44 protein-coding genes (2 of these 44 only partly in view) are annotated in these 57,671 nt (G+C 59.8%); 26 read left to right on the top strand and 18 right to left on the bottom strand.

What is annotated here, in order from left to right:
* The 4 genes from IB238_RS13975 to IB238_RS13960 all read right to left on the bottom strand — a co-directional run.
* Positions 1-86, bottom strand: the 5' end (the start) of a protein-coding gene (locus IB238_RS13975; protein ID WP_192247161.1) for a glycosyltransferase family 2 protein. The gene continues 2,170 nt to the left of window position 1, outside the view; 86 of the gene's 2,256 nt are visible here — the first part of the coding sequence; it begins with the start codon at positions 84-86; its stop codon lies beyond the left edge, outside the window.
* Between the two features lie 63 nt (positions 87-149).
* On the bottom strand, positions 150-809 hold the full coding sequence (locus IB238_RS13970; protein WP_192247159.1) for a calcium-binding protein: 660 nt from the start codon (positions 807-809) through the stop codon (positions 150-152).
* Between the two features lie 276 nt (positions 810-1,085).
* Positions 1,086-2,486 (bottom strand): HlyD family type I secretion periplasmic adaptor subunit, encoded by a 1,401-nt coding sequence (locus IB238_RS13965; RefSeq protein WP_192247157.1) that lies wholly within the window; start codon positions 2,484-2,486, stop codon positions 1,086-1,088.
* A complete protein-coding gene (locus IB238_RS13960; protein WP_192247824.1) occupies positions 2,483-4,243 on the bottom strand; it encodes a type I secretion system permease/ATPase in 1,761 nt (586 codons plus the stop codon). Before IB238_RS13960 ends, IB238_RS13965 begins: the two co-directional genes overlap by 4 nt.
* A 195-nt stretch (positions 4,244-4,438) precedes the next feature.
* Here IB238_RS13960 and IB238_RS13955 point away from each other — a divergent pair, with 195 nt between their 5' ends.
* The 11 genes from IB238_RS13955 to rfbD all read left to right on the top strand — a co-directional run bounded on the left by IB238_RS13955 (position 4,439) and on the right by rfbD (position 17,658).
* On the top strand, positions 4,439-5,014 hold the full coding sequence (locus IB238_RS13955; RefSeq protein WP_192247155.1) for a MarR family transcriptional regulator: 576 nt from the start codon (positions 4,439-4,441) through the stop codon (positions 5,012-5,014).
* 44 nt (positions 5,015-5,058) lie between these two features.
* Complete coding sequence (locus IB238_RS13950; protein ID WP_192247153.1) at positions 5,059-6,300, top strand: glycosyltransferase family 4 protein; 1,242 nt, start codon at positions 5,059-5,061, stop codon at positions 6,298-6,300.
* Positions 6,301-6,489: 189 nt separating this feature from the next.
* On the top strand, positions 6,490-7,971 hold the full coding sequence (locus IB238_RS13945) for a DUF6212 domain-containing protein (protein ID WP_192247151.1): 1,482 nt from the start codon (positions 6,490-6,492) through the stop codon (positions 7,969-7,971).
* Complete coding sequence (locus tag IB238_RS13940; protein ID WP_192247149.1) at positions 7,961-10,639, top strand: glycosyltransferase; 2,679 nt, start codon at positions 7,961-7,963, stop codon at positions 10,637-10,639. Before IB238_RS13945 ends, IB238_RS13940 begins: the two co-directional genes overlap by 11 nt.
* Positions 10,640-10,675: 36 nt before the next feature.
* Positions 10,676-11,854, top strand: a complete 1,179-nt coding sequence (locus IB238_RS13935) for a polysaccharide pyruvyl transferase family protein (protein WP_192247147.1) — start codon at positions 10,676-10,678, stop codon at positions 11,852-11,854.
* A 39-nt stretch (positions 11,855-11,893) separates the two neighbouring features.
* Complete coding sequence (locus tag IB238_RS13930) at positions 11,894-13,066, top strand: polysaccharide pyruvyl transferase family protein (RefSeq protein ID WP_192247145.1); 1,173 nt, start codon at positions 11,894-11,896, stop codon at positions 13,064-13,066.
* Positions 13,041-14,192, top strand: a complete 1,152-nt coding sequence (locus IB238_RS13925) for a glycoside hydrolase (protein ID WP_210333490.1) — start codon at positions 13,041-13,043, stop codon at positions 14,190-14,192. The genes IB238_RS13930 and IB238_RS13925 overlap by 26 nt, the downstream gene beginning before the upstream one ends.
* A 41-nt stretch (positions 14,193-14,233) precedes the next feature.
* Positions 14,234-15,115 carry a glucose-1-phosphate thymidylyltransferase RfbA gene (rfbA, locus tag IB238_RS13920; protein WP_192247142.1) on the top strand — a complete coding sequence of 294 codons (882 nt, stop codon included), beginning with the start codon at positions 14,234-14,236 and terminating at the stop codon, positions 15,113-15,115.
* Positions 15,108-15,671: a dTDP-4-dehydrorhamnose 3,5-epimerase gene (gene rfbC / locus IB238_RS13915; protein ID WP_192247140.1), complete on the top strand. Its 564-nt coding sequence runs from the start codon at positions 15,108-15,110 to the stop codon at positions 15,669-15,671. Before rfbA ends, rfbC begins: the two co-directional genes overlap by 8 nt.
* A complete protein-coding gene (rfbB, locus tag IB238_RS13910; RefSeq protein ID WP_192247138.1) occupies positions 15,671-16,756 on the top strand; it encodes a dTDP-glucose 4,6-dehydratase in 1,086 nt (361 codons plus the stop codon). Before rfbC ends, rfbB begins: the two co-directional genes overlap by 1 nt.
* Positions 16,753-17,658: a dTDP-4-dehydrorhamnose reductase gene (gene rfbD, locus IB238_RS13905; RefSeq protein ID WP_192247137.1), complete on the top strand. Its 906-nt coding sequence runs from the start codon at positions 16,753-16,755 to the stop codon at positions 17,656-17,658. Before rfbB ends, rfbD begins: the two co-directional genes overlap by 4 nt.
* On the opposite strand, the gene IB238_RS13900 is transcribed toward rfbD, so the two are convergent.
* A complete protein-coding gene (locus tag IB238_RS13900; RefSeq protein ID WP_348648237.1) occupies positions 17,653-18,261 on the bottom strand; it encodes a GGDEF domain-containing protein in 609 nt (202 codons plus the stop codon). The genes rfbD and IB238_RS13900 overlap by 6 nt on opposite strands.
* A gap of 565 nt (positions 18,262-18,826) precedes the next feature.
* Positions 18,827-18,976, bottom strand: coding sequence for a hypothetical protein (locus tag IB238_RS13895; RefSeq protein ID WP_192247135.1), 150 nt, complete (start codon positions 18,974-18,976; stop codon positions 18,827-18,829).
* A gap of 445 nt (positions 18,977-19,421) precedes the next feature.
* Between IB238_RS13895 and IB238_RS13890 the strand changes: the two genes are divergently transcribed.
* On the top strand, positions 19,422-20,432 hold the full coding sequence (locus IB238_RS13890; protein ID WP_281414444.1) for a radical SAM protein: 1,011 nt from the start codon (positions 19,422-19,424) through the stop codon (positions 20,430-20,432).
* 260 nt (positions 20,433-20,692) lie between these two features.
* On the opposite strand, the gene IB238_RS13885 is transcribed toward IB238_RS13890, so the two are convergent.
* The gene (locus tag IB238_RS13885) at positions 20,693-21,127 is read right to left on the bottom strand and encodes a hypothetical protein (protein ID WP_192247133.1); all 435 of its coding nucleotides are present in this window, start codon (positions 21,125-21,127) and stop codon (positions 20,693-20,695) included.
* Positions 21,128-21,697: 570 nt separating this feature from the next.
* On the opposite strand from IB238_RS13885, the gene IB238_RS13880 reads away from it, so the two are divergent.
* The 6 genes from IB238_RS13880 to IB238_RS13855 all read left to right on the top strand — a co-directional run bounded on the left by IB238_RS13880 (position 21,698) and on the right by IB238_RS13855 (position 30,607).
* Positions 21,698-23,770 carry a polysaccharide biosynthesis tyrosine autokinase gene (locus IB238_RS13880; RefSeq protein WP_192247131.1) on the top strand — a complete coding sequence of 691 codons (2,073 nt, stop codon included), beginning with the start codon at positions 21,698-21,700 and terminating at the stop codon, positions 23,768-23,770.
* 12 nt (positions 23,771-23,782) lie between these two features.
* Positions 23,783-24,346, top strand: a complete 564-nt coding sequence (locus tag IB238_RS24975; RefSeq protein ID WP_192247129.1) for a transcription termination/antitermination NusG family protein — start codon at positions 23,783-23,785, stop codon at positions 24,344-24,346.
* Positions 24,347-24,613: 267 nt separating this feature from the next.
* Entirely contained in the window at positions 24,614-26,233 is a 1,620-nt protein-coding gene (locus tag IB238_RS13870) for a hypothetical protein (RefSeq protein WP_192247127.1), read from the top strand.
* A gap of 176 nt (positions 26,234-26,409) precedes the next feature.
* Positions 26,410-27,609, top strand: coding sequence for a glycosyltransferase (locus IB238_RS13865; RefSeq protein ID WP_192247125.1), 1,200 nt, complete (start codon positions 26,410-26,412; stop codon positions 27,607-27,609).
* A 120-nt stretch (positions 27,610-27,729) separates the two neighbouring features.
* Positions 27,730-29,139 carry an exopolysaccharide biosynthesis polyprenyl glycosylphosphotransferase gene (locus IB238_RS13860; protein WP_192247122.1) on the top strand — a complete coding sequence of 470 codons (1,410 nt, stop codon included), beginning with the start codon at positions 27,730-27,732 and terminating at the stop codon, positions 29,137-29,139.
* Between the two features lie 223 nt (positions 29,140-29,362).
* Positions 29,363-30,607: a polysaccharide biosynthesis/export family protein gene (locus IB238_RS13855; protein WP_348648236.1), complete on the top strand. Its 1,245-nt coding sequence runs from the start codon at positions 29,363-29,365 to the stop codon at positions 30,605-30,607.
* Between the two features lie 38 nt (positions 30,608-30,645).
* On the opposite strand, the gene IB238_RS13850 is transcribed toward IB238_RS13855, so the two are convergent.
* Positions 30,646-30,936: a hypothetical protein gene (locus tag IB238_RS13850; protein ID WP_192247119.1), complete on the bottom strand. Its 291-nt coding sequence runs from the start codon at positions 30,934-30,936 to the stop codon at positions 30,646-30,648.
* A 285-nt stretch (positions 30,937-31,221) separates the two neighbouring features.
* Here IB238_RS13850 and IB238_RS13845 point away from each other — a divergent pair, with 285 nt between their 5' ends.
* The 6 genes from IB238_RS13845 (at position 31,222) to IB238_RS13820 (ending at position 43,344) form a co-directional block, all read left to right on the top strand.
* Entirely contained in the window at positions 31,222-33,516 is a 2,295-nt protein-coding gene (locus IB238_RS13845) for a type I secretion system permease/ATPase (protein WP_246723551.1), read from the top strand.
* Between the two features lie 3 nt (positions 33,517-33,519).
* Positions 33,520-34,839 (top strand): HlyD family type I secretion periplasmic adaptor subunit, encoded by a 1,320-nt coding sequence (locus IB238_RS13840; protein ID WP_192247117.1) that lies wholly within the window; start codon positions 33,520-33,522, stop codon positions 34,837-34,839.
* 56 nt (positions 34,840-34,895) lie between these two features.
* Positions 34,896-35,774: a sulfotransferase gene (locus IB238_RS13835; protein WP_192247115.1), complete on the top strand. Its 879-nt coding sequence runs from the start codon at positions 34,896-34,898 to the stop codon at positions 35,772-35,774.
* Between the two features lie 108 nt (positions 35,775-35,882).
* On the top strand, positions 35,883-37,376 hold the full coding sequence (locus IB238_RS13830; RefSeq protein WP_348648235.1) for a lipopolysaccharide biosynthesis protein: 1,494 nt from the start codon (positions 35,883-35,885) through the stop codon (positions 37,374-37,376).
* A 280-nt stretch (positions 37,377-37,656) separates the two neighbouring features.
* Positions 37,657-40,275: an RTX toxin gene (locus IB238_RS13825; RefSeq protein WP_192247113.1), complete on the top strand. Its 2,619-nt coding sequence runs from the start codon at positions 37,657-37,659 to the stop codon at positions 40,273-40,275.
* 282 nt (positions 40,276-40,557) lie between these two features.
* Entirely contained in the window at positions 40,558-43,344 is a 2,787-nt protein-coding gene (locus IB238_RS13820) for a metallophosphoesterase (protein WP_246723550.1), read from the top strand.
* Between the two features lie 189 nt (positions 43,345-43,533).
* Here IB238_RS13820 and IB238_RS13815 read toward each other — a convergent pair whose 3' ends face one another.
* The 9 genes from IB238_RS13815 to IB238_RS13775 form a co-directional block, all read right to left on the bottom strand.
* On the bottom strand, positions 43,534-43,800 hold the full coding sequence (locus IB238_RS13815) for a hypothetical protein (protein WP_192247111.1): 267 nt from the start codon (positions 43,798-43,800) through the stop codon (positions 43,534-43,536).
* A gap of 92 nt (positions 43,801-43,892) precedes the next feature.
* The gene (locus IB238_RS13810; protein WP_192247109.1) at positions 43,893-44,894 is read right to left on the bottom strand and encodes a nucleotidyltransferase family protein; all 1,002 of its coding nucleotides are present in this window, start codon (positions 44,892-44,894) and stop codon (positions 43,893-43,895) included.
* Positions 44,891-46,015 carry an aldolase gene (locus IB238_RS13805; protein WP_192247107.1) on the bottom strand — a complete coding sequence of 375 codons (1,125 nt, stop codon included), beginning with the start codon at positions 46,013-46,015 and terminating at the stop codon, positions 44,891-44,893. Before IB238_RS13805 ends, IB238_RS13810 begins: the two co-directional genes overlap by 4 nt.
* Positions 46,016-46,065: 50 nt before the next feature.
* Positions 46,066-47,322: a cation:proton antiporter gene (locus tag IB238_RS13800; protein ID WP_192247105.1), complete on the bottom strand. Its 1,257-nt coding sequence runs from the start codon at positions 47,320-47,322 to the stop codon at positions 46,066-46,068.
* 58 nt (positions 47,323-47,380) lie between these two features.
* Positions 47,381-47,965 carry an adenylyl-sulfate kinase gene (locus tag IB238_RS13795; protein ID WP_246723549.1) on the bottom strand — a complete coding sequence of 195 codons (585 nt, stop codon included), beginning with the start codon at positions 47,963-47,965 and terminating at the stop codon, positions 47,381-47,383.
* 20 nt (positions 47,966-47,985) lie between these two features.
* Entirely contained in the window at positions 47,986-50,160 is a 2,175-nt protein-coding gene (locus IB238_RS13790; protein WP_192247103.1) for a pyruvate kinase, read from the bottom strand.
* A 123-nt stretch (positions 50,161-50,283) separates the two neighbouring features.
* Entirely contained in the window at positions 50,284-51,315 is a 1,032-nt protein-coding gene (locus tag IB238_RS13785) for a hypothetical protein (RefSeq protein WP_246723548.1), read from the bottom strand.
* Positions 51,312-52,157: an AAA family ATPase gene (locus IB238_RS13780; RefSeq protein WP_192247102.1), complete on the bottom strand. Its 846-nt coding sequence runs from the start codon at positions 52,155-52,157 to the stop codon at positions 51,312-51,314. The genes IB238_RS13785 and IB238_RS13780 overlap by 4 nt, the downstream gene beginning before the upstream one ends.
* Positions 52,148-53,488, bottom strand: a complete 1,341-nt coding sequence (locus IB238_RS13775) for an O-antigen ligase family protein (RefSeq protein ID WP_192247100.1) — start codon at positions 53,486-53,488, stop codon at positions 52,148-52,150. Before IB238_RS13775 ends, IB238_RS13780 begins: the two co-directional genes overlap by 10 nt.
* An 831-nt stretch (positions 53,489-54,319) precedes the next feature.
* On the opposite strand from IB238_RS13775, the gene IB238_RS13770 reads away from it, so the two are divergent.
* Positions 54,320-55,753: a M20 family metallopeptidase gene (locus IB238_RS13770; RefSeq protein ID WP_192247098.1), complete on the top strand. Its 1,434-nt coding sequence runs from the start codon at positions 54,320-54,322 to the stop codon at positions 55,751-55,753.
* A 30-nt stretch (positions 55,754-55,783) separates the two neighbouring features.
* Here IB238_RS13770 and IB238_RS13765 read toward each other — a convergent pair whose 3' ends face one another.
* Positions 55,784-56,302, bottom strand: a complete 519-nt coding sequence (locus IB238_RS13765; RefSeq protein ID WP_192247811.1) for an Lrp/AsnC family transcriptional regulator — start codon at positions 56,300-56,302, stop codon at positions 55,784-55,786.
* Between the two features lie 43 nt (positions 56,303-56,345).
* On the opposite strand from IB238_RS13765, the gene IB238_RS13760 reads away from it, so the two are divergent.
* A protein-coding gene (locus IB238_RS13760) for an aminotransferase class III-fold pyridoxal phosphate-dependent enzyme (RefSeq protein ID WP_192247096.1) crosses the window boundary here: on the top strand, positions 56,346-57,671 show its 5' end (the start). Its footprint extends 1,731 nt past the window's final position; the window shows 1,326 of its 3,057 coding nt (coding positions 1-1,326); it begins with the start codon at positions 56,346-56,348; its stop codon lies beyond the right edge, outside the window.

The raw sequence follows: 57,671 nt of genomic DNA, 5'->3' as shown, positions 1-57,671 counted from the left end.
ATCAGGACGGCCAGCTCCGAGCCAAGCCGAAAGATCTTTGCATTCCTGAACTCGCCAGTGGCGTCTCTCGATTCGTCGAACGTCACGCGCTACCCCTCTGGATCGGATAGCGCGCCCCACGGGAGGAGGCAGGGCGCGCCGGGTTCACCTCAGTGAACCGTGAAGTAGTTCTCGGGATTGGCCTGGATGTCGTCGGCATCGACATTGACCAATGTGAGCGTGTCGCCATGACCGAGGTCCACGACGACATTGCCGCCGACCTGCGTGACACGCGAGGCCAGGTCTTCGGGCGAAGACACGTCGAGGCCATTGATGCCCTTCGAGATTTGCAGCAGGTCCTCGCCGGCGGTGAAATCGAGAATGACGTCGTTGCCACCACCGCCGTCGAAAACGAAGATGTCGTTTCCGGCTCCGCCTGCCATGACATCGTTGCCGGCTCCGCCGTCGAGGATGTCGGCTCCATCGCCGCCATAGAGCAGGTCGTTGCCCTTGCCGCCGGACATAAGATCGCTCCCATGTCCGCCAAACAAGATGTCGTTCCCCTTGTCGCCGTACAAGAGGTCGTCACCCCAACCGCCGACCAGGATATCATCGCCCTTGTCGCCGTTCAGCAAGTCGTCGCCTTCGCCGCCGAACAAGGTGTCATTGCCCTTGTCGCCGAACAGCAGGTCGTCGCCCTCTTCACCGAACACGAGGTCGTCCCCTTTGCCTCCGCTCACGAAATCATCGCCCCCATGGGCGCGGATGAAGTCGTTGAAGCGTGAGCCAAACAGGGCGTCGTCATATGCGCCGCCTTCCAATGTGGCCATCTGCCTCTCCTCTACAGGTTACATGCGCGCGCGATCGGCGCGGGATTGCAACGATTGCGCGCGGGGAATGTGCACTGCAAAAAAAGACAAGGCAAGTATGTAGTGGAGCATAAATGTTCAATTTTGGAAAAAATATTCCCGTTGGCGCGCTGTTTGTATGTGTCATTTTTGTATTACGTAGTCAGATCAAGTAAAATATACTTATCTTCCAAAGAAATAACTTCAAAAATCGTATTATCTTGCACTGATATTGTGTTTAGCTCGCGCTCGATAATATTAATCTTCTCTGAAGGCGCGGTTGAAGCTCTCGACAACCGGAGAGGTGAGGTAGTCGATTGCAAGGCGTGACTTGTGAATGATCAGCACCTCCGCGGGCATGCCGGGATAGAGGCGCACGTCGGCGTTTGCCGCGAGCGATTTCGCGTCGATCTTGGCGCGTGCGATGAAGAAGGCAGCGTTCGACTTTTCATCAACCGACTGGTCCGCGGCGACATAGGTGATAGCGCCTTCGAGCGGCAGTCGGGAGCGCTGATTGTATGCGGTCAGCCTAATTTGTGTCTCTGAGCCGACGGCGATGCTGTCGATATCGCGAGGATTGACGCGCATCTCGATCAGGAGCGGCTCGTTTTCCGGAACGATTTCGAGCAATGGCTGGCCGGGCGTGACCGCGCTGCCAGGGGTGCGCAACCAGATGTCGCTGATGATGCCAGCCTGCGGGGAGCGGATTTCGAGGCGCCGCAGCACGTCCTTTGAGGCGGTGATCTGCTCTTCGACATCCGCGAGTTCGACGCGCGCCGTTGTTATTTCACCGGCGATTGTCGATTGAAATTCGCTTTCGATGCCGGTCAGGGCAAGCTGGGCGCCTGCCTCTGCTTTTTCCGCCCGGGCCTTGTCGCCGGCAAGCTCGCCCCGCGTCCTGGCAAGCTCGCTCAGCTTGGCGTCGATATCGATGAGCTGCGTGCGCGGTGCGACGCCTTTCTTGACCAGCGTTGCGATTGCCGTCCGCTGCTCGTTGACGAGATCGATTTGCTGGTCGGTCGCCTGAATTTGGATGTGGAGCGACTTCGCCTGTTCGAAATACTCCTCGATGGTCTTTTTCTGGACCTCTATCCGCCCGTCCTTCGCCTCTCGCCGCTTCTCAAAAAACATTGTCTCAGCCTTGACGGCGTCGTCCATCGTGACGTCCCGAGCCTCGGCGAATTCGTGCGGAAAACTGATCTGCGGCGTGTCTGCCTGCTCGGCCTTCAGTCGGGCGAGTTTTGCGATCAAGCCTGTGCGTCGGCTTTGGAGCGACTGCAGATTGGACCGGGCTCGTGTGTCCTCCAACTCGATCAGGGGCTGTCCCGCGGAAACCTTGTCGCCCTCCTGAACGAGCAGGCGACTCATCACGCCGCCTTCGAAGTGGCTTACGGTCTTGCGTTTTGAATCGACGATGACGGTGCCGTTGGCGACCGTCGCACTGCTGAGCTCGGTCGAAAACGCCCAGGCAAAAAATCCGCCGAAGGACACCAGGATCGTTGCAAGCCCCGCAATGACAAGGCGGCGGAGCGGTGAGCGGAGTTCGCTTTCCCCGCGCTGAAAATGTGAGGGGGCGACGTCCCGCGACACAGATTGATGTTGCAGCGAGCGGTGCTCAGAAAGGTCGGTGCGGACTGCGAGGTGCTTCATCTCTGTCATATTGCGGTCACCTCGCGGCGCGGTTCGCCCGGAATTGTGGCCGTAACGACGTCCGTGCGCGGTCCGAATTGCGTGATGCGGCCGTTTTCCAGCACGAGCAGCTTGTCGGCGACCTGCATGATCGCGGGCCGATGCGCGATTATGATGACCATGGCACCATCATCGCGCGCATGCTGGATCGCGCGGATGAGAGCCCGTTCGCCAAGCGAATCGAGGTTTGCATTCGGTTCGTCGAGCACGATGAGGCGTGGACGGTCGTAGAGGCAGCGCGCCAGTGCAATGCGCTGCCGCTGCCCCCCGGAAAGGGTGAGATGCCCATCGCCGACCGGTGTGTCATAGCCGAGCGGCAGGCGTCCGATCATGTCATGGACGTCGGCCAGGCGCGCCGCCTCCAGCACCTTGTAAGGGTCGCTGTCTGCCATCCTAGCAATGTTTTCACGGATCGTTCCTTCCAGAAGTGAGACTGATTGCGGGAGGTATCCGACCACCTGGCCGAACGAACTGCGCTCCCAGAGATAGGTGTTGTTGCCGTCCAGGAAGACGCCACCGGATGTGGGTCGCAAGATCCCGACCAGCAGGCGCGCGAGTGTCGACTTGCCGGCTGCGGAAGGGCCGATCACGCCGAGCACCTCGCCGGGGGAGAGCGCGAAGGAGATGCCCTTGATGATCGGCACATCCAGCCCCGGTGCCGCGTAGACCAGCTTGTCCACTACCATGTCGCCCGACGAATGCGGCGTGGGCATCGTCTGGCGGATCGCGAGATTCGCCTTGAGGGTGGCCTCCAGCCGGCGCCAGCCGGCGATCGCCAGCACCCACTGCCGCCAATTGTCGATGATCGAATCGAAGGGTATCAGGAGCCGTCCGACGAGAATACTCGAAGCCATCATCGCGCCGGGGGTGATTTCCTGCTCCAGCACCAGAAACGCTCCGACCGCCAGGGTGACGATCTGGATGGAATAGCGCAGGCTGCGGGTGATGGACGTCATCGCTTTGCTCCTACTCCCGCTCGTTTCAAAGGCGCCAAGGGCTTGCAGTTGCAAGGCGCGCCAACGATTCGCCAGGGCGGGCAGCATGCCCATGGCCTCGATGGCCTCGGCATGACGCAGCGAGGCGCCAATCTTGGACACGGCCTCGATATTGGTCTGGTTCGCTTCCTTGGTAAGTTGACGTGTCAGCATGTCGGTAACCAGGCCGCCGCAAAGAAGCAGTGCCACGGAGACAGCGCCGACGAGGCCGAAAAGCGGGTGCAGTAGGAAAAGTGCGCCCAGGAAGATCGGTGACCAGGCGGCATCGAGCGGTGCGCTCACCGCAGGCGAGGTCAGAAAGCTTCGCAATTCTGCCACATCTCGAAGCGACTGCGTCGCGCGCGACAGGCCCTGGTCGACCGAGGCCTGAACGGCGGCGGCCAGGACCGGCATGTTCAACTGGCGTACGACCGCGCCACCCATGGCTTGGAAGGAGAGGGCGCGGATGAACTCCAGGACGCCGAACACGACAAGGGCGCCAATCGCCAGGATGGTCAGCATAACAAGCGTGTCCATGCTCTGACTGTTAAGCACCCTGTCGTGAACTTGCAGCATGAACAGCGGCATCGTGAGTTGTAGTGAATTCAAGCACACGCTCAGCGCTGCCGCATATAGCAGGCCGAACAAGAATACACGCTTGGCTTGCAGAATTAGCAATCCAGAGTTGCTTTCCTTTGCTCCTCCCCAAATTTGACGCTTGCTTCTTGTCTCATTTTGAACAGTATCACGCATGGCGATTTGCCTGGAGTTAACTCTATATCCATCTGTCGGAGGACAGGATGGCTTATAATTGGACGGGTACATAGTATTGCCCTTCCAATCTGGCACAGAATGGATGAGTTGTGCAAGCTCGGGTTCATTGGGGGGAATGGGCATGTTTGAAAATTACTTCAATTTTTGAAGTAGTTTTCCGAATTGGAGAATGGGATGAAAGAAGAAATTGTGCTCAAACTGTCCGGAGAACTTAAAGACGTTCCGAATATACAGGGTAATGGCCAGGTCGCTCAAATCGCCCCCGAGCATCCTCAGAATGCCGAGTTTGGCGACCATCGGCAGATTACGTATTTCGAGCTCGCTCGCCTCATGGAGCGGGCAAGCCGGCGGTTTTCCGGTCTGGTTCGAGCCGAGCTGACCAAGCTTCGCGTTGATGATATCGGGCCGGCGCAAGCGATGGTCCTGCTGGCAATCGGCGATTCGGAACTCTCGGTCGCCGAGCTTCTGGATCGTGGGCACTACGTTGGCTCCAACGTTTCCTACTATCTGAAGCAGCTTGCCGACGGCGACTACATTGATCGTGTAGCCTCCCAGCGCGACAAGCGATCCGCACGCATCAAGTTGACGGAGAAGGGCCGGCAACTGAGGGCAAATCTCCGCGACGCAGCGATGATCTATGAGCGCGCGGTCAATCGTGGCGACCAGGAGCAGCGCATGCTTGAGACAGCCTTCCAGACGCTGCACCAACTGGAACTGGCCTGGGGCAGCGCTTCACGGTACGGCGTCTGAGTGGTGAGCGATGCCGTGGGTGTGGCAGTAGCGGGCTAGACGCGATGCACGTGGCGTTTGTTCACCGACGGGGCTTCGGCCAGTTCGCTGCCTTGGCGGCCCGGCTTGCGCAGGCGGGCAATGAGGTCAGCCTCATCACCGAAACAATCGACCAGAAAATTCCCTCCGTTCGGGTCGTTCGACATCGAGCGGAAGCGGACCCGCGCACAACTCCGCACATGGCCCGCTACATGGGTATTCCCGATCACCACGCGCGAATTGGCCATCGCGTCGCCGAGACGTTCGACGTCATGGCACGCCAGGGGCTGGTACCTGACATTGTCGTCGGCCATATCGGCTGGGGCAGCATGATGTTCATAAAGGACGTGCTGCCGCAGGTGCCCGCACTAGGATATTGCGAGTTCTTCTACCGATCGGAAGGGGCGGACATTGGGTTCTGCCCCGACGATCAGCCTGGTCTGGAGACGCGCAAGAGGCTGCGGCTGCGCAACATCGCTCAACTTCTGTCCCTCGAGGCCATTGAGGGCGGCATCAGCCCCACCCATTGGCAGAGAAGTCTCTACCCGGTTGACGCCCGAGGGCGCATTTCGGTGTGTCACGAGGGCATCGACACGCTGCGGTTTCGGCCGGACCCGACCGCTTCGGTCAGGCTTCCGGACGGGCGGGTGCTCACGGCTGGTGGCCCGCCGGTTGTGACGTTCGTCGCGCGCGACCTGGAGCCGTATCGCGGATTTCCACAGGTTTTGGAGGCTGCCGCCAAGGTTGTGCGACAGCGTCCCGATGCGCTGTTCATCTTTGTCGGCGGCGATGGCACAAGCTATGGCGTGCCACCGCCCGGCGGAGGGGCGTGGAAGGACCACCTTCTTGCGTCGCTGGATACACCGCAGGAGAATATCGTCTTTCCCGGCGTGGTGCCGCATTCGGTCTTGCGGCAGCTTTTCCAGATCTCGGCGGCGCACCTTTACCTTACCTATCCGTTCGTTTTGTCCTGGTCGGTGTTGGAGGCCATGGCATGCGGAGCGCTGGTCATCGGATCAGACACCGCGCCGGTTCAAGAAGTCATCCGCACAGGGCGGAATGGTTTGCTGGTGCCATTTTTCGACACTGACGCGCTCGCTGAGGCAATCATCGGCGCCCTAACGTACCCGGAACGCTACCTCGGGCTGCGTGCTGCGGCGCGCCGGACAGTCCAGCGACGTTTCCGATTGGCGGAATGCATCGATCGACAGCAGGGCATTCTTGAAAAACTGACGGAAAAGAAGCTCCTTCGTCGCGTTCCGAAGTGAATTCAGTAATAATACTTTGATTTTGTAAGTATTTATGAAGATTTTTGCTTGATCTGAATTGATTTTTATTATTGTGCGCCGCGAGATTCGTTGCTACGGTCTTGCTGATGACGCCTGATGAATTGAGTAAACTACTGATTATCCAGCGTCTTTGAGTGTGATTATGGAATATTTCTTCAGAGGCGATGCGTGCAAGAGTTGACGTCTACCAGCATTGGGCAGCGACTGGCGACGAGGAGGCTGATCGCGGCATCGGACCGGGATCGGTCATGCTTCGAGGGAAGCGATATCGAGCATCTGATCGTCTATCACGAGACGAATGGCCGTCTTCCGGCTACGTTGCAGAATGCCTTTCCATTGATCGCTGTGGCCTTTTCCGATGAGGGGGAGGCGGATCTGCGGGAGCGCTCGGCGCTGCTTGGGGCACTGGGAACGGTGCCCGCGGTTCCCGTCCAGCGACTCGATGCCGCCGCCAAGTCGGACAGTTTTGCGCTTCTGCGGGCGCTGACGGAGGGTGGCGTTGGCCGGCTCGCTCGATACACGGCCTCGATCACCTCGGAGCTTGCGATTTTGCGCCGCGAACGCGAAACGCTGTTGGAAAACTACCGAGCTCTCGAAGATGCGTTCCAGGCGCGAAACTGGGAACCTGTTTCCGAGGTATTCTCGCACGATCCCTATGCCGATCCGAAGGACGAGGGGATAGGGCAACTGCTTGCCAACGCCTTCGTCGAGCAACTGCTGCCGGTATCGAGCCTGGGTGTGGCAGGACTGGCGCTGCACCTGCATTCGGTGCCGAAGGCGACTGGGGAGCTCGTCGTTGCATTGAGCTATCTTGAAAGCGGGGAAGGGGTTGCAGAGTGGGTTGTGCCCTACGCGCAACTCGTGCCGAACTGGAATTTCTTCTCGCTGCCACGGGCGTGCGGCGGGGCGGCGCGGACCCTTCGGCTGCGGATTTCCGCAAGCGGCCCTGAAACTGTTGGCCTTTCGCTCGGCTATCCGATCGCCGGCGAACGGTATTCGGCGCGTTCGGAGGTTCCGCATCCGGATCTCGACCTGCGCCCGCTGGCGTTCCGGGTGTTCACCGGGCTGCCAGGGGTCAAGCCTGCAAGTGCGCCCAATATGATTGCGCCAAGTAATCTGCTCGAGGGTCAGTTCATCGTCGACTATCGTCTGGCAGTCGAAACGTTGAGCCAGATCGCAGACGTTTCGGTCACTCCGATCGTGCCGGAGTTCCAGACGGTACGCTTCCTCGAGCATGAACATGCAATCGTCTGCCATCCATTGCCGAGTGGCATATCCGCCGGTGCGATCAGCCGAGCGGTCGAACCCGGAACGATATCCTTTTCGGCGAGCGCCGTTATCGATCACCCGGAAGGTCGGCCCGCGGCGGTGAGTTTCCTGCTCGCCCCGGCCAATTCGAATGCGCGTTCCGAGGTGGCCGAACTTGCGCGAAAAGGCGCGGCCAAGCCGTCGGCATACTTCAGCGGATGGCGCGAAGTCAGTTCCAAGCAGGCCGTCAACATCAACATCCAACTGGACGAGCCGGTACGTGGCCCGATGGACCTGATGATTCTCAGCCGCGCGGTCACGGATTCGGTCGATTTCTCCTGGCTGAAGGTTTCGGGTTTCAGGCTGGTCAAGCAATCGACGGAGGCCGCCGATGTCCGGTGACAGGGAACTCCCTGACCTGATTGCCGTGGCCATGCCTCTCTACGGCCACGCGGCACTCGCGCTTGAGGCGATCGAGTCGGCCCTGGCCTCGAACCTTCGGACCTGCAGGGTGGTCATCGTCGTCTCCGTCGACGGCGATCCGCGGCACGAGACGTTCGATCAGCTGCTGCTCTGCGCCGCAGCCCATCCTTCCGTCCATGTCGTGTTTGGACAGAACGCAGGCCCGGGCGGCGCCCGCAATCGCGCGATCGAATTCATCCTGGAGCATTTTCCCGAGTCGCGTGCTGTCTATTTCCTCGATGCCGACAACCGCGTCCTGCCTGGGACGATAGAAACGCTCTATGGTGAGCTCCGCTCCAGTGGCTGCGGTTGGGTCTACACGAACATCGACACGTTTTCGGTGAGCTGGCGCGCCCACTACGGCAACCGCTATTCACGGCTGGTCCACTGCGTCACCGACAATATCTGCGACACCGGATCGATGATATCGATCGACGTTTTCAAGGCCGGCGCCCGTTTCAATGACGACAGGCAGAATGGTTTCGAGGATTGGGAGTTCTGGCTGTCCTGCATCGAGCACGGTTTCGTCGGCACGCCCTGCCACGACACCGCCTTCGAATACCGGCTCAGGGCGGAGAGCCGCTTCAAGGAGGCCAACCGCGACCGTGCCACCTCGGTGAGCTTCCTGCGCAAGCGCCACGCGCCTTTGTTCCAGCGCCCGATGCTCGTGGATTTCGAGCACGAAGACTGCCCGCGTTACCTGTTTGCGCGAACCGAAGATGGGGCAATCTCCTTCTTCTCCGATCCCACCAAGCCGCCGACGATGCTGCGGCTCGACGACATCATTCCGGCGTTCTGGGCCAATATCGGCGAGCCCGACAACGTGCATTTCCCGCCGTTCCTCGTCGCGGGAAGCGGTGCTGCGCTCGACTTGCTCCGGCGTTCGCGCATGCTGCCCAACGTGCTTGCCCATCTGGAACGCCTCAGCGAGAACAGCAACGTCGTCTTCGTCCAACTCGCCAACGATGCCGCCCAGCGGAAGATCGAGCCGATCGATCATGGGGCGGGCGGGCAGAACGTTGGTCCTGCCGATCTCATCTTCCTTCCGACCCGGCTGGTCCAGGATGTGATCCATAACAACGCGCTGGACTGGTTCGCTTCGATCGGCAGCCAGCAGGTGTGGCCGACCTTGACCGCCCTCAAAGTGCGTTTTCCCTTCCCGAGAAGCCTGCCGCGACGTTCCCTCATTACGCCTCAGCAGGTGATAGTCAATTGCGTCAACGCGATCGCCTCGAGCCCGCTGCGCAGCACGGCCGGCAGGCGGTGGACCTGGCGCCCGGCACGACTCGTGCCCTACGCCGAGCTGCATAAGGCATTGCGCAAGGAAATCGGCGGCTCTCCGGTCCTGCCGCTCGGGCACGGCGAGGGCAAGCGGACCGTGGCATTGCTCGTCCCGAACGCCTCGTTTGGCGGTGCCGAGAAGGTCGTCTATGCCGCCGCGCGGGAGCTGAAGGCAGAGGGTTACGAGACCCATCTCTTCGTTCTCGGAAGCTCCCGAATGGACGTGATCGACGAGTTCGATGCGAGCTTCGACTACATCCATTTTTGGGATGCGGGCATTCCCGCCTGGGGAGGGTCGGGTTCGTTCCTCGGGCAGGACTTTATCACCGACGGACATGCCGTCGATTGGGAGGCGCTGAAAGGACAGCTTTCCGGCTTCGACCTGGTCATCAACAACCATGTCATGGCTGTCCATCCCCTGATTGCGCGGCTGCGTTCCGAAGGTACGCGCACCGCGTGCTATCTTCACGTCGTTGACAACACGGCCTTCAAGCGGCCCGCCGGTCAGCCCTTCGCCGCGATTGCCCATGAGCATTGCTACGACGCGTTCCTGACCTGCTCGGAACAACTCAAGATCTATCTGCACAGCTACGGCGTCCCGCACGAAAAAGTCTTCGCCGTGGCAAACGGTGCGAGCTTTTCGGTGCCCCCGAAGGCGCTGGCGGAGGTACTGGCGATCAGGCGGATCGAACGCAGGGACGATCGGTTGCGGCTTCTCTACATGGGGCGGCTCGACCAGCAGAAAGGTATCGACCGGCTGGCCGCGACGCTTGCGGAACTGCGCGCCTCCGATGTGCCTTTCGACGCCCGCGCCATCGGAGGGGAGATCCTCGCCGATTCCAGCGTCTCCTGGAGCGATCGATTGAAGGACCTCGGGGTCGACGTGCGGCCGCCTGTTTTCGCCAGCAAGGATCTGATCAAGGCGCTGGGCTGGGCTGATGTTCTCGTCATGCCATCGCGCTGGGAGGGCGCGCCGCTGATGATCGCGGAGGCGCAGCAGCTCGGCTGCGTACCCATTGCCACTGCGGTCGGTGCCGTCGATGAACTCATTACGGATGGCGAGGACGGCATACTCATCAATGCGGCTTCCGATCCCCAGGTGGTGAGGGAAATGGCGCGGATCATCGATGAGGTCGCGCGTGGTCGCGACAGGCTCGCTCCGCTCATGGAGGGCTGCATCAGGACGGCTGCCCATCGCTCCTGGTCATCCTCCTTCTCCGAGTTCCTGGCGTGGTGCGATCGTTCGGTGAAGAACTCGTCGCTGTCCCGTGCCGCGGTCTTTCGCGAGCAGTCGACGGCCAACCCCGAGGTCGCGGCGACAGGCTGAGTGCCTCGCCGGTCTTAAACAGAAAGGTCCAGCTCAATGCGTCCAAGAATTCTTGTGACGGGTATTCCTGGTCACTACACGCGCCTTGCCAACGGCGCCCATGGACTGTCGGTCTCCTATACGGAGCGCCAGAAGCAGCCCGAGACCAAGGACGATTTCCTGCAGGAAATGCGCAACATCAGCAACACCGGCAACTACCTGATCGGTGAGGGCGCCTTGCGCGCGCTTGCGCCGCATGCCAAGCAGGTTCCCTTCTGGCACCTCTACAATTTGAGCAAGAACGGCGGCGGGCTCGATGAGTTCAACGCCAATTTCGACATTTGCGTTTTCACCTGCGCGAACCTTCTGCGCAAAGGACTTTCCGCTGATGCGGAAGCGGAGGTGCTGAGCCAGCTCAACATGCCGATCGTGATGTTGGGCATCGGCCTGCAAAGCAGGAAGGACCTTGAGAACAACCTTCCGGAGGGAACCAAGCGGCTGCTCGCCATCCTGAAGGAGCGCGAGCACTACTTCCTGACGCGTGGCTACGAGACGGCGGGCTTCCTGAAGGATCAGGGGTTCTCGTTCGTGCGCCCGACCGGCTGCCCCTCCGTCTATTTCATGCCGGACAATATGCGCCGGTCCATGAAGAAACTGCCGCACGTGAAGATCGGCAAGGCGAGGACGATCTTTTCCGGCTATCTCGGCGGCAATCAGGATGCGATCCTCGATGCGAACGCGATCGCCCCGCAGGACACCGTCCCGCAATACGTGGTGCAGGACGAATTCCTCCACTTCGACATGAAGGTGGAGCCTAATGACGAGGGCCGTGTCTATAATTCAGCCTCGGGGCTCATGATCGGCGATGTGGCTTATCCCGGCACGGAGCGGGAAAAGCAGCGATTCGAGGTTCGTACCTTTTTCGACACGAACCAGTGGCGCGCCTGGGCCTCCTCGATGGATTTCAACCTCGGGCGCCGGTTCCATGGCTCGATCATCGCCATGCAGGCGGCGGTTCCCAGCCTGATGGTGGCGGTGGACGACCGCATGCGCGAAATGCTCGGCTTCACTGGCCTTCCGGCCGTCGACATCAATGACATCGACAAGGCGGAAAACCGCGCCGAGTTCGTGGCCGATCATCTGGCAAAGCTCAATACGACCGAACTCGTCGACAGGTATTCCGATCGCGAGCACGCCTTCCGCATCACGCTTCGCGAAATCGGCATCGGGCTCTAGCGGCCCGAGGGCCCTCTCTTTTCGGTTCAAAGGACTGTTATGCGTATCTTGCTTACGGGTATTCCATCCTATCTGCAGCGGACGATTGCGGACGTCTCCGGTACGACCGTCATTCACCGGCCTTATTTTGACCAGACCAGAACCAGGAAGGATCTGATCTCTCAGGTCAGGCGGATCGCCAACACCGGCAATTACCTGATCGGCGAGGGCGCGGCCGAAAGCCTGCGTGGCCATGACGTCACCTATCTGCCGTTCTGGCATCTCGCCAACAACCGCGACTCGAACGAGCTTTATGAGCGCGTAAACCGCGAGTTCGATCTGTGCGTTTTCGCCTCCGCCAATCTCCTGCGGCCCGGTTACTCGGCTGATTTGGAAGCTGAGGTTTTCGCCAAGCTGAAGATGCCGGTTGTGGTCATGGGCATCGGCATCCAGAAAAAGGAGGGGCTCAAGGAACAGTTGCCTGCCGGGACGCTCAAGTTCCTTGATGTTCTCAGGAGCAAGGAGAGCTTCTTCCTCACTCGCGGCTATTTCACAGCGGAGTTCCTCAAGGAGCAGGGGATGAAGTTCGTAAAGCCGACCGGCTGCCCCTCGCTTTACTTCGCGCCTAACGAGATGCGGCGTTCGCTTGCGGGCCTCGCCAATCCAGGCCTGGCTGAAACCCAGAAGATCGCTTTTGGCGGATACCTCGGGAGTGTCGCCGATACGATCGTCGACGCGCACGCGCTGCTGAAGCCGGATAGCGTCGCATCCTATGTCGTTCAGGACGAGGTGGTCGCCTACAACCTCTCTGTTACCGGCGACGACAACGACATCGTCTATGACCCGGCAAGCGGGCGCATCACCGGGGCGACCGAATACAAGCACTCGGAAAAATGGCAGCGGAAACACGAGCTTCTGGTCTATTTCGACACGCACCAGTGGCGAAGCGCCATGTCCTCGCGCGACCTCTGCTTCGGCCGTCGCTTCCACGGCTGCATCATCGGTATGCAAGCCGGCACCCCGGCCCTCATGATTGCGGTCGATGACCGTATGCGGGAGATGCTGGAGTTCATCGGCTTCCCTTATATCGAGGCGGCGATGTGGAACAGGGAGGCCGAAAAGCGCACATATCTGACGAATTTCCTCGCGCAGATCGATACGCAGGCCGTCATCGACCGGTACTCCGCTTGCGAGGTCAATTTCCGCAATGCACTTGGGCAAATCGGTCTCTAAGCGCAATTACGGCACGGCGAGCGCGCGCTTGGCACTGTCCTGCGCGCTCGTGGTGCTATGTAGCCTCGTCCAGGCACCAGTCGCCGCTAGCGAGGTGGCTCGCATCGGAGTCAACCGTGTGAACCTCGGCTGGCTTTCGCGCGACGAACAGAAGCGTGTGCTGACGGAGATTGCAACGAGCGGAGCCACCCACGTTCGGCTCTCGCTGTCGAGACCGGTGGATAAGAGCATCGAAGCCTTAGAAATCGCAGACCGATTGGGCTTGCGGATCCTCCTCGAGATCCAGTTGGGGAACAAGGACTTCTATCCGGAAGGCACCCGGCCTCGAAGCGGCTTCAACCGGGTCTGGGACGTCCACAGGCTTTCGGATCTCGACCTCGGTCGCTACCGCGCAGGGTTGCGCTCCGCACTTCAAGTCATCGATGAGAAGGGTATTCGTCTCGATGCGGTCGAGCCGGGAAACGAGATCAACTACAGCGCCTACAACGGCGATCTCCTCGTTTACCGCACGCCAGGCGGGCGAACGCCGAGAACTGTTGCCGAGATTGCAGACCGGGATGCGTTCGAGCGCGGGCTCGATACCTATGTCGAGGTCGTGAGGATCACGCGCGAGGAACTGGCGGTGACGGAGCATAGCCGCGGAGCGGCCATCGTCTCCGCTGGGCTCTCCGATGTGAGCGTCGGTGAAGCCGATCGGCGCGGCATGGAACGGCTTGATCCAGGTGAAGTCATTTCGCTGCTGCGCGCGCGAGGGATTGATCGGCAGATCGATGCGTACGGCATCCACATCTATCCCGGTCAAAAGGCCGCCGCCGCGCTCCGCCGGAGCGTGACGAGCCCCCTTGAATTCTGCAGGTCAGGGGACGCGGGCAAGCCGTGCTGGGTGACCGAATGGGGAGTCGCCAACACGGCACGCTCCTGCCCGATCGACGATCGCGAGCGGGAAGCGGCAGTTCGTGTCGTGCGCGACGCGTTCAGTCGGTTGATGGAAGAGAGGAGACTTGAAGCCGCCTTCTACTACGACTGGGACACGCAGGCTTCTTACAGCGTCTGGCGCTGCGGCGCCTTGAGCCCGGCCGGTGCGGTGGCCATCGACCCGAATTTTCCAGGAGCGCCGGCACAATGACCTCGACGACAAGTTTGGTTACAGCAACCGGAGGTACCCGCATGAAAGGCATCATACTGGCCGGCGGCAGCGGGACGCGTCTCTACCCCGTCACCATTTCGGTTTCGAAGCAATTGCTGCCCGTGCACGACAAGCCGATGATCTACTATCCGCTTGGCGCCCTCATGCTGGCGGGCATCCGCGACATCCTGGTGATCACCCTGCCGCGGGACCGGCCGCTTTTCGAGGGACTGCTCGGAGACGGCAGTGCGCTCGGCCTTTCGATCTCCTATGCCGAGCAACCGCAGCCGAACGGGCTGGCGGAAGCTTTCGTTATCGGTCGCGAGTTCGTAGGAAACAGCCCCGTCGCACTGATTCTGGGCGACAATATCTTCTATGGCGCGGGATTGGCCGAGATCTGCCGGGACGCCGCCGCCCAGAAAGCCGGGGCCACGATCTTCGCCTACCACGTGGACGAACCGAGCCGCTACGGCGTGGTGAACTTCAATGCCGTCACCGGCAAAGCCCAGGCGATCGAGGAAAAGCCGGTCGCGCCCAAGTCGAACTGGGCGGTCACGGGCCTCTACTTCTATGACAACGACGTGCTCGACATTGCGGCCGCGGTGCGGCCCTCCGGGCGGGGCGAGTTGGAGATTACCGACGTCAACCGTGCCTATCTCGATCGCGGCGACCTCCACGTGCGCCGCCTTGGTCGTGGCTACGCATGGCTCGATACCGGCACGCATGAAAGCCTGCACGACGCCGCGTCCTTCGTGCGTACGATCGAGTACCGGCAGGGCGTGAAGATCATGTGCCCGGAAGAGATCGCCTACGAACTCGGATACCTGTCGGCGGATCAAGTCCTGGCCCGCGCCGCCGCACTGGGAAAAACCGACTACGCCGTCTACCTTCAGCGGCGCATCAGGGAACTTGCGGATGCTTGAGATCCGTTCCCTTGGCCTCGATGGTGTCCTTGAGCTGACGCCCCGCAGGTTCGACGATGAGCGCGGCTTCTTCGTCGAGACCTATAGCGCAGCGGCTCTGGCCGCAAAGGGCATCGATATCACGTTCGTCCAGGACAACCATTCCTACTCCGCTAATGCAGGCACCCTGCGCGGCCTGCACTATCAGTTGCCGCCTCGCGTGCAGGCCAAGCTCGTAAGGGTGGTCCGCGGGTGCGTTTTCGACGTCGTGGTCGACCTGCGGAAGGGGTCGCCGACCTTTGCCAAGTGGCGCGGCATCGAACTGTGCGCCGAAAGAGGCAATCAGCTTCTGGTGCCCATGGGCTTTGCCCATGGGTTCGTCACACTCGAGCCGGATACGGAAGTCCTCTACAAGGTCAGCGACTTCTACGCGCCTGATCACGATCGAGCCATTCGCTTCAATGATCCGGACATCGGTATTGAGTGGCCTATGGATACCGGCGGCTTGCAGCTGTCGGCAAAGGATCGAAATGCACCATTTCTGGCCGCTGCGGCCGTTTTTGAAGGGATTGATTGATGGGGGCCGAGGCCACGCGGATTCTTGTCACCGGCGGAGCAGGTTTCATCGGTTCCGCGGTCTGCCGCCATCTGGTAGCGGGCGGCGCGGAGCGCGTCGTCAATGTCGACAAGCTGACCTATGCGGGCAATCTCGACTCCCTGCGGATGATCGAGGGGCAGGCGAACTATGTGCACTACCGCGCAGACATCGGCGACGAGCGGGAGATGCTCGCGATCATGCGCCGCGAGAAGATCGACGCGGTGATGCACCTTGCGGCCGAAAGCCATGTCGACCGCTCGATCGAAGGTCCGGATGTCTTCATCGAGACGAACGTCGTTGGCACCGTTCGCCTACTCAATGCCGCACTTGCCTGTTGGAGCGGGCTTGGCCCCGAGGCGCGCGAACGCTTCCGGTTCCATCACGTTTCGACGGATGAAGTGTTCGGAGACCTCCCCTTGGATGGGGGCGTGTTCACCGAAGAGACGGCTTACGCCCCGTCTTCGCCCTACGCGGCTTCGAAGGCCGCCGCGGATCACCTCGTGCAAGCATGGGGTCACACCTACGGGCTGCCCGTCGTGCTTTCCAACTGCACCAACAACTTTGGCCCGTATCACTTTCCCGAGAAGTTGATTCCGCTCGTGATTATCAATGCCATCGAGGAAAAGCCGCTGCCGATCTACGGCACCGGGACGAATGTCCGCGATTGGCTACATGTGGAGGACCATGCGCGCGCGCTGGAGCTGGTGATGCAGCATGGCAGGCTGGGGGAAAGCTACAATATCGGCGCGCGCGCCGAACGCAGCAATCTCGCTGTTGTCCAGGGCATATGCGATTGCCTCGATGCCCGGCGGCCGCGCGGGCAGGGCAGAAGCTACAGGGATCTCATAACGTTCGTCTCCGACCGGCCGGGTCATGACCGCCGCTATGCCATCGATCCCTCCAAGATCGAGCGAGAGCTTGGATGGAAGCCGCAGTTGGGTTTCGATGACGGCCTGAGCATGACCGTGGACTGGTACCTGGCCAACCGCTGGTGGTGGGAGCCGATCCGGCGCCGCCGCTATTCGGGCACGCGTCTTGGCGAACGTCAGCTACGCTTGGCATGAGGATTGCGGTAACCGGCACCAGAGGGCAGGTCGCCCTAAGCCTGTTGGAGCGGGCAGGGGCGCTTCCCCATATCGAAGTGTTCACTCTGGGGCGCCCCGATCTCGACCTGGCTCGGCCCGAGACCATCTGGCCGGCGCTGGCGTCTTACAGCCCCGACCTTGTCGTTTCGGCCGCCGCCTATACCGCCGTCGATCAGGCCGAAGATGAGCCCGAACTGGCCTACAGGATCAACGCGACCGGCGCCGGGGCGGTCGCCGGGGCGGCGGCCCGTCTCGGAGTGCCGATCATCCATCTCTCGACTGACTATGTTTTCGACGGAATGAAGCAGGGCGGCTACCGTGAGACGGACGCACCGGCGCCGTTGAATGCCTACGGCGCTTCCAAGCTTGCGGGTGAAATCGCCGTGGCGGCGGCAACTCCCCGCCATCTCATCCTGCGGACGAGCTGGGTGTACAGCCCGTTCGGGACGAACTTCGTAAAGACCATGTTGCGGCTGGCGAGCACCCGCAAAGAAATCGCGGTTGTTGCCGATCAGTGGGGCAATCCCTCGTCGGCGCTCGACATTGCCGATGCTGTGTTACAGGCAGCCGTTGCGATGGGCGAGGGGGCGGCATCCGGGGTTTACCACCTTGCGGGAACCGGCACGACCTCATGGGCCGATTTTGCGCGACAGATCTTTGCGTCGAGCCGTGCTCACGGGGGTGCTTGGGCGGAAGTTCGCGACATAACAGCTGCCGAATTTGCCGCACAGGCACCGCGTCCGTCAAATACGCAACTGTTCAGCGCCAAGTTCGCCGCGACCTTCGGCTGGACTATGCCGCATTGGCAGCAGTCGCTTAACGAGGCGGTGCGACGGATTATTCAGGACGACGCAGGCGAGCACGCGCTCGCCCCGTCATGAAAACAGCTCCCGGAACAGAAGGGGGCCGGCTTCTTCCTCTGCAAGGGCGGCGCGGTTGGCGGCCTCGCGCAGCGCCTGGAAGTCGGCTTGGTCTTCGACCCTGGTGCCGCCCACCTGCACCGTCACCGATATCCGGCGCTCATGGCCGGCTGCGAAGGTGGTCTCGTTTACTCGCGTGAGGATGCGCACGCCGATGTCCCTGGCATTTTCTGCCGTTGCACCCGGCAGATAGATCCCAAGTTCGTCGGAGGCGAGGCGTGCGACGAGATCACCATAACGCACGGAAGAGTGTACGATCCGAACGAGCGATTGAAGCAGCGTATCCGCCCATTGCGGACCATAGCGGCGACCGATCTCATCGAGCTCGCTGACCCTGACAACGAGCATGATGCCGTCCGGGCTTTCCGCTGCGGCCACGCGCCTGCGGTCTATCGTATGCTCGACCGAGGCTGCGAATGCATTGGCGCTCAAAGTACCGGTCACGGGATCGTGCTGGAGCGCGTGCTGGAGCTGTTGTTGGGTTGCGCGAAGCGTTTCATTGCGTAGGCGTGCTGCAAATAGAAGCGGGAACACAGCAACTGCCGTAATTGTCGCTGCTGCCACCAGTTCTACCCAAAGCGGACGCTCGGGAAAAATCAGGCTCAATACACAAACGACTGCGGTCGTCCCAATCGCACAGGCGAGGGCGCCAAGCGTTGCTATTTTAATATGAGAAGCGACTGCGGCTTGGTGGGGGCGAATTGGGAAGTTCATGCGTTAACGGAGTTGTTGCAGTGGTCGTTATCTTTGAGGGATTCGGTGAAATATCAAGTGACCAAATTCGATAGAAGTTTAGCAATGCGCTGTGTTGCCACTTGCATGTGTTGCTTTGATCGAAAACCCGGACGGAACTCGCTCAGGTCAGCGCCGAAGCCGAAAGGCACGAGATGTGATCGACTTCTCAGTTCGGGCATCTCGCCCATATGTTAGGCGCAGACAGAAATGACGACATACGATAGTTCATGTACGTCTGTATCGCTCGTTCCTCAGCCTGAATATTGAATTCCGCGTACTCTGGCACGCTGCGCCGCATTCATGTCGACCTGTCGATAATACGGTCTTGTTGCTGTCGGCGCGAAACCAGTCGATTGCCGTGTCGATCATGTCGGTGTTCGGTTTCCGTCAGCAATCATGTCATCTTCCATCCATCGCGCTTAAGCAGGATGTGAACGCGCCGATAGCCGTGACGCACCCGCGTCTGGCAGATGCCCTTGATCCTCAGCTTCTGGTCGGCCTGGTCGCCGGGGCTGGACTTGTGAACATAGAGCGACCGATCCATCTTCAGCACCGAACAGGCACGCCGGGTCGAAACCTTCCGGTCTGCGTCTCACCCGGTCGGCTCGTGTGGCCTAATTTACCGGAAGCACGTCAGAAGGGATAGGTCAAACCCGTCTGTCTGTCCGATTAAGAATGGTGCACTACTCAAAAAGGGGTAGTATTGAGTGTCGACATTACGTGGTAAATATAATTTCTGAGCAATTGTCGCAACAAATAAGATATGTCTTCCTAGAAAAATTCTTGATATTTTCAAGATGCTGCCGTGCGTAGTCGCAATTTTTTGCCGCAGTTGGCGTATATTAGGTATGCGGCATTGGCGTCAGAATATTGCAGGCAAGTAGTCGCGTTCGATGGATACGTTCCAGCGCGCCAAGGTTAAGCATTGTCTGTTGAACTTGCGTTGAAGCAGCGTAGGGATTCCCTACGTGTGGAAAGGCGGATTCGAAATGGCGACTTCAGAAACGCTACACCGCATTAACAATTTGGTGAAAAGCCCTCGCCTGAAATTCGCGGCGGCTCTAGGCGCGGAACTTTTGGGGTTGCGCTATACGATAATTAGGCTCGACCCAGTGAACGCCTGTAACCTGCGCTGCGGAATGTGCTTCTTTTCCAATGATCGCTGGCGTGCCGAGAATGCGAAGGGCCGGCTGACCAAGGAAGACCTCGAGCGCATCGCCGCCGAGCTCTTTCCGCAGGCGTTGCAGGTGCACTTCGGCGCATCCATGGAGCCGACCATGTTCAAGGATTATCCCTGGCTGGTCGAGCTCGCGACGCGTCACCGCGTGCCCTTCATCGGCTTCACGACGAACGGACAACTTCTCACGGAGCAAGGGATCCGCCGCTTGGCGGATGCGGGACTGGACGAGATAACCATCTCGACGCATGGCACCGAAAAGGTCACCTATGAAGCGCTGATGCCGGGAGCCTCATTCGAACAGCACCATCAGGTGCTCAGTATGCTCTCCAAGGTGAGGGAAGCTGGCGGGAAGCCTCGGCTGCGTCTCAACTTCACGGTCAATCCGGACAATCTCCGGCAGGTGAAGGACCTGATTAGGGTCTATGGCAGGTACAATCCGGATACAATCCAGATCCGTCCAGTCTTCGACTTCGGTGGTACGTCGTACCGCAATACGGATCTGTCCCGCGATCTGGCGGCCTACAGAGAGGCGGTTACGGGCGTGATCGCAGAGAGCAAGGACAGACGCATCCGCATCCTGGCCAACACGAAGGACCCGACCCACCAGCAACAGAACATATCGGCCTATATCTACCGGACCGCGTTCCTGCGCCAGGTCTCATCGACAAATGTCTGGAAGAACGACTTTTCCTGGCGCCTGGAATCCCTGGACGAGTACTCACATCGCATACACTGGAAACGCCGTCTCTTCCGGCACGTGCTCCGGCCGTACCCGGAAAAGCTGCCGCCCTCTCAGGCGGCTGCAACACAAGTCTATTGAGGCGCCGGGATGGTGTCAGGTTAACGCCGCCCCTTGTCGCGCCGTTGCCGAGCAGACGTGTCCGGCGCAGCCGTAGATCTTGTCGGGATGCAGGACCGCCACTCAGTCTGTCGCCGCCAGCCAGAACGTTCCTGACGAATGCCAGATGACCCGGAATCTTTGCTTTGCCAGGTCGATTGCATCGATATGCGCTGTTGCCATCTGCCTCGCCTTCGCCGTGCGACGGCTCGCCGATAGGGGCATCCATCCCATCATATCGACTATGTGCTGAAGCGCGCGGGCGGCTTCCCGTCCTTCCTCGACGACGGTCGAATGTTCCCGGGGGCAAGCTCGGTGGGATTTCTCGCGCTGAAGGTCTGTCGTCTTGCTTCGGTGGTCTCCAAGTTGTGGATGGACAGCATTGCCATCTCGAGGTGGGCTTCTATCTGCACCAACCGTTTCCGCAGGGAAAGTACCGCGGCTGAAATCAGAAAAGTATTGGCGACAATGACAACAGCTGCGCCTGAAGAACCCTCGATGCCAAGCAGAATCAACGTAATAGCCCCGACAAACACCGCAAGGGCGCTGTATCTCAGGACCCGGCCGCAACCAAGTAAAAGCACCAAAGGTAGGGTAGCCAACAGTACCAGAACGATTCCGGACTTGTCCGCGGCCCAAGCGACGCGCTCCAAAGCGAATTCGATGAGAGTGTCCATATCAGCATCACCTCAGGCTCGCCGAGACGGTTGAGCTACGATCTAATCGCCCGGACCCATGGGGGCCTATCGGCTATCCGGATGAAAGAGGCCTTCATGAAGGCTTCCCCTCAAGCGGCTACAATGGCAACGGCCGACACACTGCGCGCGACGGTCAAAGCCGGTAGTGGTTCAACGATTAACACTTATGAGACGCTGGTAGTCAGCAGTCCAATCCGTGTATGTCTTCGTGGGACTCATACCGTTATTGCGGTATCCGCTTTCATCCTTTTTGCCTGTCGATTGACAGAGAGTGTTCGTCCTTTCATGCATTGCTTCAAATTTATTACGTACTACTGCTGATGGCACAGTTGTCCGCAAATCTGCTAAGTTGTGGTGTGTACGTTAGCGTGATCCTCAACGGCAAAGAGCAGAATGAGTTGGACGTGCGAGGTATTGGGCGCAGATTCCTGTATTGATGTGCGTGCATGCGGCTATCAACTAGCTTCCTAGACGATCGTGTACAGCAGGACCCGTTTGCTAGTGCGGACGGGTGGTGCTTATCGACGTCGATATTGGAGGGATTTGGTGATGCAGAGCTCCCCCGATCAAGCGATCGTAGCACCGAGGCCGGAATTGCTCGACGTACGAGAAATTTTCGATTTTCTTGTCAGTAAAGGCAGGTTTATTCTCGCGATTGCTGCTCTGACATTCGGGGTATTTGTGGGGGCCTCCTTCGCGATTAACCCGTCATATACGGCAGTGTCCCGAATTTTGCTTGACGCCCCTAAAGATTATATTTTGTCGCAAGACTATGGTTCTGAAGTGCGCGACAATACGACTTTCATCGAAAGTGAGCTTGCAGTTCTGACGTCCTCGTCGCTGCTACAGAAGGTCGTCGATAGCGAAAAGCTCACAGAAGATGTCGGTGCCGAAGCCTTGGAATGGCTCAAGGGTGCCGTGGAGGTTTCGCGCGTCGGGCTTGCGGATGTCATTGAGCTTTCCGTGACCTCCCATGATCCGCAAAAGGCAGCATCTCTTGCGAACGCAATTGCTCAGGCCTATGTGGCCGACCGCATCGAGTCCCGGTATGACGGCGCAAAGAAGGCCTCCGCGTGGCTTGGCGAACGAGCACAAGTATTGCGCGAGGAACTGAGCCGTTCGGAAGGTGCTGTCCAGCAGTTCCGCATGGAGCACAATCTGTTAGCGACGCAATCAGGTAGCCTAACCGGGCAGCAACTGTCTGAACTGAATATAGCGCTCATCAACGCTCGCGCCGAACTGGCGACGAAGCGCTCCAAGTTCGAGCAGGCAGAGAAAGTGCTTCGGACGGGAGGAGACGCTCAGACGATACCGGACGTGCAATCGGATGTTGTCAACGCACTCCGTGCACAGCAGGCAGCAGTGACGCGCAAGGAAGCCGACCTGCTGTTGCGATACGGCGAACAGCATCCGGCGGTAATGACGGCCCGAGCGGAGCGGCGCGACATCGAGCATCAGATCGCCGCCGAGATACAGCGCCTCATCGGCAATCTCAGAAATGAGGTCGAGGCGGGCGAAGCCCGCGAGGCTGCGCTGGCCCGCGCCCTTGCGTCGGCATCCAACCAATCAACGGTCGAAGATCAGGTTGGCGTGCAGTTGCGCGATCTGGAGAGGATTGCCGCTGCGAACAAGGAGCTTTTCCAGACATTCCTGTCACGCGCCAAGATTGCCGAGGAAAAATCCACTTTGCTCAACAGCGGCGTGCGGGTGATCACGCGGGCAGATGTTCCGGCTGAACCAAGTTTCCCGAATAGGCCGCTCTTTGCGGCATTGGGCGTGGTTCTCGGCGTTGCATTGGGAGGCGCCAGCGCCCTTCTTCGTGAGCTGTTGACATCCGGCTTTGTGGCAAGGCGCCAAGTGGAAGAGATGCTGGCAGTTCCGGTGCTTGCCTCCATGCCGAAAATGAAGGAGTGGTCGGGCACGGCGAAGGTCACGGCGCAGCCGGTGGCGCATCTGGAGCGCAAACCCTTATCCAGATACAGCGAGGCCGTAAGAAGGCTGCGCCTGGGGATGGTCGGGATACCCGAAGCTGATCGTTCGCAAAATGTCACATTGCTCACGTCGGCCATGCCGGGTGAAGGCAAGACGACCCTTGCCTTGAGCCTGGCCTATTCCGCTGTCGCTGACGGTGAGCGCACCCTTGTGATCGATGCCGACCTTAGAATTTCAAGGACCACAGCGTTCTTCGGTATGGCAGAGAATGTTGGATTGGTCGATCTGCTAACTTTGCCGATCGATGCGACAGAGGCAATTAGTCTGGATGAAGCTTCCGGAATCCACGTTCTGCCTGCGGGCGCGAAGACGCTGAACCCTCCTGCTCTACTCGCTTCGGCGCGCATGCGTTCGATCCTGGATGAGTTCCGGGAGGCGTACGATACGGTGATAATTGACGCGCCGCCCGTAGGGCCAGCGGCCGATGCCTCGATCCTTGCGCGAGATGTCGACAAGGTAGTGTTCGTAGTGAAGTGGCGCGAAACATCGCGCGAGGCGGTCGCCGAAGGAATTCGACATCTGGGTGGCCGGTCCAAGATCGCCGGCATCGCCCTGACCATGGTCGACGGGTCAAAGCTACCGAAATATGGCCGTTATGCATCTCTCGAAGGCAATGTTGATCTTCAATAGCTGGGGGTGGCGATGCGGATAATTGACACGCACGATGGTCCAATTTCGGAACCACTGGAAGATTTACACGATGCGCGGGCCGAACGGTGGTACGTGGTTCAGACGCACCAGCGCAGCGAGGGCTTGGCCGAACGCCACCTGTTATCGCAAAACTTCCGTACCTTTCTGCCCAAGCGGCGGCGAACCCTCCGCCATGCGCGGAGCATGAGAACGGTTTGCGCCGCGTATTTCGATTGTTACCTTTTCGTCGGGTTGGATATTCAACGGCATAGATGGTCGCCAATCAACTCGACTATTGGGGTGCGAAAGCTTATCATGGCTAACCACAAGCCTATTCCGGTTCCGCAAGGAGTTGTTGAGTCTTTGATGCAAGTTACGGATGAAGAAGGAATTTTGCATCCGAAGGATATACTTAAGTACGGACAAAAGATTCGGGTTCATGATGGTCCGTTTGCGGGTCAGCTCGCAACCATGGATTACGTTGGGCGCTCTGGTGCGGTTAGAATTTTAATGGATATTATGCATCGCTCTGTGTCAATGTATATTGACAGGGATAGGTTCTCGGTCATAAAATAAATGATTGTTTTTATTTAACTTGTTTCAATAAGGTGCCGATTTGTCGGCACCTGCAGTGCGGTAGCTTGCGAAAATGTCTTACGGCCCCAGGGTTTGTTGAAATATTGTATCTGTCTTCCTCCCTGTAAGGAGAGTTCACCGAGGTGACGTTTCTAGCGATCGATTGTGAAATGCTCTCGCAGCGCTACGCAACCAAAGCTGACGCATTGCGCGATGACGGCCGAAAGGCCGGGGCGCTGGCAATCGGCAGCGGCGTGGATGCGTAGCGTGAACTCGCCGAATGTCTTTGCTGAGCGGCGCAATGGCGTCGCAGAGGAAGCGGCACTGGTTGTCGCGGGTAGCCTGGCTGATGCGAGGGCATCACAAAAAGACCCAGGTACTCCCGTGCCTCCGTCCGATTCGGCCCCGATGTTGCCGATCGTGGCCGAGCTGTTTCCCGCGCTGGACGCAGCGGGTGTCAGATACGGCGTCGTTCAGGACCTCGCGAGCCTGCCGGATGCGCTCGCTGGCCGCGACGATCTGGATGTGCTTCTGGACAAGAAGGACTATCCGATTTTCTGCGCGATCGTGGCTCGGTTGCACGGTCTGCGCGGCGTAAGTCTCTCCTGCTACGACAATGTCTGCGCCGGCAGAGAGGACTGGTTTATCCCTGATTTTTCGCGCAGTGCCTATCTTCATATCGACTTGCACATCGGCATCCGCGTCGGTTGGGAGTTTCGGAAGCGTTATCTGGCATTCGATTATGCGGGGATTGGAAGATGGGAACGGAGTTCTATGCACGGAATATCCATCCCAATCCTCTCTCCCGAGGACGAAGTCCGGCTAGCGGTTGCCCGTTTCGCGTTCCGCCTGTGGACACGGCCGTGGACGCGATGGGTTGCGGTGCCCGGTTGTTGGAAAGACCAGCTTTCGAGTCTGCCTATGCGGTCCGGCGAACCGGGTTTGCACGTAGTCGAATACGCTGGCCGTCACGGGACTGTCAGTTGCAGAATTCGGCCAAGCAAAGACGGCTTCGTGGTGCACTGCGACGATCTGGCCAGGCTTAGGCGTTCGATCCGTCACCGGTGCGGGTTCTCGGGAGGCAGTAGCCTCGCGGATGCAGTGGTCCATGTGATGCGCAAGACTTCTTACGTTTTGCTAAGGCTTCTGGCCCGTCTGCTGCCGGGTGCCATTCCAGCAAAAAGGCGTCCTTCGGCTGGCGGCCTCGTGGTGGCCCTTGTCGCACCGGACGGACTGGGAAAGAGCACGCAAGTCGATCTGCTGACCCGGATATTTCGATGGAAATTCGGCTGTGAGCAAGCCTATGCCGGAACCGGCGATGGTCAGGGTTGGTGGTTCCGGAAGTGGTTGCAGCAATTGGTCTCTCACCGTCAGCGCGAATTCAAGGCGCAGATCCAGCGCGATTGTGAAGAGCAGCGAAGCGGTGCAAAGGGGAAGATCCTTGCGGTGGGACTGGCTTTGTGGGGCGTTTTGATTGCGATCGAAAGATACGCGGTTGTGAAGCGTGTGCATCGATGGGCAACGCGCGGCCTGATCGTTATCAGCGACCGGTGGCCGCAAGCGCAGCGCACGGGCTATTTGGATGGGCCAATGATCCTGTCGAGCCCGTCTTCCGTCCCCGGTGTCGCAATGCTTGCTCGGCTCGAGCAGAAACTTTACCGAAAGATGGACGAATGCAAACCGCATCTGACGTTGCACCTCGTCTCCGATTTTGCTGTCTCCCAGAGGCGAAAGCCGGGGGAAATCAGCAAGGAAGGGTTCGAGGCGCGGTTGGCGCTGATGGCCGAGCTACGAGCTCTGGATAAAGACATTCGTAGTATCGACGCAAGCGGCAGTGCAGAGGCGATCAATAGGGATCTCTTCAAGCAGATCTGGCTGTCTTTGTAGGGGCCGTAGTCAGCGGTCAGCCTTCCCCTCGTGACGCCTCAACAGGCGCGATGCATGCCCTTCCGTAATGTCGGGGAAACGGGCGTTTTTTTAGACCTCTCCTCCCAATCCGCCCTTCGGCCCGTGCGCCCCAAGGCGCCATCTGCAGTCATTCAGGCTCGCGGAGATACACGCAGATGAAGATCGTTCATGTGTTGACTCGGCTGTATCGGGCAGGTTCGGAGGAAAATACGCTGGCTTGTTGCTTCGCGCAGGTGAAGCACGGTCACGAGGTCCTACTGGTTCATGGGAATGAATATGACGCGACCTTACAGGCGGCGGTTGCCAAAACCATGCGGGTGGTGAACCTCCACCCGCTGGTGCATCCGATATCGCCATCAAGCGACGCGGCGGCGATCAGGCAACTAAACCGCCTTCTGTGCGAATGGCACCCCGATATCGTGCATACCCATCAAAGCAAGGCGGGTATCATCGGTCGCCTTGCTGCCAAGCAAGCTAGAGTTCCAGGCATAATACATGGCGTGCACATCCTGCCTTTCCTGCACGTCGGTCGCGCGCAAAAGCTGATGTTTCTTGCGGCTGAAAGGCTAACGGCGAAGTTCACGCGCGCGTTCATCGACGTCAGTCAATCGATGCGCGACATTTGCATCGCCCATCGCATCGGCGGCCCAGACCAACACCACGTCGTTCACTCCGGCTTCGATCTTATGCGCTTCTCGCACGCTCGACAGCCGCGGGAAGTATCTGCGCTTCTGGGTATCGCACCCGGGGCGCCAAAGCCACCAGTGGTGTTGATGTTGGCGGCGCTGGAGCCCAGGAAGCGCCATGTCGAGTTCATCGAAGCGTTTGCGCAGGTGGTTGACCGCATCCCGGACGTGAGGTTGCTTCTGGCCGGCGAAGGGCCTGCACGACGCGACGTCGAGGCGGCAATCGCACGCTCCCCGGTGGCAAGCAACATTCGTCTGATCGGATATCATTCCGAGCCTGAACAACTGATCAACCTGGCGGACGTGTGTGTGCTGACCTCGATGCGAGAAGGATTGCCTCGCGTTGTGATGCAGTACCTGGCGGGTGGTCGGCCCTGTGTCGTCTCGGAGCTACCCGGGCTGGAGGAGGTTGTCTGGTCCGGCGTCAACGGCGTCGTGACGCCCGCACACGACGTGGGTGCCGCGGCGGCAGCGGTCGCCAATCTTCTCGAGAACAAAGCATTGTGCGCTCAGTTGGCGGAAGGCGCGAAACGCACCGACCTTAGGTCCTGGGGGCTGGATAGGATGTGCGACAGCGTCGAGAGTATCTACGAGTCCGTCCTGGGATCACTACAGGGGCCATGCCTTTCCGGCGCCAAAGCTAACCGAGCGCAATGGCACGCGCAATGACAGGGCTGGAGGAGCTGGTAACTGCGCAAGCAGGGCTCCCGTCGTTCTGCGCAGGTCGGACGCCGCCATTCTCTTTCAATTGCAACCGGTTCGTCCCGAATACCTGTCGGGAGGTGTATCGTGACTCAACTATCGGCTGAATCCAGGAAACCCTGGAGAAGGGCAATTCGGCTCGACATCGAGCCGACTAAAGTGCGTCTCATCATAAAATTCCTGTTTCGTTCGCTAACGATACTGGGTGACTCATGCATAATTCTTACAGCAGCGATCGCAGCCGACATGTATGACTCTGGGTTGAATAGCCTCGAAGAGAGCCCCAAGCTCGCATATGTCGTTTTCCCGACGTACCTGGTCGCAGGCTGGAGTCTTCGCGCGTATCATATTCCCACATTGCGCATAGCCTCAGCTTCCGTTCAAAGCGCGCTTCTGTCCCTTGCTGCGGCAACCGGCCTTTCGCTTCTCGCCGCACTCACCTTCAAGGTTGTAAGCAACTTCTCATGGGAGGAGACGCTTCTATTCTTAAGCTTTTCTGTCGTCGGTCTCGCTATCTTTCGCTGGGCCATCGCGATGGGGCCGCTGCGCAGAGGAGAACAAATCGAGGCAAGGGTCGTTCTGCTGGGTGATGAGAGTGTCATTGCCAATCGCGATCGCAGCGTCGCAACAATGATCAACGTGCGGGCACGCGGCTGGCGCCCGATAGAGACGGATCCGAATTTCCTGAATGATTTGTCGCTGGCCGTCGCCGGGGCAGATCGGATCGTCTTGTCATTCCGTACCTTCAAAGAACAGCATGAGTGGGCCAGGCTCCTGGGCCAGATCGGGCTTGAGGCCGAACTGCTTGAACCGGGTCTTGCCGGCTTGAAGCCTTTGGCGCTCCGCTACCTCGACTCCACGCCGACATTGGTTGTCTCTGCGAGACCGCTGACATTTGGCAAGCGAGCGCTCAAGCGTGCATTTGACCTGACACTCGTTTTCCTGGCGGCGCCTGTGATCGTGCCCCTTGTGGCTGTACTAGTAATTCTCATCCGCATGGACTCGCAGGGGTCCGCGTTCTTCGTGCAGAGGCGCATCGGTACCAACAACCAATATTTCAACTGCGTCAAGTTCAGGACCATGCGAGTCGATCTGGCAGACGCGACCGGCAATCGTCTCACCGAGCGCAACGATCCCCGCGTAACGCGGCTTGGACACTTTCTGCGTCACACAAGCCTCGATGAACTGCCTCAGCTTTGGAATGTTCTCATGGGCGACATGAGCCTTGTGGGACCCCGACCGCACGCGTTGGGCGCATCGGCCGAGGGGGCGCTCTATTGGGAGGTCGTGCCAGGATATTGGCAACGCCATTCGATAAAGCCTGGCGTGACGGGACTTGCTCAGGTCCGCGGCTTTCGTGGCCCCACCGAAAAAAGAATTGATATCGAAAGCAGGGTCGCAGCCGACCTCGAATATATTCGTACTTGGTCGTTGTGGGTGGACATGAAGATCCTGTTCAGGACCTTGAGCGTCCTCGTTCACAGCAACGCATTTTGAAGTCCTGAGCAATGTCAGGTTCTAAGCCCTCGAGCACGGAAGACGAAAGCCACGAACGACAAATTTGGTTGGGGCGCGGAGTGTCTCGCTGGGCGAAACAAGGCGCGGTAGGGCCCCGAGGGGGAAAGCAATGAGGTATCGTATCGATTGCTCGTTGTCGCCAACTCTGCTCTGGACGAAGTGCCGATCCTTTCCCCCGGCTTGGCCAAGGGCAGGGGGCCGCGTGTTTCGAGTTGCTGTAATCATCCTCGCCCTGATTGCCGCCGATGTTGCTCGTGCGGACGGCTACCTCGTGGACACGGGGGATGTCATTCGCGTGCTGGTGCCCGGCGAGGCGGCTTATCCTCTGGAGGTTGCGGTCGACGACCAGGGCTTGATATCCCTTCCGCTGCTGGGTGAAGTTCAGGCGCGGGGCCTGACCACCATTGCACTTTCTCAGAGTATCCAGCGCGCCTTTCAGCAGCGGAAATTAATCCTTGATCCGTACGTCATGGTAGAGATCGGGCAGTACCGACCATTTTTCATCTCCGGTGCAGTCACTCACCCTGGATCCTATCCGTTCCAGCCGGGAATAACCGTCCGCCACGCGCTCGCCCTGGCCGGTGGGTTCCGGCCTACGACCGCCGGCGAATCTGTCCCGGCACTGCAGATTGCGGATCTGCGCAGCGAGCGGGCAAGCCTTACGATTGAAGAGTATCGCCTGAAGGTTCGACTGGCCCGGCTCCATGCCGAGAGCAGGCTGGTCGATACCTTCGTTGCTCCGCCGGACCCGCCTGCCGAACTTGGCCAGAATATGATTGACGACATCATTAGGACCGAACAGACGCAGTTGAGAGCGCAGCTTGGCGCGTTCCGCGACGAGATATCTTTCCTCGAAGCCTCCCTGGATCGCGCGAAGAAGACAGCCGAAGCGGTCGCCAGCGCGAAGGCGGAGCGGGAAACGACTGTCAAGGATCAATTCGAAAAATTGGAATCCGTTCGATCCCTGCGCAAAAAGGGTCTCCTGACCAATTTGAATATCATAGCAGAAGAACGCGCGCACAATAGCTACCAGCTCGCACTTACCCAGTCCGAGCTAGAGGAGACGCGTATGCAGCAGGAACTGCTCAACTTGGAAAGCGAATTGCGAAGGAAACACCAATCGCATGAATTCCAGTTGATTGCGGATACTCAGGATACGCAGGTTGCACTGGCAAAACTGACAAGTCAGCTCAGGTACGTCATGGACAAGCTCCTGTTCGTCTTCGAGTATGGCGAGCACCGGACGATCGATGACTTACAGGGTTCGGTGAAGATCTCGATTTTCCGGCGCGGCCAGAAGGCGGGTCAGGAACTTATCGCGGATGAAAATACGGAAGTGAGGGCTGGCGACGTCATCGAGGTATCGGTCGTTGCGAGCAGGGGGTTCTATACGCCAAGTGTATCGGGTCCCGAAACGACAGCGGGTGCCGACAGGAAAGGCTTTTGAGTGGAGCTGTCTGCCACTGAACTTTCACCCGATGGCGATTAGAGCCTCGGCCGTTTTGAACCGTCCCACGTTTCCGGACGCCGGAGCCTGGATTTTGCGTCATTCGAGGCGGCTGCCCTGAGCAGGCCAATCAATGAGCCCAATTGTATGGTCGCCACGGCCAGGAGCGTTAGGAGAATCAAAGCCGGTGGGCTGGCGATCCCCAGTTGTTTCGTCAGATAGACGGGCGTACCCACCAGCACGAAGCCGGATGACAGAAAGATCCAGGCGACGTGCCTGAAGCGTCCTCCGAGATAGCCAACCGTCAACAATACGGTGAGTTCAAGCACCTGTTGTTCCTCTACCTAAGCCTTTGGCTCATGACCTCCATCTCGATTCCCCGACTATGGCATTTAGTATGAATGAAAAGAATGACGGTCATGCAACAGTGTTCGAAGTTTCGACCGGCAAGGCTGATGTTTCCCTGAATGGATCAGAGTTTGGCGACTGAACCATTCGAGGCGCCAGCCCGAATGGTCGCTCCGCGATGAGATAGAGAACAACCTGTTCACCGGTGGGGCTCATTTGGTCCCTCCTCTGCGCTGTATTCGGCAAGGCGAGTCTTGAGCTTTTGTATGCCTGATCCGTTTGCCAGTTTGGGTGCGTTGGGCATGGGTTTCGGCGACCACAATCTTCTCTTCGGTATTTTGTTCATGCTCTGCGGCGCGGCCCTGGTGGTGCTGGGAAGCTGCATACGCACGGCTCTTGCTCATCGCGCAGCGCAGCCGAAGCGAATGGCGCTCTTGCGTCGTCAGAAGCAGCGGCCGCGCCGCCGTCACCGTGGCACACCTTTGCAAATAGCCGGCGGGATCCTGATCCTGATCGTGCTCGCCCGGGTTGGCTTCGAATTCCTGACGGCCGATGGCGGGTGGCGAACAGTCCTCTCCCGCTTTGCGATCGCTCCTTCGCCCGACTTGCTCGACGGTGGCGTCGTCGTCGCGGCGCTATCAGAGCAATTGTCCAGGCTGCAGAGCGGCTCATTGGATATCCTCTCGCTCTGGCTGGTGGTCGCAGCCTTGGGGCTATTATTGCTCGCAGTTCCGCAGCGGCGGAAACGGAGAGGTGCTGCATCGCGTGTTTCGGCGAATGCCTCCCCGAATTCGCGTTCTGTCAGCTTCGGACCGGCGCCGGGTGACGAATTGGCCGGTGCTTTGCGCTCTTGCAGGGGCGCGCTTTTGGCCGTCGCCATTTTCTGCGGTGTGAGCAACATTCTCATGCTGAACGGCGCAATCTTTATGCTGCAGGTCTATGACCGCGTGCTGCCGAGCCGCAGCATTCCAACCCTGATTGGTCTGTCGATACTGGCAGCCATTCTTTTCCTTGGCCAAGCGATCATCGACCTAATACGCGGTCGCATCATGATTCGGATCGGCGCCGAACTGGACGAGGCGGTCTCGGGACGGGTATTCACCGCCATGGCGCGACTGCCCTTGCTGGTTGGGCAGCAGGGCGAGGGTTTGCAGCCCCAGCGCGATCTGGATAGCATTCGCACCTTTCTGGCGAGTCCCGGTCCCAATGCGCTTTTCGAACTGCCGTGGCTGCCCTTCTACCTGGCGATCATATGGAGTTTCCATCCCATCCTCGGGATAACTGCCATTTGTGGTGCCATTGTACTCGCGAGCGTGACAGCGGCCACTGAGGTACTTACACGCAAGCCGGCGGGGGCTGCTGTATTGACGGGAATCCGGCGGAATAGCTTGGCCGATGCGAGCCGTCGGAACGCGGAGGTTCTGGCGGCGATGGGTATGGGCCGACGCCTGCATGACCAATGGCAGGAGGCGAGCCGCGAACATATTTCCGAACAGCAACGAGTGAGCGATGTCGTAGGAGGCCTGGGCAGCATCTCACGGGCCTTACGGCTGATGCTGCAGTCCGCCATGCTGGGCGCGGGCGCTTGGTTGGTGATCCATGGCGAGGCGACGGCCGGGGTCATCATCGCAGGATCAATCCTCGCGGGGCGGGCACTGGCACCGGTCGACCTCGCCATCGCCAACTGGCGTAATTTCGTGTCCGCTCGCCAGAGCTGGCGCAGGCTGAGCCGATTGCTTTCGCGTCTGCCCCAGGAGGCGCAGCCGATGGCGCTACCCATGCCGCGCTCAAATTTGAGCGTGGATAGGATTGCCGTTGGCGCGCCGGGCGCCCAGCAGATCATCGTGCAGGGCATCGAGTTCAGTCTGAGTGCAGGGGCTGGGCTCGGCATCATCGGCGCCAGCGGCTCGGGCAAATCAACCTTCGTTCGCGCGCTTGTCGGCGCATGGCGGCCAACGGCTGGTCGAATAAAGCTGGATGGCGCCGCGCTCGACCAATGGCCGCAGGAGCACGTTGGCCGCCTTATCGGTTATCTGCCGCAGGACGTAGAGCTTTTCGCTGGAACGGTGGCCGGCAACATCGCCCGCTTCGAGCCGGGTGCGGACGCCGAGGTTGTTGTCGCCGCTTCCCGAGCGGCGGGCGTTCATGAACTGATCGTCAGTCTGCCCAACGGCTATGAGACACAGATTGGCGAGGGTGGAGCCATCCTCTCGGCTGGACAGCGTCAACGCATAGCACTCGCCCGTGCCCTCTACAGGGATCCTTTCCTGGTCGTCCTGGACGAGCCGAATTCGAATCTCGACGTGGAGGGCGAGAACGCCCTTGGCAATGCCATTCGAGGCATTACTGCGCGTGGCGGCATCGTCGTGATCGTCACGCATCGGTCGAACATACTTGCTGCCGTAGACCTCTTGATGGTGATGAAGGAGGGACAGATGCATATGTTCGGTCCGCGGGATCAGGTATTTTCGTCGCTTTCCTCATTGCAGCCTGCCAGCAGCGATGGCTTGAAGCTCGTTGCCACCTCGCCGAAGCTGCCGAATCGAAAGCCTCGGACCTGAACCATGCCAGCTATCCGGCCAAACAGATCAGCCTCCCACCGGCGATCCATTCGCCGCAATCTACTGGGAGGAGTTACGGTCGTTGTGCTGCTTGTCGGCGTTGTCGGCGGTTGGGCGGCAACAGCCGAGATCTCGGGCGCCATTGTCGCCCGTGGCACCGTTGTCGTCGAAACCAATGACAAGAAAATTCAGCACTCGACCGGTGGCATCGTCAGCAGGATTTTCGTCCGCGACGGTGCCCATGTAGAAGCCGGGGAGCTCCTCGTACAGCTCAATGACGTCGTTCCCCGCGCCAGTCTGGCTTTCGTGACGAAGAGCCTGGATGAGCTCTATGCCCGCAAATCGCGTCTTGAGGCCGAGCGCGATGGCCTTGGGCAAATGACGCTTCCGCAGACGCTTGTCGAGCGGATGGCCGAACCTGCGGTTGCAGCGTTGATCGCGAGCGAGCGGAGACTTTACGAGCTTCGCCAGGTTGTACGATCCGGCAACATTGCGCGCCTTCGCGAGCGCATTGCGCAACTCCAAAAGCAGATCGAAGGCTATTTGGCCCAGGAAGCAGCCAAGGGCAAAGAGATCGAGCTGATCAAGGATGAACTTGGCGGCATTCGCGACCTTGTCGAAAGGAAGCTTACGCCAATGTCGAAGCTGACTGCCTATGAACGCGATGCGACGCGCATTGAGGGCGAGAGGGCGCAACTGGTTGCTAGCACTGCGCAGGCGAGGGGGGCTATCGCCGAAGTGCAACTCCAGATCCTGCAACTGGACAAGGAATTCTCGAGTGAGACCGGGAGCGAGCTGCGCGAGGTCGATGCCAAGATCGCCGAATTCGAGGAGCGCAGGGTTACTGCAGAGGACCAACTGTTGCGCGTCGATATTCGCGCTCCATCCAGCGGCACCGTCCATCAGTCAGCGGTCCACACCGTCGGCGGCGTGATCAGCGCAGCTGAGCCGATCATGCTGATCATTCCCGACAACGATACCCTGACGGTCGAGGCGAAAGTTGCTCCGCAGGACATCGACCAGCTCTCGGTCGGCCAAAGTGCTCTTCTTCGATTTACCGCCTTTAATCAGCACAGCACGCCGGAGGTAACGGGCTCCGTGTCGATGATCGCAGCCGATGTCTCGCACGATCAGCGCACGAACGAGACCTACTACGTCGTACGGATTGCGTTGAACCTTGAGCAATCGAAGCGCCTCGGCAGCGCCTCGATCGTTCCTGGAATGCCGGTCGAAGTGTTCATCAAGATCGGCGATCGCACGGTGGTTTCTTATCTGATGAAACCTCTGACGGATCAGATGATGCGTGCATTCCGGGATCAGTAGGTGCCGCATTGTGACTGCTAGCTGGCTCCCGGCCTGTTCAGTAATCGGAGGATGCAATGACCACCATGAAGCTGAGGCCTCCGATTTTTTTGATCGGAAATTACCGGTCTGGGACAACCATTACGCAGAATTTGATCGGCCTGCATCCGGACGTGGTCACTTGGTATGAACCCAGGACGCTGTGGCTATGCGCAGACCCGGGGCGGCAACACGATGAGTTCGCAGAAAGCGATGCGACGGAGAAGGTCACCCGTTACATTCGCCGCCGCTTCCTCAAGTTTCAGCTGCAGAACGGCGGCCGCCAGATCATGGAAAACACACCATCGAATGTCCTACGCGTGCCTTATGTGCAGGAAATTTTTCCAGAGGCAACGTTTCTTTTTATAACGAGAAATCCTTTCTCTTTTATAAGCTCGATGGAATTGAAGTGGCAAAAAACAAAAACTTTTAAAGGCCTGAAAAGAACTCTTTCCGTTGTCCCGGTTTGGCAACTACATTACTATGTAGGATCCCTGGTAAGGCAAATGATTGTGAAGAAAATACTTAGGGGGAAGTATACGCCGATCTATGGGCCCAGATACAAAGGAATCGATCTGGATCTGAAAGTGAACGACAAGCTGGCTGTGATCGCCCGGCAATGGGCGCGCGGCAATCGCAAGGCCCGCGAAGACCTCGCCAAGCTCGGAACTGGCCGTGTGCTGACGTGTCGCTATGAGGATCTGATGGAGGATACCGAGGCTACCTTGCGACAGATCTACGATCACTGCGGACTGACCTGCAGCGACGATATCGTTCGTGCGGCCAAGGAAATGGTCGATCCCACCCGTCAGGAAAAGTGGCTCCGCCTCGATCGCGAAAAGCTGAAAGCAATCATACCGGAGGTCCAAGAGGAGATGGGCTACTACGGCTACGAAGTCCCTCCGATGCTTCGATGACGTGCCGCACCCGGTGGCTGGCATCGTGGAACTCAGCGTCCGACCACCAGGGATTTGGGAAAGCTGCAAAAGCGAAGCGTTCGGTTCGGTCGCATAAGGAGAGCGCGTGTGAGCAATATCAGGCAAGGACTGGCTAAGCGCAGCGTCGTGGGCATGCTCTGGACAGGCCTGTCTATGGGGGCCCTCGCGGTGGCGGAGGTCGTTGCGCTATTTGTCCTCGCCCGGCTGCTCTCCCCCCATGAATTTGGCCTCTACGCCGCGGCCCTGGTCGTCATCAAGTTCTCGGCCATATTTGAGAACCTTGGTGTTGCTCCTGCAATCGTGCAGCTACCTGCGCTCGATGAGCGCCACCTTCGGGTCGGCTTCACCTTGGCACTCCTCCTCAGTTTCGTAGTTGCCGGGCTGGTCTGGTTTGGGGCGCCGGCTATTGCGAACATGCTGCGCGTTGCCGATCTGACGCCCGTGGTGCGTGGCACCTGCGTGGTCTTCCTTTGCCAGGGTGTTGCAATGGTGGCGCAGGCTGTCGCCCAGCGCGCGCTTCGCTTCGAATGGCTGGCGGCCGTTGATGCCGTTGCGTTTGCGGTCGGATTCGTTGTCGCGGCCCCGGTGTTCGCCTTGCTCGGTTGGGGCATCTGGGCGCTCGTCGGGGCACTGGTAACCCAGAATATCCTGCGCATGGTCGTGTTGCTGCTCGGCCAGCCACATCCGAAACGACTTTTGCTGGAACGGCGCGCAATCGGCGACCTGCTCTATTTCGGTGGCGGGTTCACGCTGGCCCGGATCTGCAATTACCTTGCCACCCAGGCCGACAGGCTCGTTGTGGGCCGCTGGCTTGGAGCGGAAGCGCTCGGCGTGTATTCGATTTCCTCTCAGCTTGTGACAACACCCGCAGTCATTGTCGGCCAGATCCTCGATCGCGTTCTCTTTCCAACCATGGCACTCGTGCAGCAGGAGCCCGCTCGACTCGCCCGTGCCTACCGCAGTGCGGTTGCGACTTGCGCGCTTGTCGTGTTGCCGGGCAGCGTTGTCGTCGCGATCGCTGCGCCCGAACTCGTGTTCGTCCTGCTCGGGCCGGGATGGGACGCGGTTGTCGCCCCTCTCCAGATTCTTGCGGTTGGGATGTTGTTCCGCACCAGCTACAAGCTTAGCGACTCCATGTCGCGTGCAACCGGCGTGGTCTACGCCCGGGCCTGGCGACAGGCAATTTTCGTGATCGCCGTCGTGTTGGGTTCAGTGATCGGGCAGCTCTGGGGCGTATCAGGCGTAGCGGTCGGTGTCGTCGCGGCCGTCGCTGCCAACTTCATCCTGATGGCGCATCTCAGCCTTCGTGTCACCGGGATGCAATGGTCCGAATTTGTCGCTGCACACATCCCAGGGTTGGCCCTTGCAGGCGTGGTCGGAGCGGCGTCCTGGGTCGTGGCGGACCAACTGCGCCAAGCCGAGGTGACGCCGCTCATCTTCCTCCTCAATGTGGCAATTGCTGCAGGCATCACGGGACTGGTGTTGTGCTGGCTCCTGCCGTCGCTGTTTCTTGGACGAGACGGGCAGTCCGTGGTTCGCCTAGTTGCTGGATTGGTGCTGCAGCGCGGCCGACCGGGATAAAGGGGGAAGAGGTCCGGCCGAGTGGCCCGGTCCGGGCGGGCGATCCGCCAACACGTTGCATTCGGCCCTCAGGGCCCTCGGAGGAGGGCCATTCCGTCGTATCGACGATGGCCAACTCCTCCCTTCACCGCAAAAGACGGCGGCGTCCAAAAAGCGATCATAGGCAAGTCGGCCTACGTTCAGCGGCGATGCCATCGGCCCTCGCTATCACCTTGCGTCCGCCGAAGCGGTCGCAGGCCTGAAACCTGAGTGAAACAGGCGCGCGGAAAGGAGATACGACATGACTGGATTGGGCCGGTTTTCTAGCATCAAACCGTTCGAGGTCGACTACGGCATCAATAGCTACCGACTGGGCGATGGTGGGCTGATGACCGTGACTGGTGTCACCGGTTCATCTGTCGCAATGCATCTCGGCGCCGATGGCGTTCTGCCGTTGACGGTACCCTCGTACGGGAACGCTCATCAGAGCTTCGCATGGCACCAGCTTTGGGATGGCTATGGCGTCGCTCACGAAACTGGTCGTGAAGACCACTGGCGGCGCCCGGATTCGTTGTTGACAGACATGCTTCCAGCACTGGAACCGGATGTGAACGGTTTGCAGCAGGTCGGCGCCGTGCACGACTCTCTGAGAGCGGCCGGCAACGTATGGAGCCACGTGGACAACGGCCATGCGGCGCCCCCCTTCAGCGACATCACCGCGGCCCCGGAAGCAGCGGTGAGGGCGGCAGAGACTGCGGACGAAACCAGTTCGCAGGTTCCGGCAAGCACGAAGCAGGTGCCGCAGGGCCAGACCGACGCGTCGCCGGAGCCGGCAGCATTGGCAACCGACGACGGCGCAAAAGAAGGCCCCACCGGGATGAGCGTGCAGAGCCTTGCTGCTGCGAGCACCTTGCTTGCCGCTGACCCTATTTTCGAGGCAAGGGTAGCGAGCGCCGGCGATGACGTCGAGGAGCGGGGCTCAGGCTCGATGTCAAGCAACGTCAATGATTTGGAGTTGGGCTTCGACGGAACAAGCCGTCAGACGGTCGGGCTTCGCTTCACCGGCATCGACATTCCCAAGGGCGCTATCATCACCAATGCCTATATCCAGTTCACGGTCGACGAGGTGACGACCGGGACGGTTTCTCTCCTGATCCGTGGCGAGGACACGAACGATGCGGCAGCCTTTACCACCGCCAAGTTCAATGTGTCCTCGCGCCTCGCCACCGATGCATCCGTCGCCTGGGCGCCGCCGGATTGGACGGTGCGCGGCGAGGCAAGTCTTGCCGAGCGCACACCGGACCTCAAGGCGATCATCCAGGAGATCGTCGACCGCGACGGCTGGGCGGCACTGAACGATATGGCTTTCCTCGTCACCGGTACCGGCACCCGCACGGCGAAATCCTTCGAGGGCAGCGCCACCGGGGCGCCGCTCTTGCACATCGAATACCATGTGCCGACGGCCGGCGCCCCGGTTGCCTTCAACACGCCGGTTGACGCCGATGCCGCCACCAACCAGATCGCGGAACTGGCCGCAGCAGGCACGGTGGTCGGCATCACCGCCTCGGCCCGGGATCCCGATGCCGGCGATACGGTGACCTACAGCCTCAACGACACGCGCTTTGCCATCGACGCCAATGGCGTCATCACGCGTTCGGGCACAGGCACGCTCGACTTCGAGACCCAGACCGCGATCACGCTGACGGTGACGGCGACCTCCTCCGACCGTAGCACCGCAACCCAGACCTACAGCCTTGGCATCCTCAACAGTCCGGAACCGGTCGCCTTCAACACGCCGGCCGACGCCGATGCGGCCACCAACCAGATCGCGCAGAACGCTGTCGCGGGTACCAAGGTCGGCATCACCGCCTCGGCCAGGGATCCCGACGCCGGCTCGACCGTGACCTATAGCCTCAACGATTCGCGCTTCGCCATCGACGCCAATGGCGTCATCACGCGTTCCGGCACCGGCACGCTCAATGCCCAGAGCGAACCATCAATCACCCTCCATGTGACGGCAACCTCCTCGGACGGCAGCAGCGATACCCACGACTACGCCGTCAACGTTGCCACAGGCACCCCCAGTCCGCCCACGTCGGCGACCCTGATGCACACGATACTGACGTCCCAGTGGTCGCCGGAGAGCCCTGACCCGTCGGGGCTCACCTATATTTCCCACCTCGGAACACTGCTGGTTTCCGACGGCGAGGTCGACGAGATGTCGATATTCAAGGGAAAGAATCTCTTCGAGATGAGCCTGAACGGTACGTTGGTCAGAGCGACCACCACGACCGGGTTTTCGGACGAACCAAGTGGAGCTGCTTACAATCCGACCAATCGACACCTCTATTTCTCTGATGATACCGGCACGAAAAGCGTCTACGAACTTAACCCCGGAACAGACGGACTTTACAACACGGCCGATGACGTCGTGACCTCGTTCAAGACATCCGCATTCGGCAGTTCGGACCCGGAAGGGCTTGCTTACGACACCAAACGCGGCGTCCTGTACCTCGCGGACGGCGCAGCGAAGATCTACACGATCAACCCGGGCGCGAACGGCAGGTTCGACGGCGTGGCCTCCACCGGCGGCGATGACGTCGTGACGAGTTTTCCGATCGGTACACTGACAAACGGGGATCCCTGCGTCGAATACGACCCCGTTCACGATCTGCTCTATGTCGTCAAGTCGCGTACCCAGGTGGCGATGATGACAACGACAGGGCAATCGCTGGGAACGCTCGATATCTCCGCGGCGAATGCACGCAAAGTGGCGGGATTGGCGCTGGCGCCGAGCAGCGACGATGCGAACCAGATGAGCCTCTACATCGCCGACCGAGGCGTCGATAACGACTCCAATCCGAACGAGAACGACGGCAAGATATATGAGTTCCAACTCGACCATTGGCTGCTGTCCTGATCGCTCGTCAGACGATGCCCGCCGCGTCAGCCTGTCGGGTGGCCTACCGGATGGAGAATGCTTGGACGATTGCAAGCCGTTCATGTGGCTCCTGAAGCCACCATGTCTCACCTGCGCGGTGACGAACGGAACAATCTGATCCCCGGAAATTGTCTGCTCCTGTGCGTATTACCTGCGGCGGTGGGCGTAACACAGCGCTCGCGCCAAACGGGTTAGCGGCGGCTTTGCCGTGTGCAGTGCATCGAGAAGTTCAACCTGAAACCGTCGTAGAGGAGGCCGGACATGATCAATTTGTCCCGTGTTCCGTTTAGCGTAGGCGACACGAAGTTGCTCGCGATCGACTTCGCTTTAGGTTTTGACATCAATGGCGGCTACTTGTTCGATACCGCCTCCATGGGACCGGACGGGATCGCCGGTCCGGAGCTGGCGGGAGCCGGCAATTCTGTACCGCAGAGCTCGGGGACAGCCGAACTGAGTGAAAGCCTGGCCAGGCTTGCGCTTGCCGATCACCGTCACCCCTCCTTCGATGAAACTGGCAAGAACGATCACGATCCAGCCGCTGATACTGTGCTCGCTGCGCCGGCTCCCGGTCCAGAGCAGCAGCCGGACGGAAGCAATCCACAGGAGGGTGCGATCCCGTCATTCAGCGCACTCGCGCCGGATCGCATGCCAGGCCCGGCCGATAACACCACGACAATTTCGAGCGCCGCTGCTGTCAGCCTGCTTGCCGCCGACCCAGTCTTCGAGACGAGGGTCGCGTCGGGCGCAAATGACGTCGAGGAACGGCCCTCGGGCTCGGTGTCTTCCACCAGCAGCGACCTTGAGTTGACGATCGATGACGGCACTAACCAGACGGTTGGGATCCGCTTCACCGGCATCGACGTTCCCAAGGGCGCCATCATCACCAATGCCTATATCCAGTTCACGGTCGACGAGGTGACGACCGGGACGGTTTCGCTGCTGATCCGCGGCGAGGACACGAACGATGCGGCCGCCTTTACCACCGCCAGGTTCAATGTGTCCTCGCGTCTCGCCACCGACGCCTCCGTCGCCTGGGCGCCGCCGGACTGGACGGTGCGCGGCGAGGCAAGCCTTGCCGAGCGCACGCCGGACCTCAAGGCGATCATCCAGGAGATCGTCGACCGCGACGGCTGGGCGGCACTGAACGATATGGCTTTCCTCGTCACCGGTACCGGCACGCGCACGGCGAGATCCTTTGAGGGCAGTGCCACTGCGGCGCCGCTCTTGCACATCGAATACCATGTGCCGCCGGCCAGTCCCCCGGTCGGCTTCAACACGCCGGCCGATGCCAATGCGGCCACCAACCAGATCGCGGAACTTGCCGCAGCAGGCACGGCGGTCGGCATCACCGCCTCGGCCAGGGATCCCGATGCCGGCGACACGGTTACCTACAGCCTCAACGATGCGCGCTTTGCCATCGACGCCAATGGCGTCATCACGCGTTCGGGCACCGGCACGCTCGACTTCGAGACCCAGACCGCGATCACGCTGACGGTGACGGCGACCTCAACCGACCGCAGCACCGCAACCCAGACCTACAGCCTCGGCATCCTCAACAGCCCGGAACCGATCGCCTTCAACACGCCGGCCGATGCCGATGCGGCCACCAACCGGATTGCGCAGAACGCTGTAGCGGGTACCAAGGTCGGGATCACTGCTTCGGCCAGGGATCCCGACGCCGGCTCGACGGTGACCTATAGCCTCAATGATTCACGCTTCGCCATCGATGCCAATGGCGTCATAACGCGTTCGGGCACCGGCACGCTCAATGCCCAGTCCGAGCCGTCGATCAACCTCCATGTGACGGCCACCTCCTCCGACGGCAGCAAAGATTTCCACGACTACACTGTCGCCGTCCCTGCGCAGGCGGGTCCGCAGGTTCTGTACCGCTTCGCGGTCCTCGGCGACTTCGGCGACACCAGCCTTAATGGCGAAAAGGCGGTCGCGGCCCTCATACGCAGCTGGAACGCCGATTTCGTTTTGACCGTGGGAGACAATGTCTATGGGCCGCAGCTGATAGACAATGCAATCGGCCAGCAATACCACGATTACATCGGAAACTACCAAGGCTCATACGGGAGCGGCAGCGCGATCAACCGCTTCTTTCCGACGCTCGGCAATCACGAATACAATGACGGCAATCTTTCCAATTACTTGAACTATTTTACGCTGCCCGACAACGAGCGGTACTATGATTTCCAAATCGGGCCGGTGCATTTCTTCGCGCTCAACAGCAACAAGCAGGATCCGGACGGCCGCAGCGCGACGTCAGTCCAGGGGCAATGGGCGCACTCCGTCCTTGATGCGTCGGATGCGAGCTTCAACGTCGCCTACTACCATCACACGGCCTTTAACCCGAGCGGCAGCACCAGCACCATGCGGTGGCCCTTTGAGTCCTGGGGCGTGGACGCCGTATTTGCCGGCCACGAGCACAACTTCTACCGTGAAAATCGGGACGACAACGGCGACGGGGTCGGGCTTCCTTATACCACAACGGGACTCGGCGGGGCCGGCCGCGACGTACCGAATGTCGGCGCCAATCTTGTAACCATCACCGACGCGGGCATGCTGATTGAGTTTTACAAGGTCAGCAGCTTCAACGGGACCGCCGTGACCGGCGTCCTCACGGATTCCTATTTTGTCCCGACGCCGGTGGGCCGTGCCCCGACGACTGGCGCCGGCGGCTATGTGCTGAATGGCACCGTGGGCCCCGACTATCTGTGGGGGCTCGGGAGCGACGCCACCTTGGTCGGCGGTCGCGGCAACGACACATTGGTCGGGGGCAAAAACGCCAACCTTTTCGTGTTCCATGCCGGCGACGGAAGTGACACGATCGTCAATTTCCGACCCGGTACCGCAACCGGTGACGTCCTCGATCTGCGTGATTTTGGCATCGATAGCGCCAGCAAATTCCAGCAAGTGGCCACAAACCAGGGGGCGAATGTGGTTGCCAATCTCGGTGGGGCGAACCAGATTACGCTGCTCGGCCTTCACGCGGATCAGCTCCACGACAACAATTTTCTCCCGACAGATCTCCTCCTTGCGTAATCCGCCTGCTTCCCGTCCGGCGGGCCAGAGCTTTCCCCGGCGAACGCAACAACGCAAAAAGCCGGCATCGCTGCCGGCTCAGACTGCTGAAAAACCCCTGGCGTTTGCCAGGGGTTTTTTGATGCATTGGGGAAACCCGCCCCGACCAGAGCGCTTGAAGCGGCGCACTGGTCGACCATCCCCTGACGGTCACCGCTTATGTTTCCCGCCACCAAAGTCGGAGTGTTTCTTGTGGTAGTGCGTATGGTTTTTGTCTCCCCAGCCATGACCGGGGCGCGAGCCGTTGGACTTGGCAATAGCGCGCGAACTTAAACTTGTACCAAGCAGGAGGGTTATGGATGGAGGTGTAACAGCGGCGAAACGCCCGGCCTTCTTGAGAAAAGCTCGGCGAGCTTCAGATTCAGATGTCAGGCTTTCGGTTGTTTTTTCTACGCCATTTGCTCTATCTTCGGGCATGATAGGTCACCTATACATCACCTTAGAGTAACGTCTTGATATTACCATTTCGCCTTCATAGATGCAATCAGGCAAGTTCGTGCGAAAATAGTCTAAATCTTCGAGCGAAGATCTCCGTTCAGGAGAATGATTGCGATTCGGCGCAGGAGATAGACCGGATCACGTCTTGCCAGTTCTTGGGCGCGTGAAAGCCGCCTGGCGCCCCACAAAATATTACCGGCGAAGCGCAGCGGGGCGCCGAAGACAGGGTGTCTGGATGTAATGACGCGCCTCCAATGCTGGAGACGAATTATCGGACGCTGCATGCACTCGACCGGAATGCTGGTTCCAAAGAAGGAGTGCATGGCCAGCAGTTGTGTGTCGATGGCGTTGCGCACGCCTCTATCCGGCACCGATGCCCGCAAGGCAGTCCAGTCAATTCCATCGCTTTCTGCCAATTGCGCCAAATCATGCAAGTGCCGGAGATCAATCCTTCCGCGCAAGTAATCTCCTTCCTTTACAAGGTCATGCAAGATCCAGTGCAGGGCGCGAGATTGAGCGGAAGGAACTTTCACTCGAAGGTCATTCTGCAGCACGAGCTTCGGGCGCTCAAAGCTGTGTGGACGGTACGGCCGGAGTTCGAGCAGCCCGGCGTCCTGCGGGCGCGCCATGCCGCGCTCGTTAGGGACCTGAAGGTAGCCAAGCTCTTCGAGGCAGGCTTGGGCGGATGCCTCCTCGCGCGCTGCTACGCCTATATCGAGATCGCTTGTCATTCTGCTCGAGGGGAGAACGGGCCGAGAAAGAAACAACGGAACCGCTCCCTTCAACAGAACCGGAACGATGCCGCGTTTGTTGAGCGCAGTGACGGCCTCTTTCAGCTGCGCCCGCAAGCGCATGTTTCGTTCCCGATTGCAATCATGAATAAACTGCAGATATTTGCGCACATCACTGGGGACCCGCTGTATCTGACCGGTCTGTTCGAGCGATGAGAACAGAGCAGGCGTCAGCAATGTGTGGTTTGCAAGTGCAATCACTGCTTGCCAGTCGGCGTTGGATACGAGATGGCCGCGAAGTCCGGCGACCAATGCGTCAAGCGTGTTGGCGGCCCGTATCATGGGCAAGCTCGGCCAATCAGGTCTACCGCGTCATCGAGCCCGGAATAGGTCAGGCTATAGACCGGTGCTGATCCAATCACGCCGGCGAGGACATCGAAGGCGGCGGCGCTTAGTTCACCGCCGGGTGCAAACGCGCCGCTAAGTAGGCCGCGCAGTGCAGCCACCGGGTCGACCGGATCCAAGCTCGGCCTCGCATTGTGATCTCGACGGAGCAGGATGACAGCGCCTATGGGCCGGGGCGCCGACGATACGGTTATAGACGTAGGCACGACATAACGCACGCGCTTGCCGTCCGGACGTCGGAAGATCGGAGCAATATCGAGGCCAGGGACGTGTTTGGCCAGAAGGGACCACGCGCCCGGCTTGACTGCGGGAGCAAATGGAAGCCCCACGCCGAGCCCGTCTGAATTCAGCAGCGTTACATCGTCGGCGGCAAAGCCAAACCCGACCTGGGCCAACGCCAATGTTAGCGTTGTCTTGCCTGCGCCTGGATTGCCGCAAAGCAGCACGATGCGTTCCCCCTTGATGAGGGCAGCCGCATGGAGAGCGAGCTCATAGGGGCAGTGTCTGAGAACGTCGCTCAGCAACTCCCCCTTCAGGGCCGTTGCGATTTCGTCGGGGGCGCAGGACGAAAGCCAATCGCCGTTGCGAAGCAGGTGCAGCCGATCGCCGTGCTCAACCAGTTGAAGCAAAGTGTCGGCCGTCTCCTCTTGGGCCTCGAGATGCTTGAAAACGGTGTTTGCCGGAAAGGCATGGGCTGCCGGATAGAGGATGCGAATGCGGCGCCCCGCAACGGCCAGTACCTGGTTCACATGCGCATGGGGCGAAAGGTCGATCGAAGATATGCGGGGCCGAATGAGGCCCAGGCGCTCCCAATCCTTGAGTGCGGCCTTGACGTGCCCATTCACATCCAGGGGATCAACGTAGCTGCCTGAAGTGGCATAGGCTGGCGTGCCTTCCTGCAGCAGGCGCCAAATTTCCGCGGCGGAGTCGTTTAGGGCAAAAATCGCGCGCTGGGATTCACTGAACAGAACATTCTGCCCCTTTATGTGCACAAGCCGCGCCAGGATCATGAATTGTGACGACGCGTCATCGGCCGGGTCTCGTGCGTGAGCTTCCATCGGTCGTCGATCTGTTCCCTGACACGCCGTTTGCCAGCCGCGCGCCACATTCACTCCGCCGGCAAGCGCGCCGGTTCGGAAAATAGCATGGGGTTGCGCACGAACCGCCAGCGCAGCCACAGACCAGTGGCCAGCGAGGTGAGGATCGAGGCGAGGACAAGTGCCGTGAACATGCGATCGTCGATGATGTTGGCGGCACGGGCCACGCTTGCGAGCACGATACCCGGCCCACCGCGTGTGTTCATCGCTATGCCGTAGTCAAGCGCCTTGGCCCAGTCGATGTTTGCCGCTCTGGCGGCAACGGTGCAACTCGCCAGCTTGATGATCGTGCTCGCGACGATGAACAACAGGGTCAGGGTGGCGTCAAATTGTTGGGCGAGGTCAAGCCGCTGCCCGACGAGCGCGAAGTATATCGGCACGAAAAACCAGATCGAGATATCCGCGATATGTTGCTTCACGGGAGCAAGATGGCGCGAGGGAAAGCGCGCCAACACAAGGCCCGCCACGAGCGCTGCAAAGACGATATTTACCTTCAAAAGGCTCGCGGCAGCGACGAAGATCAGGCACAGCAGCATGCTATACCCGGTGAGGGAAGCTTCGCTCGACTTCCCGATGATCCATCGGCGGAGCGCCCGCACGCCTGCTGGCACAAAGAAAAGCGAGACAAGCACGAAGGCGAGGGTGGTCGCGACCACACGCCCGATGCCTGTCGCATCGGCGGCGTCGCCGCTCTGTACGGCCGTGGCGACCGCCAGAATCGTCCAGAGGACGAGATCCTGAATGGTCGCGGATCCGATTACGTTGCACGCAAATGGTGTGCCCATCAAGCCCAAGTCGAGAAAGATACGCGAGATGACCGGGATCGACGTCACGGCTACGGCAATACCCATTACCAGCTTGAACGCTAAGGGATCGCCGAGCCTTGTGTCGGCAAACAGCGGCGCGCCTGCATAACCCAGCGCGAATGGGATCACTAGCGCGCCGACCACCAGTGCCAAGACGATGTGGCGTGATCCCGCTGCTCCATCGGCCTGCATCTTGAATCCCGCTATGAACATTAGGAGGACAAGGCCAAACCAATAGAAGGCAGAGAGCAGGGCAGTCTGTGCTGGAAAACCGGCAAATAACCACCTGTGTGCCTCGGGCGCTATGTTGCCCAGTACCGACGGGCCAAGTGCTATTCCGCCGACGATCTCGCCGATAACGCGCGGCATCTTCAGCCGCTCGAACAGGTGGCCGCCGGCCAGTGCGCCGACGAGCAGAAGAACCAGCGACAGGAAGAAACGGGCGAGTTCGGAATCGTTCATGGTGTCACCGTAAAGGCCGCGTGTTCAGAAGATGGTTCCAGTGCTCATCAGTCGCGCCCTATGTGCAAGGCCGGCAACCTTGCGCATAGGAGGCCACGATTTGCGCAGAAAGTTCGTCTAGGGAACGTGACTCGGTATCGAGGACGAGGTCTGGGCTTTCTGGAGGCTGATAGGCGCTGTTGTAGCCGATGAGAGTATCGATCTCGCCGCGCATTGCCTTGGCGTAGAGCCCCTTCGGATCCCTTTCAGCGCAGCCTTGGATGGAGCAGGCGACGTAGCCGATCGTCAGGTTTTTAACATTCTCGCGAATATAGTCGCGAGCGTCCTGCCCGGCAGTAAGCGCCGCGACGACGACGCTAAGGCCGGCCTCGGCAGCCTTGTTCGCCAAGTGGACCAGGATCGAGACGACGTGCAACCGACTTCCTGCGCCGAATCCGAACTCATCACCGAAGAAACCGCGGACCTCGTCGCCGTCGAAGAGAATGGCGGGAATCCCATTCTTTCTTAAGTCCGCGACGACACGGGTCCCCAGTGTCGTCTTGCCGGCTGAGGTCGGTCCGAGCAGCCACAGCACTGTTCCAGCTTGCAAATGAGGGCGCTTCTGTCGAACTTCGGTCCCTAGATACGTCATTTCGTTCACCATCGGACCTCTCCAGCCTCGTGCTATTCCTGGAACAGGGCATGCTTCATCATCAACTCGGCTCGGACGACGTCCTGCACCTCGGAGCGCATCATCCAGTTCGGCAGCGCTTCGCCCGCCATCAGGGCGCGCCTGATTTCCGTGCCGCTGATGGGCTTGGCGGTCCTGCAGGCATTCAGATCGACGTAGCGTTCGGACTGGGTGTCATAGCCGACGGGGTCAAAGAAGATCGGCTCGATGCCGAGCTCACCGAGTTCTTCGAATAGCTCCCGGCTGGCATTTGGCCCATAGAAACCGCCGACGCCTGAATGATCGCGTCCGATGATGAAATGGCTGCAGCCCATGTTCTTACGGCAGAGAGCGGTGAAAACCGCCTCGCGGGGGCCGGCAAACCGCGGATAGGTGATGAAGCTTGCAAGCACCACTTTGCCCGGGGGGTAGATCCCGTAATCGAGCATGGCCCGGTAGCCGTCGAGGATGAGATGCGGCAGGAAGTCTCCGCGCCTGGCATGTCCCACGATGGGGTTGATCAACAGGCCGTCAGCATAGGTGCGTTCCAGGGCCTCGATCTGGATCCTCTCGTGCCCGCGATGGACGAGGTTGCGGGTGTGGAACGCGACTACCCGGCTCCAACCTTTGTGAGCAAAAACTGTTCGCAACTGGGAAGGGGTCAGGTCATAGCGCCGGTATGGCAAGGGCAGCGGCTGAATGAGGGTGACGTTGCCCGCCAAAAAGTGGCCGCCGCGCGCCAGCACACGGGCGGCACCGGGGTGTTTGCGCGAGTCAGTGCCGAACCATTTGCGCGCCAGCAGTTCGGGCTCGAAGTCATAGGCTTCGGATACTTCGAGCAGGGAATGCGGCGAGCCGCATTTGGTGGACAGTAGGACACGGTCCCCCTTCGAGAAGCGGATTGCGGCTTTGTCGGGTACGGCTAGCACCACTGGCATCGTCCAGATCAGTCCGGAGGGGAGCCGTTTGTCCTCGAGCACGCTCTCTAGGCAAGTCCTGTCCATGAAGCCTCGAAGGGGCGAGAAGGTGCCGCGGACAATCTGTTCGACATCGGTTAGCTCTTCATCGCCGACAGTGATTGCTGGCAAATCCTGGATGTCCGGAATCTCGGCTAGCCCCGCGGCCTGGCAAAGGAGACGCCCGCCGTGGGGCTCGACGCCGGCCATCAGCGACGAAGGGCGCACGCGGATCTGCCGCGTGCCGTTGCTCCGTTGGAATTGCTGGGCTACCTTTACCACCATCCTCGCGCAGTTTACCGGGTACAGACCGATGGCGGTCTCCGCCGCCAGGACGAGGCCGTCGGCGCCATCGGCCAGAGTGTTGTAGATGTCGTTGACCTCAGCTCGGGTTGGTGTCGGCGCGCTCGTCATCGATTCGAGCAGGTTTGTCGCGACATAGACTTTGGCGCCATGTGCTTTCGCGCCGTGAATGATCATCTTCTGAATCGCGGGAATCTGTTCGATCGGAACTTCCCGGGAGAGGTCGCCACGGTCTATGAGGATTGCATCTGACTTCTCGGCTATGGCTGCCAGGTTCCGCAGCCCGCTCAGGCACTCAATCTTGGATATTATCGTCGCGTTGTCGCCGGTATGTGACCGGATCACGTTGATATCCGAGGCGCGATGCGCGAAGGAGAGCGCGAAATGGCGGATGCCCATTCGGCGGCCGATTGCAATCGCTGAGATGTCTTTCCCGGTGAGAGGCGGCATATCGAGCGGCCGCTGAACCGTCACCGCCTTGTTCTGACCGATCTCCCCGCCGTTCAGGATTCTCAGGATGACTTCGTCGTTACGCTTTTCCACAACCTGAGCCAGGACCGCATTGAAATCGATGCTAACAAAGTCGCCGAGTTCGAGTTTGTTGATGATATATGCCGGGTACAGACTGATACTGAACTGGTCGCCCGCTACGGGCAGGGCATAAGCGGTCAAAAACCGGTTCTCCCGCACGGTTACCTTGCCGTCAGCCAATGGTCCGGTGCGAACCTGCGCGCCTTCGGTGTCCAGACAAAGAGGGACGGATGTTCGCTGCTGGACGAAGGTGATGATCCGCTCGAGATCCTCGACCTTCGTGTGTGATAAGTTGAGGCGCAAGAGCGAGGTACCAGCCCGCTCAAGCCAATGGATGACATGGTCATTGAGGGATGCTGGACCAAGCGTGCACAACAGCTCGACTTCCCTGGCTTTCATGGTGCCTACCTTTGCGTCCGATTCGACTTCATGGATGGGCTTACCTGGCGCCGTCCGAGCGCTGCCGATCAACCGGCAAGGTGGTGGCGTTTGGGGTCCGCGCCGCGCCTTTGGGATGAACTTTCACACGTCGTCGTCCGAGAACCGGGGAACCTCGGGGTGGGCGGAGATCCAGCTTCGGCGAGCGTTCTGCCAGTACTCGCGGGCATCGTTGCCTCTAAGCAAGTCAAAGCCTGCAGGCGGCAACGGCAGTGTGGCCGGGATTGGTTCATCCGGTAGCCATAGAAGCTTGTTGTCGCGACTCTCGAGCATCCTTTGCCAGGTTCGCTCCAGCCGGCGAGAGCCGCGCATGTCTGCGGAAGAAAGTGCAAAAACGGACCCGGTAATCTTCAATTTCGGCGAAACGTCAGCGGTTTTGACGGGGGCTTGATGCGTTGTCTCTCCCTTGGCGAGATAGGTGCGCATGCGGATCAGCAATCGGTCAATCGCTACAAGTTCCTCGCTACCGTTGCGATCACGCGATCCTGGGTCCAGGCTGATCCCCGAGAAACACCCATCGAACAAGCAATCCTCTATGACTCCGCTGAGGAGATAGTCATTTTCCACCGCATCGTCCCTGATCTCACTTAGCCAGCAGCCTTTCACGCGAAACCCGTTCGCACCGTCGGCGAAGCGAATACCATCCCAGCAGCGGCGCGCGCGCACGCCCTCTATCGTCGCTTTCGCCGTTCCGTCTCTGACGAGCAGAGCGGCGCTATTGCAATAGGTGTATCGCCAGTCTGCCTCAAGCGGCACCTCACCATTGATGCGGCCCCCGACGAGCCGTACTTCGGGTGAGTTGCGAATAACGAGGGGGTAGGGGTTAACCGGCTGCGTGCCTATATTGCAGCCGAGAATCGCATTTGGTCTAGGGTTCCGGCTGTTGGCAGCTATGAAGGAAGCATTTCGAGCATCGATAGTCGCTCCGGCCCGAAGGTTGCGAATGGTTTTTTGTTCGTAGCCGAACTCACCGCTCAACACGATGTGAGTGTCTTCAAAATCGTCGTCATCAATGGGTGTTCGCGGGTCGCCGACCGCGTCCGAGCCAAACAAAGCGAGGGCGGGACATGCGCTGGCAAGGCGCATGAAAGACCGGCGATTCATCGTCACGCTCATCGGCGTTGCGAGTCGGCTGGGTGATGTCTGTTGTGATAGGCCAAATGCACTGCCTGAAGCGTTTTATCTGCTACCAGTTCGGGAGACATCGACGGGTTCACGTCGACTGTCGCTACTGTTGGTGTGCGATGCGTCGCTTTCGGCGGCCCGCAAAGATCGGCAGCCATCATGAGGTAGGCGCGATCCGCGTTGATCCAGAGGTTAACCCTGTCATCCGGAACTGCTCTTTGCAGTCGTGAGGCTCGATCGCCTCTTCCGTCGAGCCGATCTTGTGCAAGGTCGATCACGCCGCACAAATTTACAAAGACGAAATCATCCACGCCGATGGCAGACAGGATGTCGAGCCAATGCTCCGACGTTCTACGATGCCTGCTCTTCAAGAAGACGGACCAAAACCCCTGCATCAGTCCTTCATCCAGGATCGTGACCGGCGCGCCCCTCGACCTTTCTTCGCTGATGTAAGCGGCGACTGACCACAGATGCCATGTCCAGCGGACAAAATCGATCGGAGACTCCTGGCCGCCTTGGGCAACGAACCTTGCAGTTCGTACAGCTAGCGAACGGAATTTCCGGTCGAACAATCTTGGAAGAACGAGGCGGGCCCGACGCAATTGCCTCGCAATCAGTGGCTTACTTCCCCAAGTCGTTCTTTTTTCGTCGACGATGGAGCCACCCTGCCTCAGCCTGGCGGCCAACACGCTTGAGGCAGCTGTCTTTCCGATCCCAGGGAGACCAAAGAATTCGATAAAGCGGATGCCTGTCGGGAGAATCGGCACTCCAACGCATTGCGGATCGCCTACAGCGGACTCGTGCTGTTTTGACGCCATTGGGGTCAGATCCAAAGCTTCTGTCCTCCCCGGGGCCTCAGCGTTCGGAAGGCGTGCGGATTCGCTTCGTCAAACGCCTGCTTACCCTCGTCAGTACCGGCCGCAATCGATTGTTGCACGTTGCGGTAGGCGATCAGCAGCGCGAGTGGGATCCAGAAGAACGCCGCCGTCGATGGGCCGAAGGAGTCGCTCATCTGGTTTGCCACGAGATAATTCCACACACAAACCGATGCCCCGAGCGCCATTACATTCGCGTTGGTGGCATATGTGCTTCTGCCCTGACCAATCAATGTGGGTACGATGGCGCCAATCAGGCAAATCAAGACGAGCAGAACCATGACCACTATCAGCGCGACGCCCGGGACACCGAGCGTCCGGAAATATTCTATGAATAAGTTATGGCTATGCGGGGCGATGTCGCCGATCGGTTGGCCCGCACCCACCCCCCTGAACGGATGCGCGAGACCTAGATCGATCGAGATGGACCACAGGCGCGCGCGCGATATGACCGAAGGCGCCTCGCCACCGCTCAATTGCGTCGTCAACAGCCGGTAAGCTCTCGGGTTGAGGGATTGCAGGATGAAGAGGGCCGCCTGAAGCACCAATGGTGCCGTGACTGCTCCCGCAATTATCGCCAATGGCCGTTGTTTTCGGACTGCGGAATAAATTGCATACAGGGCAAAGAAGAGGCCAAGCCCTGTGACACCGACAACGAAGTTGGTCTTGGAGCCCGATTTCACCAGGCCGAGGAGCACGACAATGAGGCAACCGAACAGAAGTATTCGGTGTTTGCGTGCAATGACTAGTCTCGCGGCGACAATCGGCAAGCCCGCCGACATAGCTATTCCCAACTGGTTTGCATGCTTGAAATAACCAGCTGCCCTATCGGCGAATCTGGCGCCGCCGAGACCCGCGATGACGATGCATGCCGTCACAACGCTCATGACGATCATCGCGGTGACAAATCTGTCCACGACAGCCGCACCGTTCGGCCTCGCGGAGATCGCGACGATCGCGGGAATTGTGGCGAAACCGAAGATTTGCGCGAAAACAGCACGCATGGCCCTCATCGGATTGTCCGCGTAGAGCATCGACAAAAGCGAGAGAATGATGATCAGGCCGGCAGTCGTCAGCAGCGCAGCCGCCAGGGTCGCTTCGGTGTGATGAACACGTTTTGCGAGCTCGCGGTACGACCCGAGGCTTATGGCGGCGCAGAACAGAGCCAGCAGGAAGGACAGTGAGCCATCCGTCCCGGCGATCCGTGTGGCGCCGGGAAACCAGATCGAAGCGATAAGCAACAGTAGGAAGACTTGGAGCAAGGGTGAAGCGGCGCGGTCACTCGACAACAATTCGGCTAAAACGACGCGATTGCGACAGGAGTATCGTGGTGCGCGGCAACGATTTCAGATGATAGGCTTTCGCGATGTGCGACGCACGAACAGTAAGAATAGAGATAGAAAAATTCTGAACTTTCTGCCCAAGGGCAATTCTAAAAATGCTGCCGCACTGCAGGTGAAAATTCCCGCATTCGCAGCATCATTTTAGTTTTCGACGCAGACGCATGTTGAATAGTTAGAATAAGCTGAAGGCTGTGCTTACGCAATGCCCTTCATTCATTCACGCGACGATCGTTTCAGCATGGTCGCGAAGAGCCTATGGTCATATTTCCATGAATATGTCGACTAAAGTAGGAGCTTTCTACGTCATTTGTTGCGGCGTTAGATCTATTCGTTGGGGGAGTAGGGCGAAAGGGTAGATGGTAGGTACTGTGCTTTGGATAGCTTTCGGTGGGTTGGGACTTCTGTGCCAAGGAGCTGTGCTCAATCCACTGAGCATCACCGGCCGTCGCGGATCAGCCACCACCGGCGTCATTTTGTCGGTCTCGCAGCCTCCCGGGCGGCCAAAATCGCGACTATTGGTGGGTTTTCCTCGATGCTCAAGACAGGCTGGCACACGTCGCGTTATGCACGCGCGAAGTTTGTGTTTGACTGCGAAAGTGAAAGCCGAATCCCTTCAAAGTGAAGTTTAACTGGAGGCTGGTCGATCTCGCGGGTGTCGGCTACGACGATGCGGCCATGTCGCGAGCGGTGGCTACTCTGGTTCGAAAACCGAATGCCGCTGGCCAGTGAACTGGTGTTTGACGACGCGGCACAGCTTTAGAGAGAATTGGAAAAGACATGAGTGCGAACGACCGCCAGGACCTGTGGGACCAGATTGACGCGCAGAAACAGCGTTTGATCGAACTGAGCGATCGCGTTTGGGGCATGCCTGAGGTTTGCTATACCGAAGTGCGATCGGCTGCCGAGCATAAGGCGGAACTTGTGCATCAGGGTTTTCGCGTCACCGAAGGCATAGCCGGTATCCCGACCTCGGTGATCGGCGAGGCCGGGGAGAGCGGTCCTGTCATCGCGTTCTTGGGCGAGTATGACGCGCTGCCGGGCCTCAGCCAGGAAGCTGGATTGGCCGAGCACAAACCGGTCGAAGCGGGAGGACATGGTCATGGATGCGGCCACAATCTTCTCGGATCCGGCGCCATGCTTGCAGCAGTCGGACTGAAGAACTTCCTTGCGGAGAAGGGAATTCCGGGGCGGGTGCGCTACTACGGCTGCCCGGCTGAGGAAGGTGGCGCGGCAAAGGCCTTCATGGTGCGCGAAGGGGCGTTCAATGATGTCGACATCGCTATTTCATGGCATCCTTACAGCTTCTGGGAAGTGGCGCCGGCTCTTTCGCTAGCCAACACGCGGGCGGATTTCATTTTCACCGGGCGTGCCGCTCATGCGGCCGCGGCGCCGCATCTCGGCCGCAGCGCGCTCGATGCCGTCGAGCTCATGAGCGTCGGCGTGAACTATATGCGCGAGCACATGCCGTCGGATGCGCGGGTGCATTCGGCGATCTTGGACACCGGGGGAATTGCCCCCAACGTGGTCCAGGCGCGGGCGCACGTTCGCTATTCCATTCGCGCGATGGACCTGCAGGGCATGCTCGATCTGGTGGGACGCGTTCGCAAGATCGCGCAGGGCGCGGCCTTGATGACGGAAACCAGCGTGGAGATGAAGATCGTCAGCGCCGTTTCGAACACGTTGGACAACAGGCCGCTCGAACTGGCGTTGCACAATGCCATGGACGAGCTCGGTGCCCCTGATTTTGACGACCAGGATCGCGCCTATGCCAGCGAAATACGCAAGACCTTGTCGGACAAGGATATCGCCTCCGTCTATCAGGCGATCGGCATGCCGGTGACCGACGCGCCGCTCGCGGATTTCCTCGTTCCGCAAGATACAAGGCGCAAGCCGTTCATCGGCTCGACCGATATCGGCGATGTCAGTTGGGTAGTGCCGACGGTGCAGGTGCATGCGCCCACCGTCGCGATCGGCACACCACTCCACACCTGGCAGGTGGTCGCGCAAGGAAAGTCGCCGGCCGCGCACAAGGCGATGGTCCATGCGGCCAAGGCCATGGCCGCGACAGGATTGGCGGCACTGACCGACCCGATCCTGATCGAGGAAGCCAAGGCGGCGCTGGCGCACCACACTGCCCAGACACCTTATGTGAGCCCCTTGAGCCCGGACGTCATGCCACCGCTGAATATGTCCAAGGGTGCCGTCACATAAAACGAGGTGATGTCAGGTTAGCTACGCCTATTAGCTCCGCTCGATGTCCCGCCGCAGCACGATGGAGGTTGTCAGGTCCTCCACATTGTCCATTGTCGCCACCTCGTTGCGCAATTCGTTGAGCGCGTTGATCGAGCCGACCTCGACCTCCACCACGAGGTCGAGCTGGCCGCTGACCGAGGAAACCTTGCGCACGGCGGAAAAGCCTGCAAGGCGATCCAGCACGCCGAGCGAGGGGGTGCGCTTCAAGGTGATGAGTAGGAAGGCCTGGATCTGCCCCTCGTCGAGCTGGCCGATATCCGCGCGGTAGCCGCGAATGATACCGGCCTTTTCGAGCCGACTGACTCGCTCAGTGGTCGCGCTGCGTGACAGGCCAATTCGTCCGGCGAGCGACTTCATCGGGATGCGGGCCTCCCGCGTCAGGATGCTCAGGATCGTCCGGTCGATGGCGTCCGTATCCTGCATGGCCCCCTCCTGTGCGCGTGCCGACAAAATGACGGTTATTATAAACAGAGTGCCGGCGCAACCGGCGTAATGCCGGGTGCGCACGGTCCGCGTCCATGCAACTCTTTCCATCGAGAAGAGGATTGCCATGAACGACATGCTGATGACGACACCGGATTTTCCCATCGAAGCCGCAACTGCGCTGCTTGTGCAATGCTACGGGCTAACCGGCACGCTGTCGCCACTTGCCAGCGAGCGCGACCAGAATTTCAAGGTTGAAACGCCGGCTGGCGAGACTTTCATCCTGAAGATTGTCAATGCCGGCGAACCGCATATCGAAAGCGATTTTCAAACTGCCCTCCTCAGCCATATCGGTCGGCACGCGGCCGAACTCGCTGTGCCGCACATCCGCCCGACGCTAACAGGCCATGACCTCGCCGAAACCACCAGCAGCCGCGGCGTCCGCCATCTCGTGCGGTTGGTCAGCTGGATTCCGGGCGTGCCGCTGGCCCAGTCGGCGCGCAGCGACGCGGCGTTGACATCGCTCGGCCGCCTGATCGGCCGCTTCGATGCGGCGTTGAAGGGCTTCATGCATCCGGGCGCATTGCGTGATCTCGACTGGGATATCCGCAACGCCGGCCGTTCGGCCGAGCGGCTGCGTCATGTCGCCAATGCCGACGACCGCGCCCTTCTCCAGCGCTTCATCGAGCGTTTCGAAGCCAAGGTCGCTCCAAAGCTTGCGACATTGCGGTCGGCCGTCATCCACAACGACGCCAATGACTGGAACGTGCTGGTCGCCGAGGGAGATCACGACCGCATCGCCGGCCTCATCGATTTCGGTGACGCGCTCTATAGCCCTGTCATCGCCGAGGTGGCGATCGCCGCCGCGTATGCCGGCCTCGACCATGCCGATCCGATCGGCGCCGCCGCCGCCATCGCCAAGGGGTTTCATGCCGAGTATCCGCTGCTTGGCGAAGAACTCGACCTTTTGTTCGACCTGATCGCCATGCGGCTGGTGACCTCGGTGACGATCTCGGCGTCGCGCCACGCGCACACCGATGACAATCCTTATCTCGCCATCAGCGAGAAGCCGGCCTGGACGCTGCTGCGCAAGCTCGACGCGATGAACCGGGGATTTGCCACCGCCATCCTGCGCCAGGCCTGCGGCTTCGAGGCGATCGCCGGCGCCCGCGCCATCGACGCCTGGATCCGCGAGAACCGCAAGTCGCTGCGGCCGCTGCTCGACAAGCCCGCCGCCACCTATCTGGCCGAACTGGTGCCTTACGGCGATCCGAAGCATCCGATGACGGTGACATCAGCCGCCGCCGAACCGCACAAGGCCCAGGCGATCTGGGAAGAGCATTGCCGCGCGAACGGCGTGGCGCTCGGCATCGGTCCCTGGGGCGAGGCCCGGACCGTCTATTCCGGCGACATGTTCGTCTCGAAGCTGGTCGAAAACACCCGCCGCACCCGC

Source organism: Rhizobium sp. ARZ01 (assembly GCF_014851675.1).
GTDB lineage: Bacteria > Pseudomonadota > Alphaproteobacteria > Rhizobiales > Rhizobiaceae > Mycoplana.
The sequence above is the reverse complement of the archived record's forward strand: the minus strand, read 5'-3'. Positions and strand labels throughout refer to the sequence as shown.

Coding starts and splice junctions, on each gene's coding strand:
- IB238_RS13940 (WP_192247149.1), top strand. CDS start 7,961: ATGTCCGGTGACAGGGAACTCCCTGACCTGATTGCCGTGGCCATGCCT.
- IB238_RS13935 (WP_192247147.1), top strand. CDS start 10,676: ATGCGTCCAAGAATTCTTGTGACGGGTATTCCTGGTCACTACACGCGC.
- IB238_RS13880 (WP_192247131.1), top strand. CDS start 21,698: ATGCAGAGCTCCCCCGATCAAGCGATCGTAGCACCGAGGCCGGAATTG.
- IB238_RS13810 (WP_192247109.1), bottom strand. CDS start 44,894: ATGATACGGGCCGCCAACACGCTTGACGCATTGGTCGCCGGACTTCGC.
- IB238_RS13965 (WP_192247157.1), bottom strand. CDS start 2,486: ATGACAGAGATGAAGCACCTCGCAGTCCGCACCGACCTTTCTGAGCAC.
- IB238_RS13820 (WP_246723550.1), top strand. CDS start 40,558: ATGATCAATTTGTCCCGTGTTCCGTTTAGCGTAGGCGACACGAAGTTG.
- IB238_RS13845 (WP_246723551.1), top strand. CDS start 31,222: ATGCCTGATCCGTTTGCCAGTTTGGGTGCGTTGGGCATGGGTTTCGGC.
- IB238_RS13790 (WP_192247103.1), bottom strand. CDS start 50,160: ATGAAAGCCAGGGAAGTCGAGCTGTTGTGCACGCTTGGTCCAGCATCC.
- rfbA (WP_192247142.1), top strand. CDS start 14,234: ATGAAAGGCATCATACTGGCCGGCGGCAGCGGGACGCGTCTCTACCCC.
- IB238_RS13825 (WP_192247113.1), top strand. CDS start 37,657: ATGACTGGATTGGGCCGGTTTTCTAGCATCAAACCGTTCGAGGTCGAC.
- IB238_RS13770 (WP_192247098.1), top strand. CDS start 54,320: ATGAGTGCGAACGACCGCCAGGACCTGTGGGACCAGATTGACGCGCAG.
- IB238_RS13955 (WP_192247155.1), top strand. CDS start 4,439: ATGAAAGAAGAAATTGTGCTCAAACTGTCCGGAGAACTTAAAGACGTT.
- IB238_RS13895 (WP_192247135.1), bottom strand. CDS start 18,976: ATGGATCGGTCGCTCTATGTTCACAAGTCCAGCCCCGGCGACCAGGCC.
- rfbD (WP_192247137.1), top strand. CDS start 16,753: ATGAGGATTGCGGTAACCGGCACCAGAGGGCAGGTCGCCCTAAGCCTG.
- IB238_RS13970 (WP_192247159.1), bottom strand. CDS start 809: ATGGCCACATTGGAAGGCGGCGCATATGACGACGCCCTGTTTGGCTCA.
- IB238_RS13840 (WP_192247117.1), top strand. CDS start 33,520: ATGCCAGCTATCCGGCCAAACAGATCAGCCTCCCACCGGCGATCCATT.
- IB238_RS13800 (WP_192247105.1), bottom strand. CDS start 47,322: ATGAACGATTCCGAACTCGCCCGTTTCTTCCTGTCGCTGGTTCTTCTG.
- IB238_RS13805 (WP_192247107.1), bottom strand. CDS start 46,015: ATGGAAGCTCACGCACGAGACCCGGCCGATGACGCGTCGTCACAATTC.
- IB238_RS24975 (WP_192247129.1), top strand. CDS start 23,783: ATGCGGATAATTGACACGCACGATGGTCCAATTTCGGAACCACTGGAA.
- IB238_RS13795 (WP_246723549.1), bottom strand. CDS start 47,965: ATGGTGAACGAAATGACGTATCTAGGGACCGAAGTTCGACAGAAGCGC.
- IB238_RS13785 (WP_246723548.1), bottom strand. CDS start 51,315: ATGAGCGTGACGATGAATCGCCGGTCTTTCATGCGCCTTGCCAGCGCA.
- IB238_RS13815 (WP_192247111.1), bottom strand. CDS start 43,800: ATGCCCGAAGATAGAGCAAATGGCGTAGAAAAAACAACCGAAAGCCTG.
- rfbB (WP_192247138.1), top strand. CDS start 15,671: ATGGGGGCCGAGGCCACGCGGATTCTTGTCACCGGCGGAGCAGGTTTC.
- IB238_RS13930 (WP_192247145.1), top strand. CDS start 11,894: ATGCGTATCTTGCTTACGGGTATTCCATCCTATCTGCAGCGGACGATT.
- rfbC (WP_192247140.1), top strand. CDS start 15,108: ATGCTTGAGATCCGTTCCCTTGGCCTCGATGGTGTCCTTGAGCTGACG.
- IB238_RS13865 (WP_192247125.1), top strand. CDS start 26,410: ATGAAGATCGTTCATGTGTTGACTCGGCTGTATCGGGCAGGTTCGGAG.
- IB238_RS13925 (WP_210333490.1), top strand. CDS start 13,041: ATGCACTTGGGCAAATCGGTCTCTAAGCGCAATTACGGCACGGCGAGC.
- IB238_RS13960 (WP_192247824.1), bottom strand. CDS start 4,243: ATGCGTGATACTGTTCAAAATGAGACAAGAAGCAAGCGTCAAATTTGG.
- IB238_RS13950 (WP_192247153.1), top strand. CDS start 5,059: ATGCACGTGGCGTTTGTTCACCGACGGGGCTTCGGCCAGTTCGCTGCC.
- IB238_RS13890 (WP_281414444.1), top strand. CDS start 19,422: ATGGCGACTTCAGAAACGCTACACCGCATTAACAATTTGGTGAAAAGC.
- IB238_RS13885 (WP_192247133.1), bottom strand. CDS start 21,127: ATGGACACTCTCATCGAATTCGCTTTGGAGCGCGTCGCTTGGGCCGCG.
- IB238_RS13835 (WP_192247115.1), top strand. CDS start 34,896: ATGACCACCATGAAGCTGAGGCCTCCGATTTTTTTGATCGGAAATTAC.